Below are 57,671 nucleotides of genomic sequence, written 5' to 3' on the forward strand. Positions count from 1 at the left end.
TTGTCGCCTGCTTTGAGCGGCCAAAAAGAAGCCGGATCGTTAAACAGTCCGGCAGCGATGGTGATGGGGTAACTGCGATCCCCGAGTGAGACAGTGATCTTCTCCATGATGACCGATACCTATTGCTGAGCCCTCAGGGTGCTGGATTAGTTCTTTTCCAGCATGTTGATGATCTGATTGGCCACCACTTTTGCACTTTGATCATCAGTGCGAATAGTGACGTCAGCGATCTCTTCATAAAGCGGATTACGTTCACCGGCGAGCGCTTCCAGAACTTCGCGCGGCGGTGATTCAACCTGCAACAGCGGACGCTTTTTATCGCGCTGGGTACGAGCAAGTTGCTTTTCGATGGTGGTTTCAAGGTATACGACCACACCGCGGGCGGAGAGACGATTACGGGTCTCGCGGGATTTGACGGAGCCGCCACCGGTCGCCAGGACGATGCCCTGCTTCTCGGTCAGCTCATTAATGATCTTTTCTTCACGATCGCGGAAGCCTTCTTCGCCTTCCACATCAAATACCCAGCCTACATCCGCTCCGGTGCGTCGCTCAATTTCCTGATCGGAATCGAAAAATTCCATATTGAGTTGCTGAGCCAACTGACGACCAATAGTGCTTTTGCCGGCACCCATCGGCCCAACCAGAAAGATATTGCGTTTCTCTGCCATTTTATCGGTATTACTAAGAATTCGTTGATGATACCCCGCGTTCAGCATAGCTGGCGGGACAGGAACTGAGACCTCATGAGCGTTAACAAGAGTCAGACGGAAAATTATCTCAACACTCATGGCCGTTTGGCAACCGAATAAATTGCCCCCGGCGACCTCTTAACAGGACCGGTCTATGGTTCGCGAGACGGTAACGCACCTCCGCTGATCCACTATATTTCGTGCTACAGGCAGGTTGGCCGGGCTCGTTCACGCTAAATGCTTACTAAAATAAGCACAGTGAATTCACTCATTTGACACTTTTCTGCAACTCGAATTATTTTGGAGATAGTTCATTTGACGTCAGTATCGCTTGTGACCGACGTCATTCGGAAGGTTATTCTGCCGCGTTCCGTTACACCGTTTTGAAAATCGCTAAACCTTGTAAGCTAATTCCAGCCCTGCGTCAACGCAGTTGGCTCTACAGGATGAATTTTCCGCTTTATCCGGCAGTAAGCGCTGCTTCCCTGACCAGTCTCGGGGTAATAAAGATTACCAGTTCCTTTTTCTTCTGCTCATCGGTTTGCTGACGGAATAAATTCCCCAGCAGTGGGATGTCACCCAACCACGGCACACGCTGTTCACTCTGGGTGCGCTGCTGCTGGAAAATGCCGCCGAGTGCCAGGGTTTCGCCATCACGCAAGGTCACCTGGGTTTCAATCTCCTGCTTATCGATGCTTAGCACCTGATTGTCGCCGATGCTGAGACTTCTGCCGGGCAGATTCTGGCTCAGCTTGAGTTTGAGCTGGATGCGCCCATTGCCCAGCACCACCGGCGTTACTTCCATCCCCAGCACCGCTTCTTTAAATTCAATCGCCGTGGCTCCGCTATTGCCGGATTTCACCTCGTAAGGAATTTCGGTGCCTTGTTTGATGGTGGCGGTTTGCTGATGCGAGGTGAACAAACGTGGACTGGCGATGATTTCGATCTGGTTTTCCTGCTCCAGTGCACTGAGTTCGAGATTCAGCAACTCACCGCTCACCTGCCCCAATGTTATACCCGCACGCAAAGCGGGATTGCCCACCGCCAGAGGAATCTCCAGCAGCGGATTACGCAGCGCCTGCGTCACCACCTCGGCGGGCGATGTCCCCCAATTCACGCCCAACTCACGCAAATGCTCTTCATTGATGGTAACGATGTGCGCCGCCAGCTCCACTTGCTCCAGCGGTAAATCCAGCGCTTTAATCCAGCGCTCGGTGTCGCGCAGCGCCTTTGCCGTATCACGCAACAACAAACTGTTGGTACGATTGTCTACCGTGACGCTTCCGCGCGGCGTCATCAGTGAACGTTCCGCTTGCAGGCTACGATGAATATCGCTGGCATTGGCGTAATGCAGCGTTACCGTTTGCTGCTCCAGCGGCGTCTGTTGCTGCTGTTCTTCACGCTCGGCCTGCGCCTGCTGTATTTGCAGCTGTTGCCAGCTTTCCGGATAGACCAGCAACACGCCCTCTTCTTGTACCACGGTGAGCTTGGCCAGTTGCGTCACCAAGGTCAGCGCGCGCTCCCAACCGACATCCTCTAAACGGATAGAAAGCCGACCTTCGACACCCGGCGCAATCAGCAAGTTGGTCTGCTGATAATCAGCTAACGCCTGCAAAATGCGCTCAACGGGCGCATCGTCAAATACCAAACTTAGGCGATCGTCATTGGCGTGCAGCGGCGCGCTCAGGCACAGCAACATCAGTAGCGTCATCCATTTCATAAAAACCTCCTTTTATTACCCATGTGATGTGCTGAGGCTGACAACTTTGTGTCGCGCTCAGCACTACCGTGTGCGCCGTGAGCTGTACCACCTGCCATGGCGGCAACGGGAAAGGTGCCTGATCGATTAGTCGATGGTTTTTACCCTGCGGCGAAACCAACCAGGCAACGTAATGCGGTGCCGCACCGATAATCCCTTGCAGCCGCCAACCTGTCGGCGCAGCAACTTGGATCTGGCATTGCGTCTCGGCTAACGGCTCGAACGGATTGCGAGCCAGCGCCAGTGAACTGCACAGCAGCAAAAGCAGCGCGCTACTCCGCATCGTCATTCTCCAGCCAAAGCTGCGTGTTCAATACGCCTTGCTCAGCTTGCAGTTGAAAGCGCTGCGGCACGGGCAATGTGGTGCTGGCTAACTCGCTAAACAGCGGGATAAATTGCGGCCACGCTAGTCGCAGCTGTAATTGCTGCGGTTGGCTGTCCGGATGCCAAGCCTCTAGTTGAGCGCCGCGAGCCGCCACAATGCTCTCCAGCGTTTGTCGTGCCTCGACACCACTTGCGGGTTGCTGTAATAAAGCAATCTCAGTGTGTAAGGCATCTAGCGCAGGCAAAGCCGCCAGCTTTTGTTGACGTTGCTGCTGCTGTTGCCGCATCTGCTCCAACTGTCGTTGTTGGCTGGCATGCACCTGCTGCTGCGGGCGAATCATTACCAGCCATACCAGCATCAATATCACCAATGACAACAGAGCTAACCACCCGATGCGCAGCGGCAGCGTTAGCATCAACCAGCGTTGTAGCAGATCATTCATGGGCTTCCTCCTGCACGCGTGCATGCAGTGCAAATCGGTAATCACCCGCAGACTGACGCAGCACACCGCCCTGTTTCACGCTGCTGAATAGCTGTTGAGCGAGAAGCTGATGACGAAACGCACTGACGGCCGCCATGCTTTGCGCCTGGCCTTCGAGCATCAGCAAGCCTTGTTTTCGTTCCACGCGGTTCAGCCACAAGGTATCCGGCAGCAACATCGGCAATTGCTGCCAGAAATGTTGCCAGCGCTGGTGCTGCTCTTGCCGAAGTTGCCCGGCGCGCTGCACCTGAAGCAAAGATTCGCGCAATTGCAGCAGGGATTGCTGCTGTTCTAGCTGTTGCTGCAATACATTGAGGGTAAAGGTGGCATCCATCATCGCCTCAGATTGCTGTTGGTGAATCAGCACACCGCGCCACCACCACCACAGTAGGATGCTCAGCGTGATAACCATGGTCGCCGCCAGCAAAGAGAAGCTTTGTCGCCGCCGTCTTTGCCATTGCTGAGCACGCCACGGCAGTAAGTTAACCGCTAGCATCAAATGTCCTCCGGGCGCAATGCCAATCCAAGCGCGATGGCGAATTCGCCTTCCTGCACGGGTAAAGGCGGTTGCAGATAATGCAGCAAGGAAAATGGCCGACAGCATTGCACCCTCTCTCCCGTTAATGCCGTGGCTGAGGTACAAAACACCGATTCCATCTGGGGAAAAGTGTCGCGCAGTTGCGTGAGATTCAGCGGTTCGCTACCGGCACCAGAGGTGGTGGTTTCGCCCGCTAACGTCCACAGCCAATGATCGCTGAGTGGATGGATCAACAATTGGTTATGGCGTAAAGGGATGCGCATGGCGATCTGCGTCAGCGCCAGGCTGCTTAGTTCAAACACATCTGGCCGCAGCCCCGCTTGCTTGAGTGGCGCCAACCATTGCGCGATCACCTCGCGCCGCGCCGCAGTCACCTGCAGTTGTGAGGAGTTATCCGCAGCGCGGAAATCTATCGATAAGGATGCGGGTTCGACGGGAAACAACCGCTGCGCTGAAGCCGCCACATAACGACTTAGCGCTGGCTCGCGCAGCGTAATGTCGGGCAGCGGCAAGCTGCGCTGTAAAACCAACTGTGGCGGCAGGCCAACGCGCAGTGAATACCGCTTAGGCAACTGACGCTGCCAGCGCGTTAACAGCGTGTGTAATGCAGGCGTGGTTTGCAACACGCCGTTGCGTAACGTATCGTGCGGCAGCGTTTGCTGCCACCAATGGCGCAACTGCCAACCGTGACGGCGGCGTTCGATGCCAAGGGCACAAATTTGCCCGTTTTGGATGTCCAGTCCAATTTGCCAGCGCTGAAAAGCCATGCGCGCGATCTCCTTATCATTGAAGGGAAGATGTATGCATACCCTTGATAAATGACGTTGCAAAAAGCCTGCAACTTCAAGAATGACGGGTATATCAAAGCGTCAGGGTTGCCTTTATACTACCGCGCGGTTGTTTATAAACTGCTCAAACGACAACAGATGGGAATTCTCAGGTGAAGTTCGTAAAGTATTTATTGATCCTTGCAGTGTGTTGCATTTTGCTGGGAGCTGGCACGGTTTATGGTTTGTACAAATACATAGAGCCGCAGCTGCCTGATGTGAACACATTGAAAGATGTACGCCTGCAAACGCCAATGCAGGTTTACAGCGCGGATGGCGACTTGATCGCCCAATACGGTGAGAAGCGCCGTGTCCCGCTGACTCTGCAGCAAATGCCGCCTGAGTTAATCAAAGCGTTTATTGCCACGGAAGATAGCCGTTTCTACGAGCACCACGGCGTCGATCCGGTGGGCATCTTCCGTGCGGCGAGTATTGCGTTGATGTCTGGTCACGCCTCACAGGGTGCCAGTACCATCACACAGCAGCTGGCGCGCAACTTCTTCCTGAGTCCTGAACGCACCTTGATGCGTAAGGTTAAAGAAGCGTTCCTGGCAATTCGTATCGAACAATTGCTAAGCAAAGACGAGATTCTTGAGCTGTATCTCAACAAGATTTATCTCGGCTACCGTGCTTACGGCGTTGGCGCAGCGGCACAGGTTTACTTCGGTAAATCCGTTGATCAGCTTTCGCTGAGCGAAATGGCGGTGATTGCGGGTCTGCCAAAAGCCCCTTCGACCTTCAACCCGCTCTATTCGCATGCGCGCGCATTATCGCGTCGTAATGTGGTGCTGGCGCGTATGTTGGATCAAAACTACATCACCCAGCAGCAATACAACGACGCGCGCAATACGCCGCTGACCGCCAGCTATCACGGCCCGGAAATTGCCTTCTCTGCACCTTATTTGAGTGAAATGGTGCGCCAGGAGATGGTGAAACGTTACGGTGATAGTGCTTATGAAGATGGCTACAAGGTGTACACCACCGTGACTCGCCACCTGCAAGAAGCAGCACAGCAAGCGGTACGCAACAATGTGATGGCGTATGACATGCGCCACGGTTATCGCGGCCCAACCAACGTGTTGTGGAAAGCGGGTGAAGCCAGTTGGGATAAAACCCGTATCCAGAACGCCTTGAAAGATCTGCCAGCATACGGCCCACTGAATGCGGCGGTGATCACCAACGCCAGTGCAGACGAAGCCACTGCGATGCTGAAAGATGGCAGCAGCGTTTCGCTTAACATGGCGGGCGTTCGCTGGGCGCGTGCTTACAAATCTGACACCTTACAAGGCCCAACGCCGCGCAGCGTGACGCAGGTGCTGCAAGCCGGCCAGCAGATTTGGGTGCGCAAAGTGAACAACGATTGGTGGCTTGGCCAGGTTCCATTGGTGAACTCTGCGCTGGTGTCACTGAATCCTGAAGACGGTGCGGTGCGCGCGCTGGTTGGTGGTTTCGACTTCAACCAGAGCATGTTTAACCGCGCCACTCAGGCGCTGCGTCAAGTCGGTTCTAACATCAAACCGTTCCTGTATACCGCAGCGATGGATCGTGGCTTAACGCTGGCTTCCATTCTTAATGACGTGCCGATTTCGCGTTGGGACGCCGGTGCTGGTGCAGATTGGCGTCCGAAGAACTCACCGCCAACTTATGCCGGTCCAATCCGTTTGCGTCAGGGCTTGGGTGAATCGAAAAACGTAGTGATGGTCCGTGCGATGCGTGCGATGGGCGTGGATTACGCGGCGGAATATCTGCAACGTTTTGGCTTCCCAGCGCAAAACATCATCCATACCGAATCGCTAGCGTTAGGTGCAGCCTCCTTTACGCCTATGCAGGTAGTGCGTGGCTATGCGGTGATGGCAAACGGCGGCTTCCTGGTCGATCCGTACTTCATTACCAAAATTGAGAATGAGCAAGGCGGCGTAATCTTCGAAGAGAAACCGAAAATTGCCTGTCCGCAGTGCAACTTGCCGGTGATCTATGGCGACACCAAAAAGTCGCTGGCGTTGAACGAAGAGAGTGTTGAGAACGTCGCGACCTCCGATCAATCGCAAAACCAGGCAGTGCCGCAGCCAGAGCTGGAGCAGGTTCCTGCACAACCGCAACCGGCTGGCGATCAGCAATATGCGCCGCATGTGATTAACACGCCGTTGTCATTCCTGATCAAAAGCGCGCTGAACACCAACATCTTCGGCGAGCCTGGTTGGATGGGAACGGGCTGGCGCGCAGGCCGCGATTTGAAACGTAACGATATCGGCGGCAAAACGGGTACCACTAACAGCTCGAAAGATGCGTGGTTCTCTGGTTACGGTCCGGGTGTGGTGACGTCCGTGTGGATCGGTTTTGATGATTCGCGCGCACTGGGTCGTTCAACCATGTCGGGTGCGATTCCGGATCAGATTTCCGGCTACGAAGGTGGCGCGAAAAGTGCGCAGCCTGCGTGGGATGAGTACATGAAATCTGCGCTGGATGGCGTGCCGGTACAACCGTTAACACCGCCGGATGGCGTGGTAACGGTGAATATCGATCGCGGCACCGGTAAGCTGGCGAATGGCGGTAACTCGCGTCAGGAATACTTCATCAATGGCACGCAGCCGACGGAGTATTCGGTGCATGATGTGGGAACTACGCTGATGGACAACGGCCAAAGCCACGAACTGTTCTGATTAAAAAAGCCGGCAAATTTGCCGGCTTTCTTTTTTAAAGCATGACAAAAAATCAGTAGCTCAAACGCCCCTGCTTCACCAGCCATTCGCGCACCATAAACAAGGCGCTAACGTTACGCGCTTCGCGGAAGTCTGGTTCTTCCAACAGTGCCAGCAGATTATTCAACGGCCAGCGGTGGACGATCAGCGGTTCTGGCTCATCGCCTTCCAGCTTCTCTTCATACAATCCTTCCGCCACCACAATGTTCATTTTGCTGGAGAAATAGGACGGCGCCATAGTCAGCTTGCCGAGTGCTTCCAGCTTGGTAGCACCAAAACCGGCCTCTTCTTTCAGTTCACGATCGGCGGCTTCAAAAGCGCTTTCGCCGGGATCGATCAGACCTTTTGGGAAACCGAGTTCATAACTTTCCAGGCCAACCGCGTACTCCTGAATCAGGATTACGTCATCGCCAATGATCGGCACAATCATCACCGCTTCACGATCGGAAGGCTTCATACGCTCGTAAACCCGGCGCGCGCCATTGCTGAAAGCGAGATCGACCGCTTCAATAGTGAACAAGCGGGAACGGGCAACCGCTTCCACATTGAGGATGTCAGGTTTTTTCATTGGGTTTTTCATATCAGCCTCAAACTTAGCACTACCCTGTGAAACGTGATGACGCCAGCATACCGAAGCCCGAACTATTGTGCGACACACAACGAAGGGAAACTATGGTGTCACATATTCACTTACTGCTGCTAACAACTTATTGTTATCTATGCAGTTAAAAACTCACAATATGTCAACGGTATTTTGTTAAATTCAGAAAATACCGATATTTAATTGAGTCATGTCTGGTTAACATCCCGTTGAGGAATAATCTAACAAACTATAATTAAATGATTTTGCGCGTTATTTTATCTGACTTTTCCCTTGTCAGAATGACATCTGCTCGCCAAAATTGACTTGTATTGATGGATTCACCGGGAGTACATCGTAAACGTGAAGGCAGTTTTTTGGCTGGATTGAGCAAAGCATGAGCACTTACATTGTCATTCTGGCTGTCATGCTCGCCTGCTCGTTACTTGCAGGTATTGGCTACTGGTACGCTATGCGGCATCGTCCGCCGTTGGCGAAACCACTGCCGTTTATCAGTCCGCCCCATCGCAAACTCACCGATGAAGAACGCGGTGCCGTTGAGAAGTACCTCGCATTACTGGCGAAACAACTGCAACACAGCACCGTACGCGCCAGCAAAAAATCCCGCGAACCCGAAACGCTAACGCTGACTGCGCAAAGCAACAATGTCTATCCCGTTACCCGCGCGATTACCCGCTACGGCCTTTCTACCGACGATCCGCACAAGTGGCGCTACTATCTCGATGAAGTGGAAGTGCACCTGCCCCCGCTGTGGGAACAGTACATCGCCGAAGAAAACTACGTTGAGCTGATTCGTACGCAAACGCTGCCGCTGGTGATCTCTCTCAACGGGCATTCGCTGGTGAATTACGCAGTAGAACAACCGGTGTTGCCGCCGCTGGTGCGCCCAATGTCGACCAACGCCTCGATTCGCAAAGAAGAGAGCGAGAACGTCGAGCTGTTGCAGGTCCGTAAAGAGACCGCCGAAGAGTATCAACTGTCGCGCGCGGAAGGCACGCGCGAAGCGGTGGCGATTTGTTTTGCTTTCCTGCTGTTCTTCCTCAGTTTGGTGCTGCCCGGCAGCATGATGGTGTGGATTGCCCTGCTCGGCTGCTTGATGATCGCCGTTAGTCTGTGGTTCCTCTATCGTTTCCCGGGTGCCAAAGGATTGCGCGATGTGCACTGTTTGCGCGGCGCACCGAAGCGTTGGGGATTGTTTGGCGAATCGAATCAAGAACAAAGCAACATCTCGCTTGGCATTATCGATCTGATTTATCCCGCGCATTGGCAGCCGTACGTGGCGCACGATCTCGGCCAGGTCACGGATGTGGAGATGTACCTCAATCGTCAGGTGGTGCGTCAAGGTCGCTTCCTGTCATTACAGGATGAAGTGCGCAATTTCCCGGTGCAGCGCTGGCGTAAAAATCTGGTGCTGGCGTGCGGTTCACTGCTGGTGCTGGTGATGTTGTTCACCTGGATTCCGCTCAGCATGCCGCTCAAACTCAGCCTTGCGTGGGTGAAAGGCACTGAAAGCATTGAAGTAAACAGTGTTGATAAGCTTAACGCGCTGCCGCTGCACATCGGTGATAGTTTGAAAGTCGCCGGTACCGGCATGTGTTCGGTGCCGGGCAATTATCAAAGTAATCGCAGCTACGCTTACATGCCGTTCGATTGCTCAGCGATTTACTGGAATAACGCGGTGCCGCTGCCGCAGCCACAATCCGACATCATTGATAAAGCCTCCGCGCTGCTGGATACCACCACGCGCCAGCTTCATCCTGAAACCAATACCGATCCCAAACTCAACCCGCAGTTAGCGTCGGCGATTCAGAAATCCGGCATGATCCTGCTGGACGATTTCTCCGATCTGGTGCTGAAAACCCAGGAGCTGTGCAGCCAGCAACAGGATTGCGTACGATTGAAAAATGCGTTGGTTAATCTGGGCAACGCCAAGGATTGGGATTCGCTGATCCATCGCGCCGATTCCGGCAAGCTGAACGGCATGAACGTGCTGCTGCGCCCAGTGAGCGCTGAAGCGCTGGAAAATCTGGTCACTACCGCTACCTCGACTTTCTTCTCACGTGAGACACGTCGCGCGGCGGAAAACCTCAATAGTCCCCCGCCCGGTGGCTTCCTGATTATTAGCGATGAAGGTCGTCAGATGGTGACGCAGCCAACACCTTCTGTGCCGCTGTTTGATCTTGATGCGCCTGCGCAATGGCGCGAACTGCAACGCATGTCAGAAATGCTGCTGCACACGCCGTTCGCCGCTAACGGCATCATTACCAGCATTACCACCGATGCCAACGGCACGCGCCACATCGCGCTGCACAATGAGCCGGATGCGATGGCGCAATGGCGCTATTTAGGTACCGCGCTGTTAATGTTGGTGCTGTTTGCCTGCGCGGTCATCAACGGCTTGCTGGCGCTGCGTCGCATTCATCGTAATCGCCTGCGCATGGCGGAGATTCAGCAGTATTACGACAAGTGCTTCAACCACAACCTCAACACTATGCAGAGCGTGCGCTCGCTGTTCTGAGCCCTCCCCTTCTGTGCTACCCTGTCGCCCACTTTTTTGCGGCGAGAACCAAAAATGCAGGCAACGCTTAACTGGTCCGAGATTGATACCGTGCTGTTGGATATGGACGGCACGCTGCTCGATCTCGCCTTTGATCGCCATTTCTGGCTCGAACATGTGCCGGAAACGTTAAGCCGCGAACGCGCGATCACCTTGAGCGAAGCACATCAGCTGATCCAGCAGAAGTATCAAGCCGTGGTGCATACGCTAAACTGGTATTGTCTCGATTATTGGTCGCAGGAACTGGCGCTGGATATCCGCGCCATGACGTGGGAAAAGCGCCATCGCGCAGCAATGCGTGAAGACACGCTGCCGCTGTTGCAGGCGTTACGTGCGGCAGGCAAGCGCACCATTCTGCTGACCAATGCGCATCCTTATAACCTTGAAGTCAAACTGGAGCAGACTGGATTAGCTGCCCACCTTGATTTATTGCTTTCAACCCATACCTTTGGGTATCCGAAAGAGGATCCGCGTCTCTGGCAGGCCGTCCAGCAGCACACCGCATTTGACCGTGCTCGCGCGCTATTCATTGATGACAGCGAAGCGATTCTGGATGCCGCCACGCTCTGGGGCATTCGCTGGTGTTTAGGCGTCAGCAATCCGGATTCTGGTCGGCCCGATCAATCTTTCCAGCGTCATCCGGCGGTACGCGATTATCGCCAATTGTGTGAAACGCTGCGTTAAAGCAGGAGCCGCAATGAAAGAAAAAGTAGCTGAAGGCGTTCGCCTCGATAAATGGCTGTGGGCTGCGCGCTTTTACAAAACGCGCGCCATCGCCCGTGAAATGATCGAAGGCGGCAAAGTGCATTACAACGGCCAACGCAGCAAGCCAAGTAAGTTAGTTGAGCTAAACGCTGAACTCACACTGCGTCAGGGCAACGATGAACGCACGGTGGTGATTGCCGCAGTGACCGATCAACGTCGTCCTGCCAGTGAAGCGCAAGCGCTGTATACGGAAACCGACGCCAGCATCGAAAAGCGTGAGAAAACCGCGTTGGCACGCAAGATGAATTCCCTGACTATGCCGCACCCCGATCGCCGCCCGGATAAGAAAGAGCGCCGCGATCTGATGAAATTTAAATTGTCGGGCGACGAATAACCCGCCCCCAACGAGAGAAACACTATGTCTGCACACGATCAACTGCATCGTTATCTGTTTGAAAATGTCGCCGTGCGCGGCGAATTGGTTAACGTGACGGAAACCTGGCGTGAAATCGTCAAAAATCATGATTATGCTGAACCGGTAAAAATCTTGCTGGGCGAACTGCTGGCGGCCACCAGCTTGCTAACGGCCACGCTGAAGTTTGATGGCGATATCACGGTGCAGTTGCAGGGCGACGGTCCTCTGACGCTGGCGGTGATCAATGGCAATAACCGCCAGGAATTGCGCGGCGTGGCGCGCGTCAATGAAGACGCGGAAATCGCACCGGGCAGCAGCCTGAAAGAGATGGTGGGCAACGGTTATCTGGTGATCACTATTTCACCGGAGAAAGGCGAGCGCTATCAAGGCGTGGTCGGTCTGGAAGCCGATACGCTGGCGGGTTGCCTGGAAGATTACTTTATGCGTTCTGAGCAGTTACCAACGCGCCTGTTCATCCGCACCAGCGAAAAAGGTGCAGCCGGTATTCTGCTGCAAGTGTTGCCTGCACAAGAGTCGAACCTCGATGATTTCAATCACCTCGCCACGCTGACCGAAACCGTGAAGAGCGAAGAGCTGATCGAATTGCCAGCGACCGACGTGTTGTGGCGTCTGTACCATCAGGAAGAAGCCACGGTATTTGATCCTACGCCAGTGAGCTTTAAGTGCACCTGTTCACGCGAGCGCTGCGGTGAAGTGCTGAGCACGCTGCCAGTGGCAGAAGTGGACGAAATCCTCGAAGAAGATGGCAAAATCGACATGAATTGCGACTATTGCGGTTCGAATTACGTTTTCGATGCGGTAGATATTGCTGCCATTCGTAGCGCATCGACCAACAACAGCGATCAAGTGCATTAATTTTTCGAACGGGCGGTTATGCCGCCCGTTTTTCTGCTGAACGTATCCCTATCATTTTCCTCGGTTATTAGCTTAATAACGCTGACTTTAGTTTCATAAGTGGCAGATTTATCTACTTGTCACGTTCCAGCTCGCATTTCTGACTATCTTCTCTTTTCCGCTGTGCTCATAAGAGTACACTGCGCGCGATCTGCCCTGCGTGGCTATGCGTGAAGGGCAACAGGATCACCCCATAAAAATATGCAGTAACAGATACCGATTTAAGGAGCAGTCACATGCGCGTTAACGGCCTGACATCGCAAGACCTCGCCTCTATGGGCATCAGCGGCACCACCGAAGTGGTGTACAACCCTGACTTCGACACGTTATTTCAGGAAGAAACCCGCCCAGAACTGGAAGGTTATGCGCGAGGCACCCTGACGCAGAGCGGCGCGATTGCCGTGGATACCGGCATTTTCACCGGTCGCTCGCCTAAAGATAAATACATTGTGCGTGACGACACTACGCGCGACACCCTGTGGTGGAACGATGTTGGCAACGGCAAAAATGACAATCAGCCGCTGTCGCAGGAAACCTGGCAAGCACTGAAAGATCGCTGTACCCAGCAGCTTTCCGGCAAACGTCTGTTCGTAATTGATGCGTTCTGCGGTGCCAATCCAGACACGCGTCTGAGCGTGCGTTTCGTGATGGAAGTGGCCTGGCAGGCGCATTTCGTCAAAAACATGTTTATCCGTCCGAGCGATGCCGAGTTGGCTGACTTCAAACCGGATTTCGTGGTGATGAACGCCGCGCAGTGCACCAATCCAGATTGGCAGGCACAAGGTCTGCACTCGGAGAACTTCGTCGCCTTCAACCTGACTGAGCGCATGCAGTTGATTGGCGGCACCTGGTACGGCGGCGAGATGAAGAAAGGCTTGTTCGCCATCATGAACTACCTGTTGCCACTGAAAGGCATCGCCTCAATGCACTGCTCGGCCAACGTCGGTAAAACGGGTGATGTCGCGGTGTTCTTCGGTCTTTCGGGTACCGGTAAAACCACCTTGTCCACCGATCCGGATCGCCAATTGATTGGCGATGATGAACACGGCTGGGACGACGATGGTGTGTTCAACTTTGAAGGTGGCTGCTACGCCAAAACCATCAATCTGTCTGAACAGGCTGAACCGGAAATCTACCGCGCGATTCGTCGCGATGCGCTGCTGGAAAACGTGGTGGTGCGTGCCGATGGCAGCGTGGATTACGCGGACGGCAGCAAAACCGAAAACACCCGCGTTTCGTACCCGATTGAGCACATCGAAAACATCGTGCAGCCGGTTTCCAAAGCGGGCCATGCTAAGAGGGTGATTTTCCTCACCGCCGATGCGTTTGGCGTGTTGCCGCCGGTTTCGCGCTTAACACCAGAGCAGACGCAATATCACTTCCTGTCGGGCTTTACCGCCAAGCTGGCTGGCACTGAGCGCGGCGTAACGCAGCCGACGCCAACCTTCTCCGCCTGCTTTGGTGCGGCGTTCCTGACGCTGCATCCAACGCAGTATTCCGATGTGCTGGTGAAGCGCATGGAAGCGGCAGGTGCGCAGGCGTATCTGGTAAATACCGGTTGGAACGGCAGCGGTAAACGTATCTCGCTGAAAGACACGCGCGCGATTATCAATGCGATTCTGGCGGGTGAGTTGGATGGGGTTGAGACGGAAACCTTGCCGGTGTTCAACTTGCAGATGCCAAAGCAGTTGCCGCAGGTAGAGAGTGCGATTCTCGATCCGCGTCGCAGCTGGCCGACTGAAGCCGCCTGGCAGCAAGCCGCGCAGGATCTGGCACAGCGCTTTATCACTAACTTTGAGAAGTATACGGACAACGACGCCGGTAAAGCGTTGGTGCAGGCGGGTCCGCAGTTGCAGAAACATTGCAGATAACTGCACAATCCGTAGCGGCGCGATTCATCGCGTTCAGTTGATCTTAAAAGGTCAAAAGAACGCAATAAATTGCGCCGCTACGGTTCCGCTAATGCCTTAAGGTACGTGATTAATACTCGCCACCGCCGTACTGCTGCCACCTTCGGGGATCGGCAGCCACGCACGAATACGTAAACCACCGCGATCGCTATCACCAATCTCCAGCGAACCGTCATGCGCATCAATAATACGTTGCACAATCGCCAGGCCTAAGCCGGTGCCGCTGGTGCTGCGCGCGCTGTCGCCACGCACAAACGGTTGGAACAGATGCTGCAACTGATCCGGCTTAATGCCCGGACCATCATCTTCCACCTGGAACCACGCGCGATTCAGCTCTTTACCGCTGCTGACTTTAATCCAACCGTTACCGTAACGCGCTGCATTCACCACCAGATTCGCCAGCGCACGCTTAATCGACAGCGGGTTGATATCCAGCATCAAATCCTCGGTCATCACCGCATTTTCGATTTCACGCTCGTAGCCGCTTTCCGCCGCCACCACTTCGCCCAGCACGCTGTTCAAATCGGCGCGCTCGGTCTGCATCTCTTGCCCGGTACGCAGATAATCGATGAACTGCTCGATGATGGCGTTGCACTCTTCGATATCTTTGTTAATCGACTCAGCCAGATAACCGTCTTGCTCACTCATCATTTCCGTGGCCAGACGAATACGCGTCAGCGGCGTACGCAAATCATGGCTAACGCCGGCCATCAACAAGGTACGATCGTCGGCCAACTGCTTCACGCCAGCCGCCATCTGGTTAAAGGCCCGGGTTACCGAACGCACCTCAGACGCGCCGTATTCACGCAACGGCGGCGGAATAATGCCTTTACCCACCTGCAACGCCGCATGCTCCAAATCCACCAAGGGTCGGTTTTGGATGCGGATAAACAGCCAGGCACCGCCAATCGCCAGCAACATGATCGCCAACGTGTAGCGGAACAGCGGCGAGAAATCGCCTTGATGGATTTCAGTGAGCGGCACGCGCACCCAAATATCCGGCGACAGCCAGGTTTTCAGCCACACCACCGGCGAGTTTTTATTCACCTCGACGCGGACATCGGTTGGGCCGCCAAGCTGCTGCCCCATCTGCTCGCTGAGAAATTCGTAATGCTGCGCCCAGCGCAAACCGCTCTCTTCCGCCGCCGCGTTGGTATACAACGAGATGCCCAATTCGCGATAAATTTCGCGTCGGAAGGCCGGAGGCACTTCCAACTGCGTTCCATCTTCCAGCTGCAGCCGGTCGGTCATCAACATACGCACTTCATACGCGAGGACTTTATTGAACTGCTGCAAGCTGGGAAGAATGGCGAAATTCAGCACCACTAAGTAGGTCGTTACCAGGCTGACGAACAGCAAGGTAACGATCAATAGCAAAGTGCGGGCAAACGAACTGCGGGGTGAGAAGCGCAATCGCCTCATGCTTTGCTGCCGTCCGGAACGAATACGTAGCCAAGACCCCAAACGGTCTGGATATAGCGCGGATGCGCCGGATCTTCTTCCACCATGCGGCGCAGACGGGAAATCTGCACGTCGATAGAACGTTCCATCGCACTGTATTCACGACCACGCGCCAGATTCATCAGCTTATCGCGGGATAACGGCTCACGCGGGTGGCTCACCAGCGCTTTTAGCACCGCAAACTCACCGCTGGTTAATGGCATTGGTTCATCTTCACGGAACATCTCACGCGTACCGAGGTTCAGCTTGAACTTACCGAAGGCGATAACCGCTTCTTCCTGCGAAGGTGCGCCTGGCAATTCATTGGCCTGACGACGCAACACGGCACGAATACGCGCCAGCAGTTCACGCGGGTTGAACGGTTTTGGAATGTAGTCATCCGCGCCGATTTCCAGACCCACGATGCGATCGACTTCTTCACCTTTCGCGGTGACCATAATGATCGGCATCGGATTGCTTTGGCTGCGCAGACGGCGGCAGATTGACAGGCCATCTTCGCCCGGCAACATCAAATCAAGCACCATCAAGTGGAAGGATTCGCGGGTTAACAGACGATCCATCTGCTCGGCGTTGGCAACGCTACGCACCTGAAAGCCCTGTTCGGTGAGATAGCGTTCGAGCAACGCGCGCAGACGCATATCGTCATCGACGACCAGAATTTTGTAGTTCTCTTGCATGTTCAACTCCCAAAGGCGCCATTGCCTGAGACAATATTGTTAAAAAAAGAGGCCTCAGTGTGACAGTTATTAATGGTTTATATTCTAGCCGAAATTGTTACAAAGCATATTAAACAGCAGCTTATATTTATTTTTGGTCGGGAAATGCGCTTCGCTTCCGGTTTTTTATCTGTGCTTTCAAGCCGCTTAGCGCTTATCTGAAAAATTGACCTCTTTTCTTTCTGTTACTGGTTCATGACACAAAATTGCGCCGTCCGAGCGGCTCTCCACGCCATCACGCCTAAATAGAGGATAGGGAAGCGCGCCACATTGCCATTAAGTCAGCATAAAATCTGGCGTTTTATCGCTGTACCGCGCATCTGTTTTCGGAAATTTTCCTGATTAGGAAGAAACAGGACCAGCAGTAATTTTATTCCTACAAATCAATCAGTAATCTCCCCTTTCTTCCCACGACGCAATCTCCGACACTGCATTCGTACCTGCTTTAATTGAGTTCATGTGGAGAAAGAAAGATGAAAAAAACCGTAATTCTGCTGAGCGCACTGGTACTGGCCAGCATCACTCAGGTTCAGGCGGCCACCAGCGCGGGCGAAGCGGCCGGTGCGCAAGCATCGACCACCGCGAAAGGTAACTCCGACGCCATCGGCGTAGGTGCTGTTGGCGCACTGCTCGGCGTGGCTTTAGCGACGATGGGCGGCGGCGACAAAGGCAACGGCACCTCAACCACTACGGCGACGACACCGGGCAAATAATTGATTCGTTGATGCGCGGCAAGGCTGCGGCGCTTCTCCCCTCTTTACTGCCAGCCCTTTTCGCCACCGGAGAATAAGTAGCGCCCCGGCTTGCTTACCCAGGCCATTATTCTCCGCCTCTTTTTACTCTGATTCAGATGCTTTCACGTACTCAATGCTGTTCACGAACCACAGCTTTTGCCCTTCTGGCGTGTTCACCAGCACTTCGTCATCCACTTCTTTCTTAATCAGCGCGCGCGCCATCGGCGAATCGATCGAGATGTACTCTTTCATCGTCTCACCATAAATTTCATCCGGACCCACGATACGAAAGCGCTTCACTTCGCCTTGCTCATTTTCCACCTGCACCCACGCGCCGAAAAACACTTTGCCTTCTTGCTGCGGCGCGTAATCAACAATTTTTAGATCGGCGAGGCATTTGCGCAGATAGCGCACGCGGCGATCAATCTGCCGCAGCAGACGTTTGTTGTAGGTGTAATCGGCGTTTTCGGAACGGTCGCCGAGGCTGGCGGCCCAGGAGACAATCTTGGTGATTTCCGGACGCTTTTCGTTCCACAAATGGTCGTGTTCAGCGCGCAGCTTGTTGTAGCCTTCGCGGGTAATCAGTTGGGTTTTCATGGCGTCACTAGCAATTGTTCAAGGTCAAAGAGGCTAACAATAAGCGACGCTTCCGCCATCAGCAAGAAGCAGCCAACGATGTGCGCGCTGCATTCAGAAAAAGACGGATTCACTGGCCTGCGGCTGGCAATTTTCGCCCTCAGCCCGTATAACTGTCCCCTATTTCTAACCCTGATTAAGCATTTTTACTGATGATGAAAGATTCACTGAGCCAGATTATCGCAAGTGAGCTGAAGGCACGCGCCGACCAGGTTGATGCCGCCGTTCGCCTACTTGATGAAGGGAACACCGTGCCGTTCATCGCACGTTATCGTAAGGAAGTCACCGGCGGACTTGACGACACCCAATTGCGTCAGCTGGAGAGCCGCCTGGGCTACCTGCGCGAGTTGGACGATCGCCGCCAGTCGATTCTGAAATCCATCGACGAACAGGGCAAACTGACGCCAGAACTCGCCGATGCCATTAATAGCACGCTGAACAAAACCGAGCTGGAAGACCTGTATCTGCCGTATAAGCAGAAGCGCCGCACACGCGGACAGATCGCCATTGAAGCCGGTCTTGAGCCGCTGGCGGAGACGCTGTGGGAGGACGCTTCACAAGATCCTGAGCAGTTGGCCGCAGGCTACGTCGATGCCGACAAAGGTGTCGCCGACGCCCGCGCCGCACTGGATGGCGCGCGCTATATCCTGATGGAACGTTTTGCCGAAGATGCCACGCTGCTGGCAAAAGTCCGCGAATACCTGTGGAAGAATGCGCACGTAGTGGCGCGCGTGGTGGAAGGTAAAGAGGAAGAAGGCGCGAAATTCCGTGACTACTTCGATCACCACGAAGCGCTGAGCGGCGTGCCTTCGCACCGTGCGTTGGCGATGTTCCGTGGCCGCAACGAAGGCGTGCTGCAACTGTCGCTGAATGCCGATCCGCAGTTCGACGAAGCGCCGCGTGAAAGCTACGGCGAAACGCTGATTGCCGAGCACCTCAATCTGCGTCTGAACAACGCGCCGGCCGATAGCTGGCGTAAAGCGGTGGTGAGCTGGACATGGCGCATCAAAGTGCTGCTGCACCTCGAAACCGAATTGATGGGCACCATTCGTGAACGTGCCGAAGATGAAGCCATCAATGTATTTGCACGTAACCTGCACGATCTGCTGATGGCCGCGCCAGCCGGCATGCGCGCCACCATGGGTCTTGATCCGGGCTTGCGTACCGGCGTTAAAGTCGCGGTAGTTGATTCCACCGGCAAGTTGGTCGCCTTCGACACCATTTATCCGCACACCGGTCAGGCGGCGAAAGCTGCCACCGCGGTTGCTGCGCTGTGCGCTAAACATCAGGTTGAACTGGTGGCGATTGGTAACGGCACCGCATCGCGCGAAACCGAGCGTTTCTTCCTCGACGTGCAGAAGCAGTTCCCGCAGATCCAGGCGCAGAAAGTGATTGTTAGCGAAGCCGGTGCATCGGTTTACTCGGCGTCTGAGCTGGCGGCGCTGGAATTCCCGGACCTCGACGTATCCATTCGTGGTGCAGTTTCCATTGCACGTCGCCTGCAAGATCCACTAGCCGAACTGGTGAAGATCGATCCGAAATCCATCGGCGTCGGCCAATATCAGCACGATGTCAGTCAAAGCCAATTGGCGAAGAAACTCGACGCGGTAGTTGAAGACTGCGTAAACGCCGTTGGTGTCGATCTCAATACCGCTTCCGTCGCGCTGTTGACGCGTGTTGCCGGCTTGACCCGCATGATGGCGCAAAACATTGTTAGCTGGCGCGATGAAAACGGCCGTTTCCAGAATCGCCAACAGCTGCTGAAAGTGAGCCGTCTGGGGCCGAAAGCCTTTGAACAGTGCGCAGGTTTCTTGCGCATCAATCAGGGCGATAACCCGTTGGATGCCTCTACCGTGCACCCGGAAGCGTATCCGCTGGTCGAGCGTATTTTGGCCGCAACCGAGCAGGCGCTGAATGAGTTGATGGGCAATCCGGGCAGCTTGCGCGATCTCAACGCGCGCGAATTTACCGACGAGCGTTTTGGCCTGCCAACCGTCACCGACATCATCAAAGAGCTGGAAAAACCGGGCCGCGATCCGCGTCCTGAGTTTAAAACAGCGCAATTTGCCGAAGGCGTAGAAACCCTCAACGATTTGCTGCCGGGCATGGTGCTGGAAGGTGCGGTGACCAACGTCACCAACTTCGGTGCTTTCGTCGATATCGGCGTGCATCAGGATGGTTTAGTGCACATTTCTTCACTTTCAGACAAATTCGTCGAAGATCCTCATCAAGTGGTGAAAGCCGGCGATATCGTCAAAGTGAAAGTGATGGAAGTGGATTTGCAGCGTAAACGCATCGCACTCACCATGCGTCTGGATGAGCAGCCAGGTGAAAGCAATGCGCGCGGCAATCGCAGCGCCAGCAAAGAAACCGCGCGCCCAGCAGCCAATAACAAGGCGCGCGGCAAACCAGCTAGCACAGCAGCAGGCAACAGCGCGATGGGCGATGCGCTCGCTGCAGCATTCGGTAAAAAACGCTAAGTTCTTGCCGTCATCACGCGCGGAGATGCAATGGTCTCCGCGCGTATCAAGTTGATAAATCGCTTCATGCGTCTACGCTAAAAAAATCTGTTTGAAAATTAGCCTTCCGCGTGGCCCAGCGATCTGATGGACATTATCACCGCCTTACTTGATGAGATTTACGCCGACAGCTTTCCTGTTCCGGCGCGTGAGCGTTTGCTTTCACACATTCGTGCCGCGCGCGATACGGTGAAGCTGCCGCGCAAAGCACATTGGGATGAGAAAGATGTGGTGCTGATAACCTACGCCGATCAGTTCCGTGAACCCGATCAACCAACGCTCGCCAGCTTTTCTCGCTTTTATCAGCAGCATCTGCAATCCACTTTCAGTTTGGTGCATTTGCTCCCATTCTTTCCCTACTCATCCGACGATGGTTTCTCGGTTATCGACTATCACCAGGTCAATCCAATCTGCGGCGACTGGCAGCACATCAGCGCGCTGCACAGCGAAACGCGCTTGATGTTCGATTTCGTCTGCAACCATATGTCGGCGCACAGCCAATGGTTTCGCCACTTTCTGGCGCAAGATCCCGGCTGGGATGATTTCTTTATCAGCATGCCGCCCGCCACCGATCTCAGCGCGGTAACCCGACCACGCACTTCGCCGCTGCTGACGCCGTTCGAGATGGCCGACGGCGAAACGCGCTATATCTGGACCACCTTCAGCGCTGACCAAATTGACCTCAATTTTGCTAACCCCGAAGTGCTGATCCGCATGGTCGATGTGCTGCTCGATTATCTGGTTAAAGGCGCGGATTACGTGCGGTTAGATGCGGTCGGCTACATGTGGAAAACGCCGGGCACTAACTGCATTCATCTGCCGAAAACCCATCTGTTGGTGAAGCTGTTCCGCGCTATCGCCAATGAAGTGGCGCCCGGCACGGTGATCGTCACCGAAACCAACGTGCCACATAAAGACAACATCAGCTATTTCGGTAATGGCAAAGATGAAGCGCAAATGGTGTATCAATTCTCGCTGCCGCCGCTGGTACTGCACGCCATCCATTCGGGATCGGCACGCGCGCTGCGCCAATGGGCCAGCACGCTGGATTTGGGCGGTGGCACCACCACGTTTTTCAACTTTCTGGCGTCGCACGACGGCATTGGACTGAATCCAGCGCGCGGCATTTTATCGGAAGTGGAAATTGTCGCATTGGTGCGCGATTTGGCTCTGGAAGGCGCGCTGGTTTCTTACAAGAACAATGCGGATGGCACCACCAGCCCGTATGAAATCAACGTTACCTATTTTGATGCGCTGAATAATCAGAGCGACGACGATGACACACGCCTGCGCCGTTTTCTGCTGGCGCACGCGATTCTGCTCTCCTTCCCCGGCGTACCGGCGATTTATATCCAAAGCATTCTCGGTTCACGTAACGATAACGAAGGCGTGCGCGCCGCCGGGCATAACCGCGCCATCAACCGCGAGAAGTATGATCTGCATGAAATGGAGCAATGGATCAGCGGCGACAATCCGCTGCGCCAGCAAGTTTTTGAACGCCTTAGCGCGTTGATTCAACTGCGCACGCGGCAAAGCGCATTCCATCCCGATAATCTGATGACCTTGCTGGAGAGCGAAAACACCTTGCTGGTGTTGCGCCGTCATCAGCCGAATAGCGAAGAGGGATTGCTGTGCGTGTTTAATCTCAGCAGCCACGATGTGACGACTCAACTGCCGCTGGCGCGACATGTTCAGGATGTGATTAGCGGGGAGAAGTTGGATGGCAGCCAGCCAATTACGCTGGCTGCGTGGCAGTTTATGTGGTTGCGCGGCTGATTATTTGTAAACATCCGCGGTGGCGCTGAACTTGCCATGCTCGCGACCGGCAATCACCAGGAAGTACTTACCACCTTTTTCATCTGCGGCTTTAGAAAGCTCGCGTTTGGCGTCCATTGGGGCCGTTGCTTCACCAGTGGTGGTCACAGTCCCAATTTTCTCCAGATTCATCTTCTGCACTTCTTCTTTAGTGACTTCTTTCGCCGCAAATGCCGAGAAAGACACCGCGCTCATCACCATTGAAGCCACAATCCATTTCATCGCCTTCATACCATACCCCTCATGACATTATCCATTGTTGAGATGTCAGCGGCGCACAACACATTGAACGAGAGAAAAACAATTCACCTCGCAAGCGGCGCAGCTCACGAGAAAAGTATTGCGGGTTGTGACAGATTTTCCAGCCAGACGACATTTTTAGTGCATTTTTGCCGTACAGAAATCAATGACGTGCTGACAAAATGCCTCGGGATGAGAGATAAACGGCGCGTGTGCCGCTTTCGGCATTACGATCGACGGTGAATCTGGCAAGACCTCATCCAACTGTGCGGCAATGCGGCGGGGCACTAAGCCATCCAGCGCGCCATACAAACGTAAAAACGGCGGCGTCAGCTGTGATAATTGCGGGCGCAGATCCACTTCACGCAGGATTTCCAGTCCACCTTGCAACACCGCAACCGACGGCATCGGCTGAGATAACACCACGTCTTTTAATTGGCGCGCATCCTGGCGGGCGTTTTCCGTGCCCATGGTTTGCAGCGCCAGGAATCGCTCCACGGTGCGCTGGAAATCGTTGCTCAGCTGCTGCTGGAAATTATGTAGCGTATCCGGCTTGATGCCCGGCCACGCATCGCGTTCGGTAAAGCACGGCGACGACGCCACGCTGATCAACGCCGCAACGCGATCGGGATGGGACAATGCCAGTTGGCTGGCGACCAATCCGCCCAACGACCAGCCAAGCAGCGCTGCACGCTCAGGGAGTTGCGCTAATAGCTGTTGCGCCATCTCCGCTAACGTTAGCGGCCCAAAATCCTGGCTGCGGCCAAAGCCGGGTAGATCCACCAGGTGCAGACGAAAATGCGAGCTCAGTCGCGGAACAATGTTTTGCCACACTTCGGCGTTCAAACCCCAGCCGTGCAGCAGCACAAGATCGCGATCGCCTTCACCCACGCTGTGCCAGTAAAGCGAACTCATCGGTTAAACTCCGGAAAAGTGATTAGGAGGTCGCTATGCTACCAATCCCGGCACTGTGTTGGCTATGTCGCTTGCCACTGAAGATTGCCAGCCACGGCTTATGCAGCCGTTGTGTACAACAGATTCCGCGTTTGCCAGAACTGTGCCCAATCTGTGGTTTGCCCGCCAGCCGCTTACAAGCATGCGGACGTTGCCTGCGCCAGCCGCCGCCATGGCACGGTTTGTCGTGCGTTAGCGATTATCTGCCGCCGCTGAGTGATTGGGTACATCAGCTGAAGTTTTCCCGCGTAACCGCACTTAGAGTGATGCTGGCACGGCTACTTTTGTTAAAGTTGTTAACAAATCGTCGTGATTACCGGCTGCCACGTGTAGATTTGGTGCTGAGCGTACCGCTTCATCGTCGGCGCGCATGGCAACGCGGCTATAACCAGGCGACGTTGTTGGCAAAGCCATTGGCGCGCTGGCTGGGCTGTGAATATCGCGAAGGGATAAAGCGGGTAAGACATGGCGCGGTACAGCATTCATTGAGTGCCAGCGCGCGCAAAAAGAACCTGCGCGGGGCGTTCCGCCTTGAAATACCGGTACGCGGACGCCACATCCTGCTTATCGACGATGTTGTGACCACCGGAAGTACCGTGGCTGAAATTAGCCGCATCTTGCTGGCGCACGGCGCGGCCAGCGTACACATTGGTTGCCTGTGCCGTACCTTGTAGAGCGTCGGCGTTGGGCGTATTATAACCAAGTAATTTAGTCAACTATTGAGCAATCGCCATGATCGTTATTACTGATGCTGCGCAAGAGCACTTCTCAAAATTGCTGTCCAAACAAGAAGATGGCACACAGATTCGCGTATTCGTCATTAATCCGGGTACGCCAACCGCAGAATGCGGTGTTTCATACTGCCCACCTGATGCAGTAGAAGCCTCCGATACCGAATTTAAGTTCGAAAAACTGTCGGCTTATGTTGATGAGCTGAGCGCGCCATACCTTGATGACGCGGAAATCGACTTTGTCACTGACAACCTAGGTTCACAGCTGACGCTGAAAGCGCCAAACGCCAAAATGCGTAAAGTCTCTGACGATGCGCCGATGGTGGAACGTGTGGAATATCTGCTGCAAGCGCAGATCAACCCACAGCTGGCGGGCCACGGCGGTCGCGTATCGCTGATGGAAATCACCGATGACGGCATCGCCATTCTGCAATTTGGTGGCGGCTGCAACGGTTGTTCGATGATCGACGTAACCTTGAAAGATGGTATCGAGAAAGAGCTGCTGGCAGCCTTCCCGGAACTGAAAGGCGTGCGCGATTTGACCGAGCACCAGCGCGGCGAGCACTCCTACTACTGATTCAGCCCGCGGCAGCGACCCGACGCTGCCGCGCGTTCATTATTTCCTGCGCCACAAATCCACCGCTCTTAACAGTGGCGGCACATCCCGATAAAACATCTCTTCCAGCGTAACGCTTAACTTGCGCCGCCAATTTGGATATTCATTTACCGTGCCCGGCACATTTACCGGCGATGTCATGCCGAGCCAATCTTCCGGCTGCAACCCCACCAACGCGCTGTTGGTTTGTGCCAGATAGCGGTGAAAGCCGCGATTCAACACGAATGAAAAGGACAACCGGTTGGCAACCGTGCTTTGGCGCGCAGGCAGTGTTTGCATCTGATGCAGCGCATCTAATAGCGCTTGCTTCTGATCGTAGCGCTGATCCATTAATGGCCGCCAAACGCTCTCTGGATACAACGCCAATTCTTTACCCAGCCACAGATCTGCTGAGTCCCAGAATCCCGCCAACGTCGGCAAGTCATGCGTGCTGGCGCTGGCAATCGACTGACGCGGATACTCCTGCGGCTGACGATAGCTGCCATCTTTATGCTGCTCGAAGAACAACACCTTCCAGGAAAAAATGCCGCTTTTACGCAGCAAACTGACAATCTCAACCGGCACGGTACCCAGATCTTCGCCGATCACCATGCAGCGATGGCGCTGGCTCTCCAGCGCGAGGATCGCCAGCAGATCGTTGACTGGATAAGCCACGTACGCGCCTTTATCCGCACTTTCGCCATACGGAATCCACCATAAACGCAGCAGCGCCATCACGTGATCGATGCGCAGTGCGCCGCAGTCGCGCATGTTGGCGCGCAGCAGATCGATAAACGGCTGATAACCGCGCGCGCGCATCACATGCGGATCAAGCGGCGGTAATCCCCAATTTTGCCCTTGTGGACCGAGGCGATCCGGCGGCGCGCCAACCGAGGCGCCCAGCTTGTACAACGTGGGATCTTGCCAGGTTTCCGCACTGCCCTGCGCCACGCCGACCGCCAAATCGCGGTACAAACCCACCGTCATGCCGAGGTGCTGGCTGATCTGCCAGCAGACGGCAAACTGCTCCTGCGCCACCCATTGCAACCAGCTCCAGAACTGAATCTCGTCTTCGTGTTCTGAGCACCATTGCTGCACATCAGGTAACGCAGCATTGCGCCAACCTTCCGGCCACGCTGGCCAGCCCCACTCCTCAGGATTATTCTGGCTGCGCTCAGCCAGAATGCCGTCGAAGGCCGCCTGATAACGCAGGTGATCGCCGCCTTCCGCAAGAAATTGCTGGAAGCCAGCCTCTTGATCTGCACGGGATTGAAAGCGTTGCCAGGCAAAACGCAGCCCGGTTATTTTCAACTCCGCCACCGCGCGGTAATCAACAAATTCAGCGGCGCGCGCTTGATCCAGTGCCTTGCGCGTTTTGCTGCTATCCCACCAGCGTTGAGCGGCGTGACTTTGCTGAAAATCCGCCAGCCGATTGACGTCGATATACAGCACGTTAAGCCAGCGGCGCGAGGTTGGGCTGTAGGGGCTGGCATTTTCCGGTTGCGCGGGATACAGCGCATGCAGAGGATTGAGGCCGACAAAATCGCCACCGTAATCGGCAATCTTCTCCAGCAACTGCGCCAAATCGCCGAAGTCGCCGATGCCCCAATTATCCTCCGATCGCAGCGTGTAGAGTTGCACCAGCGCGCCCCACAACTTTTTCCCCTGCTCGATGGATTCAGGGATATAGCAGCGACGCGGCGCGATGATGATGCGCGTTTGCCACTGCTGGCGACCTTTGCGCAGCGTAAGTTGGTGATAACCTTGCGCCAGCCGCGGCGGCAGCGTCAGCGTTTCGCCGCCTGCGACTTCGCCGCTGTGCTGTTTGCCTTGTTCGGTTTCAAGTTGCCAGGAAAAAGTGCCGCTGCCTTGCGGCGTGAGCTGGCGTTTACTGCGCAGCGTGAACACCTGCACCGGCGGCAGCGGCGGCGCTTTGCCGGTTGGCGTTTCCATCACCGCCAACAGTGCGCGTTTGGTGTCATCGCTGAGTGTTTCCGGCTCGCCTTTGGCATTGATAAAGTGCAGCGCGATGCCGGCATCTTGCGCCGCCTGATCCAGCTTGTTGAGCGTCATGGTGTCTCCTTGAAACCAAACCCGTTAGCGCGCCGCCTGCCAAATGCGCTGCTGATAATCACGGATTGAGCGGTCGGAACTAAAACGTCCGGTGTGCGCGGTATTCAAAATCGCGGCACGCGTCCAGGCTTCCGGATTTTTCCACAGTGCTTCCACCTGCTGCTGCGCGGCGATATAGGCATCGAAATCGGCCAGCACCAACCACGGATCGCCATTTTTCGTCAGGCTTTCTAGCATCAGATCAAACGCCTGTTTGTCGCCAGCGCTGAACTTGCCCTTCTCTAAATCCTTAAGCAAACCGTCCAGATATTTATTCTGTTTGCGCAGTTTCTTCGGGCTGTAGCCGTCGGCTTTTAACGCCTTAACCTGATCAACGCTGTTGCCGAAGATAAAGATATTTTTGGTGCCAACCGCTTCGGCAATCTCCACATTAGCGCCATCCAGCGTGCCGATGGTCAACGCGCCGTTCAGCGCCAGCTTCATATTGCCGGTGCCGGAGGCTTCATAACCCGCGGTGGAAATCTGCTCGGAGAGATCCGCAGCGGGAATCATCAACTCCGCCGCCGTAATGCGGTAATCGGGGATAAACACCACTTTGAGGCGATCGCCGACTTTGGGATCGTTGTTAATCACCTCCGCCACTTTGTTGATGGCGTAGATAATGTTTTTCGCGAGGTAATAACCGGGCGCAGCTTTGGCACCAAAGATAAACACGCGCGGCACAAAATCGGGGTTGTCTGGGTTATCGCGCAATTGGCGATAGCAGTGCAGCATATGCAACAAACTGAGGTGCTGACGTTTGTATTCGTGCAGGCGCTTGATCTGCACGTCGAACAACGCATCCGGATTGATATCGATGCCGGTCACGCGTTTGATATATACCGTCAGCCGCAGCTTGTTCTGCTGTTTGATGGTGCGGAACTGCTGGCGAAACGCTTTCTTTTTGGCGAACGGTGCCAGCCACGCCAGCGCGTCGAGATCGTTGGCCCATTCCACTTGCAAACTGTCATCAATCAAAGTGGAGAGCAGCGGATTGCACTGCTTCAGCCAGCGGCGCGGCGTAATGCCGTTGGTGACATTATGGAATTTGTTCGGCCACAGTTGGTGATATTCCGGGAAAAGATCTTTCACCACCAACTCAGAGTGCAGCGCTGCCACGCCGTTAACCGCAAAGCAGCTCACCACGCACAGATTCGCCATGCGCACCTGGCCGTCGGCCACCACCGCCAGTTTTTGCCACAGCGCTTTGTCATCCGGCCATTGCTTCTTCACCATCTTTTTCAAGCGACGATTAATCTCGCGGATGATCAACATGTGGCGCGGCAGCAAATCGCGCACCAGCTTCTCATCCCAGCGCTCCAGCGCTTCCGGCATCAAAGTGTGATTGGTGTAAGCAAAGGTGCGGCTGGTAATGTGCCACGCTTCATCCCAATTTAGCTGATGATCATCCAGTAACAGCCGCAGCATTTCCGGAATGGCGATGGTGGGATGCGTGTCGTTGAGCTGAATCACTTCGAAATCGGGCAAGCTGTGAATATTGCGCCCGGCTAAATGGTGGCGACGCAGAATGTCGCCGACCGCGCAAGCGCACTGAAAATATTGCTGCATCAGGCGCAGGCGTTTTCCTTCCGCATGATTATCATTGGGATACAGCACTTTAGTCAGCTTGTCGGCATCAATTCCCGGCTGCTCGGCTTGCAGGAATTTGCCGTCGTTAAACAGGGTGAGATCGAACGGCTGCACGCTGCTGGCTTTCCACAAACGCAGCGGCAAAGTGATGCCATTGCGATAGCCGACCACCGGCAGATCCCAGGCTTCACCTTGCAACAGGAATTTCGGTCGCCACAACAGGCTGCCATCATGATTCTCTTTCACTTTGCCGCCGATGCCGACCTGCACATCTTGCGCCGCGTTATGCCGGAACCACGGATAACGATCGCGCTGCCAGTCGTCTGGCGCTTCATGTTGATGACCGTCGTCAAACGTCTGACGGAACAAGCCATATTGATAGTTGAGGCCGTGGCCCATCGCGGCCTGGCCGACGGTTGCCATCGAATCCATGTAGCAAGCGGCTAAACGCCCTAATCCACCATTGCCCAGCGCTGGATCAATTTCCTCTTCCAGCAGCTCACTTAATTCAACCTGATGCTCAGCCAGTGCGGCCTGCACCTCGTTGTACCAGCCCAGATTGAGCAGATTATTGCCGGTCAGACGGCCAATCAAAAACTCCATTGAGAGATAATTGACGTGGCGCTGGCCTAGCTTTGCTGGCACCGGAGGCTGGGTGGCCAGCATTTCGGCCAGCACGCTGCTCAACGCTTGCCACCATTGGTGCGGCGTCATTTGCTGCGCGGAGCTGAGTCCAAGGTGCTGCCATTGTCGGGTTAGTGCGGCGTCGAAACGTGTTTTATTGAATTTTTGCTGCGACATATCAATCCCTTCGTGTCCGTTAACGGTAAAGCCGGGGCAAGCGCAAGATGTGAATGCTAAGTAAAGCTGGGGGCGAAGAAAAAAGCGACAGAGAAATGAAGGTGGAATGAAAAAAATCGGTGCTGATTTTTGTAGCGGCGCGATTTATCGCGCAATAAATTGCGCCGCTACGGCATCAGCAGAGTTCGAGGTGAACTTCGTGCTGTTCAATCACTTTCAGCACGCTGGCGGGCGGATTTTGATCGGTATACATGTAGTCAATCAGGCTCATATTGCCGAGATTGACCATCGCATTGCGGCCAAATTTGGAGTGATCGACTACCAGCATCACACAGCGCGAGTTCTCAATTATCGCGCGCTTGGTACGCACTTCGTGATAATCGAACTCCAGCAACGAACCGTCCATATCAATGCCGCTGATACCGAGAATGCCGTAATCGAGGCGGAACTGTGAGATGAAATCCAGCGTCGCTTCGCCCATGATGCCGCCATCGCGCGTGCGTACTTCGCCGCCGGCGATAATCACGCGGAAATCCGGCTTGGCCATCAACAGAATCGCCACGTTGAGGTTGTTGGTCACCACGCGCAGATTGTTGTGATTGAGCAGCGCATGCGCCACCGCTTCCGGCGTGGTGCCGATATCAATAAACAGCGTCGCGCCATCCGGAATCTGGCTGGCAACACGTTCCGCGATGCGCGCTTTCTCCGCCGACCACATCATTTTGCGATCCTGCCACGCGGTGTTCTCAGAACTGGACGGCAGCGCCGCACCGCCGTGATGACGCATAATTTTGTTTTGATCGGCCAGATCGTTCAGGTCGCGCCGAATGGTTTGCGGGCTGACTTCAAAGTGATCCACCAGCTCTTCCGTGCTGACATATCCCTGACGCCGGACCAGATCGATAATGGCGTCATGACGTTGCGTCTGCTTCACATCTCTCTCCTCGGCTCGAAGCCGCTCTTTTATATTTTTTCTGCTAACGCCGCGCGACGTGGCGCGTATCAACAAATGCCATGGCTAAGCCCACCAGCAAACCAGTGACGTGCGCTGCATTGGCAATCGACAAACCAAACGCACCGTACCAGCCAATCACCAGCCACACCACCGCAAAGCCGATCAGTCCACGTTCCAGATACACGCCGCTTTCGGGATCGCGCTCGCCACGCAGCCAGCAATAACCCATCAATGCATACACCACACCGGACAAACCGCCAAACAGCACGCCGCTAAATTTGGCCTGCATCCAGCCGGTCAACAACGCGGAAATGAGCATAATCACAAACAGCTTGCCGCTGCCGAGACGCTTTTCCACCGCACCGCCGAGATACCACCACCACATCAAATTGAACAGAATATGCAGCAGCGAGAAGTGCAGTAACGCATGGCTAAACCAGCGCCACACCTGGAAATATTGCGAAGAATCGGCTGGCCACGCCATCCAATCCAGCGCCACGTCATCGCCCACAATTTGCATCATGATAAACACTGCAATGCAGGCGATCATGATCGTCATGGTGAGCGGACCTGCGCGTTCACGAATGTTAGCCCAGATGTTGGTGCGCTCGTAACGCAAGCCACTTTCGGTACTGCCGCTATGCCAGCTGGCGGCTTGATAACGCGAATGGTTAGGATCACGCACGAACTGCGCGAGTTCGTTTTCGACCATCTCCAGCTTACTTTCATCATCCAGCATAATGACGAAATGGCTTTCGCGCTCTATGCGTAGCGTCACACCGCGCGTTGCCATGTAATCGACAAACGCCTGCGCCATGCGGGGATTATTGAACTGAGTAATGCGCATCATGCGGTTTCTCCTTCCTTATGCGGGCTTAGGCTTCGCCCGTTGCTACCTGCGCCGGAAAGGCTGCGCGCCAGGCGTCGAAACCGCCGTCAATGCTGTACGCAGCGTTGAATCCCTGTCCCAGCAGGAACTGCGCAGCGCCTTTGCTGCTGTTACCGTGGTAGCACATCACCAACACCGGTAATGCCGGATCGGCGCTGGCGATGAAGTCAGCCAGATTGTCATTAGTCAGATGCTGCGCGCCCGCCGCGTGGCCCATCATAAAGCTCTGCGGATCGCGAATATCCACCAGATGCGCACCTTGTGCCAGATGCTCTTGCGCCTGCAGGACGTTAATACACTCAAAGTTTTCCATGGTGTCTCTCATTACTTCGTCACAATTAGCGCCTAGTTTAACCTGATAAGCCGCCGCGATAACCTGACAGATTTTGAGGTTATGTGTTTTTTTTCCTGTCGGAATGTTAGCTATATCACGCAAAAATGTTTTTATTCAGTTAACCGCTGGCATCGATGTTGGTTTCCGATTATTATTACGCTCGAAAACGAACATTTTAGAACTATTCCGAACATCGGAGGAGATGACGTGGAAACCAAAGACCTGATCGTGATCGGCGGCGGCATTAACGGAGCCGGCATTGCAGTGGACGCTGCAGGACGCGGACTGTCGGTGCTGATGCTGGAGGCGCGGGACTTGGCCTGTGCAACCTCCTCGAATAGCTCGAAGCTGATCCACGGTGGCCTGCGCTACCTTGAACACTACGAATTCCGCCTTGTCGGCGAAGCCCTGGCAGAACGTGAAGTGCTGCTGAAAATGGCGCCGCACATCGCGTTCCCGATGCGCTTCCGTTTGCCGCACCGCCCGCATCTGCGTCCGGCGTGGATGATCCGCATGGGCCTGTTTATGTACGATCGCCTCGGCAAACGCACCACTTTGCCGGGCAGTAAAAGCCTGCGTTTTGGCGCGGAATCGGCCCTCAAACCTGAAATCACGCGCGGTTTCGAATATTCCGACTGCTGGGTCGATGATGCGCGCATGGTGGTGCTGAACGCGCAGGAAGTGGAGAAGCAAGGCGGCGAAGTTCGCACCCGCACTCGCGTTACCCGCGCCTGGCGTGAAGCCGGTTTGTGGATGGTTGAAGCCGAAGATATCGATACCGGCAAAACCTTCACCTGGCGCGCCAAAGGTCTGGTCAATGCCGCCGGTCCGTGGGTAAAAGAGTTCTTTGACGATGGCCTGAAGCTGAAATCGCCGTACGGCATTCGTCTGATCAAAGGCAGCCACATTGTGGTGCCGCGCGTTCACCGCGAAAAGCAGGCGTACATCCTGCAAAACGAAGATAACCGTATCGTGTTTGTGATTCCGTGGATGGATGAGTTCTCTATCATCGGCACCACCGACGTGGAATACAAAGGCGATCCGAAAGATGTGAAGATCGATGATAATGAAATCAGCTACTTGCTGAAAGTGTTCAACGGACACTTCAAACAGCAACTGAGCAAAGAGGACATTGTCTGGACGTATTCTGGCGTGCGTCCGCTGTGCGATGACGAATCCGATTCGCCGCAGGCGATCACCCGCGATTACACCCTGGATGTGCATGATGAAAATGGTCAGGCACCGCTGCTGTCAGTGTTCGGCGGCAAGCTGACCACTTATCGTAAGCTGGCGGAGCATGCGCTGGAAAAACTGGCGAAGTACTATCCGAACGCCGGCCCAGCCTGGACCAAAAGTGCAGTGCTGCCGGGCGGTGATTTCTCTGGTTCGCGTGACGACTACGCGGCAGGTTTGCGTCGTCGCTATCCGTTCATCAGCGAAGGCATGGCGCGTCATTATGCGCGTACCTACGGCAGCCGCACTGAAGTGCTGCTGGAAGGCGCGAAAAGCATTGATGATCTGGGTGAGAACTTCGGTCATGAATTCTATGAAGCCGAGCTGCGTTACCTGGTGAAAAACGAATGGGTGCGCGAGTTGGATGATGCAATTTGGCGTCGTACCAAACAAGGTATGTGGCTGAGCGAAGCCGAGCAGGCACGCATTCGCGAATGGCTGGCGGTTAACGCACAGAAACCAGCGTTGTCGTTAGCGTCGTAATTCGAACAAAATAAAAGCCGTTATCCTGCATGGGATAACGGCTTTTTTATTTAAGGCGCGCGATAAATCGCGCCGCTACCAATGCGTGCACATATCGTAGCGGCGCAATCTATTGCGCGAATTGGTCCTCATAACCCAGCGTTCTCGCGGATGTACTTACGCGCTTTCACCGCATACTCAAACGGATTCGCCAGCGCCGGATCCTGTTCCGCTTCCACCACCATCCAGCCTTTATAGCCGTAGTCGTCGAGGATTTTGAACACCGGTTTGAAATCGATCACGCCGTCGCCCGGCACGGTGAAGGTACCTTTCTTCACGCCATCAAGGAACGAAAGGGATTTCCCGCGTACTTCAGCCACCACGCTGTCGCGCACATCTTTCAGATGCACGTGGAAAATGCGCGGCAGATATTTGGTCAGCACATCCAACATCGCCTGCTGCGAACCTTCGGAGTAGTAAATGTGGCCGGTATCGTACAGCAGGCCGACATTCTCATTGGTCGATTCCATAAAGCGTTCGATCTCGGCTGGCGTCTGAATACCGGTCCCCATGTGATGATGCAAGGTCAAACGCATGCCTTTCTTCGCCGCGATTTCTGCCAACTCGTTGTAGCCTTCCGCGGTTAAACGCCACTCTTCATCGCTGAAAATCGGCTTCTGCTCGAAGACCGCCAAGGTGGTGCCTTGAATGCTTTTGCTCTGCTCGGAACAACCGATCACGCGCGCGCCCATGGCGTGCAGGAAGTTCATATGATTGGTAAATTCGTCGATGGTCTTTGCTTTGTCGCCATTAGCGAAGAAGGTGCTGAACCATGCGTTGCAAATCTCGATGCCGCGAATATCCAGCATCGGTTTCAAAATCGCCGGATCGCGCGGATATTTGCCACCGACTTCACTACCGGTAAAACCGGCCAGCGCCATTTCGCTCACCGTTTGCTGGAAGGTGTTTTCGCTGCCCAGCTCTGGCAGGTCATCGTTGGTCCAGCCGATTGGCGCAATCGCCAGTTTTACATTGTCTTTGTTCATCTTGTTGTCCCTGATTCACAGAGGCGGCGCGAATGCCGCCAGAGAGTTTGTGTACGGCATCAGTTATTTGGCGTAGAAATCCGGACGCGGCGGCATGGTCACCGGCTCAATCGCCCCACTTTCCTGCGCTTTGTGACAAGCATCCGCCGCCACCGAAGCAGCAAAACCATCCCAGGCAGAAGGACCGGTCAGCTGGCCGCGTGTCGCATCGTTAATAAAGGCTTGCAGCTCAACGTCGTAAGCATCAATGAAACGATCTTTCCAGTCGGTCAGCAGCGGCACGCCCAGACGCGCGTTTTTGCGCGTTTGAATCGCCGAAGGCTCAGGCAATTTCGCAATGCCCTCTTCGCCAACCACTTCACATTGGATGTCGTAGCCGTAGGCGCAGTTAACGAAGATCTCGACGTCAATACGAATGCCTTTCTGCGTTTCGAACAGCACGATTTGCGGATCTTTCAGCTTGGCGTGGGTCTTGGAGGTAGAACGTGGGAACACCACCTGCACCGATTTGTAATCGTCTTCGGTGAGCCAGCGCAGTACATCCAGTTCGTGAATCAGGGTGTTGGTGATCGCCATGTCAGTGGTGTAATTTTCGCCGACGCTCTGGTTGCGGTGCGCGCAGTGCAACATCAGCGGCGCGCCGATTTCCCCGTCAGTAATCACTTTTTTTAGCGCGCGATAACCGGAATCGTAAGGGCGCATAAAGCCAACCTGCACCAAACGCTTACCGTGTTTAATTTCCGCATCGACAATACGGCGGCAGCCATCGGCGCTCATCGCCAGCGGCTTTTCACAAAACACCGGTTTGCCGGCCGCGATCGCCGCCAGCGTGAACTCTTCGTGGGTCGGATCCCAGGAGGTCACCAGCACGGCATCGACTTCTGGCGAGTTGATTACCTGATGACCATCCTGATAAACCTCGGCAGTGATATTTAAGCGTTGCAGCGCCGCACGTGCGCCTTCGACGTTGATATCAGAAACCGCCACCACTTTCGCGCCCTGCAAAACATTGTTGCAGCGACGAATGTGTTCCTGACCAATTGCACCGGTACCAATTACACCGAGTTTGAGCGTCATAGTTACACCTGTAGATGTAGAGTCGGAGAGTAAGGGTTAAGCAAGGCCGACGAACGCCGGCCTAAAAAAGGTTTTAGTACTTACGTGCTTGTTCGATATGCACGTTAAGGTTGTCGGCCACTTCTTGGGTGCGTTCAGACGTCGAGGTTTGCGCCACGCCGACATGCCACCAACTGAAGTATTTGTGCACCATGGTTTTTGGCAGCACTTTGATGTCGAATAGCACCGAAACCGTCTGCTTCTGCGCATCAATCAACGCCGCTTCTAACTGCTCCAGCGTAGTAATGCGATAGGTTTTGCAGCCGTAGCCACCGGCAATCGCCGCGAAATCGACCGGCACAAAGCCACCATCCAACTTGCCGCCTTCCGGATTACGGAAGCGGAACTCGGTGGTGAAGCTGTCCATGCCGTGTTCCATTTGCAGGTTGTTGATGCAACCGTTGGTCATGTTGTCCAACAGCACCACATTGATTTTGGCGCCTTCCTGAATCGAAGTGACCAGCTCGGAGTGCAGCATCATGAACGAACCGTCGCCGACCATGACGTAGACTTCACGCTGTGGCTGCGCCAGTTTCACACCCAACGCGGCATTCACTTCGTAGCCCATGCAGGAGTAGCCGTACTCAACGTGGTACGAGTTGTAATCTTTGGTACGCCACACGCGTTGCAGATCGCCCGGCAGACTGCCCGCGGCCGCCACAATCACCGCATCCTTTGGGAGTTGCTCATTTAAGGTGCCCAGCACGCTGCTTTGCGTCAGCACCGATTTTGTCAGGCGCTCGAATTCGGCAAACAGCGCTTCACGATCGGCGTGGTCGGCGATTTCTGGAATGAAATCGTCAGTGTTATAGGTCGCGGCATACACACGCTGCGTCTCTTTCAACAGCTTGCTTTGTGACAGCTCAATCTGGCCGCCCCAATGGTTTTCGAAACCTTTCAGACCGCTTTCCAACGCGGTTAAGCCTTCACGCGCATCGGCTAGCAGTTGCACCGCATCCAGCTTGTAGCTGTCGAAGTTACTGACGTTGAGATTGAGATAGCTCACCTCTGGATTCTGGAAAATCCATTTCGACGCGGTGGTGAAGTCGGTGTAACGCGTGCCGATACCCATCACCAGATCGGCCTCTTTCGCCAGCAGGTTCGCCGCCAGACAGCCGGTTTCACCCACGCCGCCGACATTCAGCGGATGGTCAGAAACGATGGTGCCTTTGCCGGCCTGCGTTTCAGCAAACGGAATGTTGAAGCGCTCGGCAAATTTCAGCAGCGCAGCGCCAGCATCCGAATATTTCAGCCCGCCACCGACGATGATCAATGGCTTGTGCTTACGCGTAATCAGCGCCAGCGCATCTTCGAGCTGGGCGGCGGTTGGCAGGCGGCGATCCAGACGATGCACACGTTTCTGGAAGAAATATTCCGGGAAATCCCACGCTTCGCCCTGCACATCCTGCGGCAGCGCGATGGTCACCGCGCCGGTTTCTGCCGGATCGGTCAATACGCGCAACGCATTAATGCAAGCGGTCATCAGCTGTTCTGGGCGGCTAACGCGATCCCAATATTTGCTGACGGCGCGGAAAGCATCGTTGGTGCTGATGCTGAGATCGTGGCTCTGCTCGATCTGCTGCAATACCGGATCGGGTTGGCGCGTGGCAAACACATCGCCGGGCAGCAGCAGCAAAGGAATACGGTTGGCGGTGGCCGTCGCCGCAGCGGTGATCATATTGGCCGCGCCCGGTCCAACAGAAGAAGTACAAGCAATAATCTGACGGCGCAGCGACTGCTTAGCAAAACCAATCGCCGCATGCGCCATACCTTGTTCATTACGGCCCTGATGCACCACCAGATCGCCGCTGTCTTGCTCCAGCGCCTGCCCCAATCCCAGCACGTTACCGTGGCCGAAAATGGCAAAAATGCCTTTCACAAATTTGGTTTCAACGCCGTCAACGTTCAGATACTGGTTATCAAGAAATTTCACCAGCGCCTGCGCCGTGGTAAGTCTGATTGTGCCCATATGCTTCTTCCTTTACATGCTGGTACCTGTGGTGAGGTACAACGCGGTTCGGGTAAAAACTGCCGCTCACGGCGCCCGCGGATTAAGTGAAACGTGAGGCGATTATAAACAAATATTTTTTTCATTAAATACGATTACAGAAGAAACATTTCATTTTGCGATGGAGATCAAATTCGGCGCTGAAACAAGGGCTGGCAGAGCGGCAAGTCGGGGAAAAGTGGAACATTGAAATGTCATTCAGCCACTATAACGAAATTTCATTTCACTTCAGTAGCTTCCTTTATTTATCACGGCTTTCCTGAGAGCTGGCTCACAAGCCTGAATCTCACTGGAACAACCGCCGGTCAGATGCAGTTTGTTGCACGCTTGCCAGAGTTTTACCTGGCTCACAAAATCGTGATGGATGTTTCATTTCATATTGAATTTGGAATTTTTATTCCTCATACTGCGACCAAAGCCAATCAGGCACCTTGAGAACCCGGAAGCATAGCGCTCGATGTTGGGCGGCAGCGCCCGCAGTGTCTGCTTATCACAGAAGGAAACAATAGGTATGAGTACACAACAGAAGCGGCTTGATGTGATTTGTATCGGACGCATCGCCGTCGACCTCTACGGTCAGCAAATTGGATCACGTCTGGAAGATATGACCAGCTTCAACAAATATCTGGGCGGATCGAGCGGCAACGTGGCCTATGGCACGGCTATTCAGGGTTTGAAATCGGCGATGCTGGCGCGCGTAGGCGACGAACATAATGGCCGCTTCTTGCGTGAAGAGTTGCAACGCGCGGGATGCAACACCGACGGATTGATTACCGATAAACATCGTCTGACCGGTTTGGTGATTCTCGGCATTAAAGATGAAGAGACCTTCCCGCTGATCTTCTACCGCGACAACTGCGCCGATATGGGCCTGGTGCCGGAAGATATCAAAGAAGAGTTCATCACTTCATCGCGCGCCGTCGCGGTAACCGGCACGCACCTGTCGCATCCGCAAACCCGCGCAGCGGTTCTGAAAGCGCTGGATATTGCGAAGCGCAACGGCCTGCGCACCGCGCTGGATATTGATTATCGTCCGGTATTGTGGGGATTGACCTCACTCGGCGACGGTGAAACGCGTTTCATTGAGTCCGGCGAAGTGACGCAACAATTGCAGGAAGTGCTGCACTATTTCGATTTGGTGGTGGGAACGGAAGAAGAGTTCCATATCGCCGGCGGCAGCACCGATACGCTGACTGCACTGAAAAATGTGCGCAAGTCGAGCCAGGCCACGCTGGTATGCAAACGCGGTCCGCTGGGTTGCGTGGTGTTTGAGGGCGAGATCCCAGATAGCTGGGAGCAAACCAAATTACAGAGCGGCGTGCGCGTTGAAGTGCTGAACGTGCTGGGCGCGGGCGATGCCTTTATGTCTGGCTTGCTGCGCGGCTGGCTCAACGATGAGAGCTGGGAACAAGCTTGTCGTTACGCCAATGCCTGTGGCGCGTTGGTGGTTTCCCGCCACGGCTGCGCACCCGCAATGCCAACTAAAGAAGAGTTAGATGATTTCCTCAGTCGCGACAAACAGGTGAAACGCCCGGATCTCGATGATCGCCTCAACCATCTGCATCGCGTGACCACACGCAAGCAACAGTGGCCGGAACTCAACGTGTTCGCTTTCGACCATCGCAAACAGTTAGCCGACATGGCGCGTGAAGCCGGTGTGAGCGAAGAACGTATTCCACAGTTGAAACTGCTGTTGCTGCGCGCTGCGGAAGAAGCCGCCAATGAAGCCGGACTGAATGAGAAAAGCGGCATCCTCGCGGATACCACTTATGGCCAGAAAGCGCTGAACGCGATCACCGGCAAAAACTGGTGGATTGGCCGCCCGATTGAGCTGCCAAGTTCGCGTCCGCTGCGCCTTGAGCATGGCAACATCGGCTCACAGCTGGTCGATTGGCCTGCCGAGCATGTGGTGAAGTGTCTGGTGTTCTACCATCCGCATGACAGCGCTGAACTGCGCAAAGAGCAAGATGAGTTGGTGCTGGATGTGTGGAACGGCTGTAACAAAAGCGGGCATGAGTTGCTGCTGGAACTGATTTTGCCGGAGAGCAATCCGGATCGTAATGAATCCTACTATTACGACATGCTGAGCCACTTCTACAGTTTGGGCATCCAGCCAGACTGGTGGAAACTGCCGCCGCTGTCGGCTGAGAGCTGGCAGAAGATTAGCGGGTTGATCGAGCAGAACGATCCGCACTGCCGCGGTATTTTGTTGCTGGGACTCGATGCGCCAGAAGAGACGCTGAAAGCCGGTTTCGCGGCGGCAGCACAAGCGCCGTGGGTGAAAGGTTTTGCCGTTGGACGCACCATCTTCGGTCAGCCTTCACGCCAGTGGCTGCAAGGTGAACTGGATGACAATGCGCTGATTGAAACGGTGAAAGGCAATTACCTGCGATTGATCGGTTACTGGCGCGCTGTGCGCGGTTAAGTGCTGAGATCGTTGGGAAAAAGCGGCTGAGAGGCCGCTTTTTTGATCGTGCTCGCTGGCCCTCATCATAGCCTTCTCCCACAAGTGGGAGAAGGGACCGAACTCTGCGGTTTGGCAGAACCAACTCGTTATTTAACAATCGCTGGATCGGTTCCCTCGCCCGCTTGCGGGAAAGGGCTAGAGTGAGGGGAAAACCTGCATATTATGTGAGGCAATTCATAAACCGATGAAATAAGCGTCACGATGATGTCAAACAAATGAAATTTTCCATCCATCTGGTACTATAGCGCTCATTATCCAGCCATATTTTCTTTTTTAGCGGGCCGAAGTAATGACCAATAATCCAACACAATTAACCTTGTTACAGGACGATATCCGTCGTCGCTATGAGACGCTGAGTAAACGCCTGAAGCAGGTGGCTCGTTATATCCTTGATAACAGTAACAGCATCGCCTTTGATACCGTGGCGTCCATTGCGCAACATGCCGATGTGCCGCCCTCCACGCTGATCCGTTTTGCTAACGCATTTGGCTTTAGCGGTTTCAACGAAATGAAACAGGTTTTCCGTCAGCATCTGATGGAAGAAACGGTTAACTACACCGAGCGTGCACGTCTGTTTCGCCAAACTGCCACCGACGACAGCACTTCATCACCGGAAAGCCCAGCCGAGATCCTCAACGTCTTCACTATGGTGAACAGCCAGGCGTTGCAACAGTTGGCGATGCAGGTGAATCCGGACCAGCTTAACCGCGCGGTTAAAATGCTCGATGAAGCCGAGAATATCTACATTATCGGCCTGCGTCGTTCATTCAGCGTGGCGTCGTATCTGGTGTATGCACTGCGCCATTTAGAGCGTCGTGCGTTCCTGATCGATGGTCTTGGCGGCATGTTCACCGAACAGCTGAGCATGGTGAACCCGAAAGACGTGGTGATCGCCATTAGCTATTCGCCGTACGCGCGTGAAGCGGTGGAGTTGGTGGAGTTGGGTGCCAAACGTGGCGCGCATCTGATCGCCATTACCGACAGCCAGGTGAGTCCGTTGGCCGCCTTCAGCGATGTGTGTTTCGTGGTACGAGAAGCACAGGTCGATGGCTTCCGTTCACAGGTGGCTTCGCTGTGTCTGGCACAGACATTGGCGGTGTCATTGGCGCTGAATAACAACGCGATCAACGAATAAACGTTGGGTGCGATTTCGTAGGGTCGCCATTTATGGTGACCAGCAAAAAGGGCAGCTAATTAGCTGCCCTTTTTACATTGATGAGCATGAATGCCCACCCTACAAAACACTTTAACTGCGCGGATATTGGTCGCTGTTCACCCAGGCATGATCCTTCTCCCAGGTAAATTTCCACAGACGCTTTGGCCCCGCCATCACGTTCAGATAATAGTTATCGTAACCGGCAATGGTTGCCACCGGATGATAACCGCGCGGCACCGTCACCACATCGCGGTTATACGGCGCCATGCACTCATCCAGTGAACGGTCGTCGGTATAGACGCGCTGCATGGCGAAACCCGGTTCCGGATCGAAACGGTGATAATAGGTTTCTTCCAGATAGGTTTCGTCCGGACTGTCTTTCTGATCGTGCTTATGGCTGGGATACGAGCTGGTCGCGCCTTCGTCGGTATACACTTCCACCACCAGCAGGCTGTCGGCTTCTTTGTTATCCGGCAAGATGTTGTGCACCAAGCGCTTATTGCGCCCTTTGCCACGCTGCTCAACGCCTACATCCGCCGGTGCAATCAAACGCGCCGGTAAATGCCCGTTGCTCGGCGCATTACACACCGCCAGTTCCAGATCGCTATCCGCATACACTTCCACTTCATCGTTATGCGGCACATACACCGAGTAAGGTGGCGTGCGTTCAAATGGCGAGAGACGCTTACCCAGATTCGGGAAATCCGCGTGGCGGGTTTTCACCGAGGCAAAACCTGCAACCAGCACCAGGCACAACTCTTTGTCACCGCTGCTCAGCTTCAGGCTCTGCCCTTTTTTCAGCAAATAGGCATCAAAACCGACATATTCCCAACCGGCACTTTCCGGCGTGACATGCTGAATCCGCCCGTTGCTGTCTGGCTTTTGCGCTTTCGAAATCAGAGACATTCTCTCTTCCTCCTTGTTGAGCGATGTTAGCCCAGCGTTGGCATGCTGAACTCAGAAACAGTTTGCTGACCGCTCGGCCAGCGCACGGTGGCGGTTTTCATGCGGGTGTAGAAGCGCACGCCGTCTGGACCATGCACGTTGAGCGCGCCAAACACCGAACGTTTCCAGCCGCCGAAGCTGTGGAACGCCATTGGCACTGGCACTGGAACGTTGACGCCGACCATGCCCGCTTCCACGTTCTGCACGAATTCGCGCGCGGTGTGGCCGTTGCTGGTGAAAATGGCGCTGCCGTTGCCAAATTCGTGGCTGTTCACCAGTTGCAAGGCGCTGTCGAAATCGGTGGAGCGCATGATGCTGAGCACCGGTCCGAAGATCTCTTCGCGCCAAATGGTCATATCAGAAGTCACGTTGTCGAACAGCGTGCCACCGACATAGTAACCTTCGGCATGGCCCGGCACCTGAATGCCGCGTCCATCCACCACCAGTTTCGCGCCTTCCTGCTCACCTTTATCGATGTAGCCGAGCACTTTCTTCTGGTGCGCCGCTGAAACCACCGGCCCCATTTCATTCTCTTCCGCACCTTGCTGGATGCCAGGACCGACGCGCAGCGCTTTGATCAGCGGCGTCAAACGGGCAATCAGTTTGTCAGCAGTGTCATTGCCCACCGCCACCACCACCGGCAACGCCATGCAGCGTTCGCCCGCTGAACCAAACGCGCCGCCCATAATGGCGTTCACGGTGGCATCGAGATCGGCATCTGGCATCACGATGGCGTGGTTTTTCGCCGCACCAAACGCCTGAACACGTTTGCCGTGCGCGCTGGCGGTTTTGTAGATGTGTTCTGCGACGCCAGAAGAACCGACGAAGCTCACCGCGGCAACGCGCGGATCTTTATACAGTTGCTCAGCGTCTTCGTTTGAAGAGTGCACCACGTTGAACACGCCATCTGGCAGGCCAGCTTCTTTCAGCAGTTCAGCCATGCGCACTGACGCAGACGGATCCAGCGCCGGTGGCTTCAGAATGAAGGTGTTGCCGCAGGCCAGCGCGATCGGGAACATCCACAAAGGCACCATCGCCGGGAAGTTGAATGGCGTAATCCCCGCCACCACGCCAACTGGCTGCATCAGTGAGTAACTATCCACGCCAGTCCCAACGCTCGGTGAGTTTTCACCTTTAATCAGATGTGGAATACCGCAGGCATACTCGATCACTTCGATACCGCGCGTCAGTTCACCCAGCGCATCTGACCACACTTTACCGTGCTCAGACACGATCAAGGCAGCCAGCTCATCGCGGTGTTTTTCCATCAACGCTTTGAAGTTGAACATCACACGGGCACGACGCAGCGGCGCAGTTTTCGACCATTCAGGGAAGGCGGCATGAGCGACTTCAATCGCTTTTTCAACTTCCGCCGCGGTGCTTTGCGTCAGTTCGCGCACCACTTTGCCGGTTGCCGGGTCGTAAACGGGAATGGTTTCATTGCTGGCGCTGTGGGTAATTTTGCCGCCGATAAAGTTTCCTACGATAGTCATGTCGTTGCCTCTTTGATGTGGAGTTCCCTGCAGGCAGCCAATACAAAACAGCGACGCTACCCGATCAGGCAATACTTAAAGCGTGCTATGAAGCTATAGCAATGAAATAAATTTTTCAAATACTTCTTTTTGGAAAATTTCCTTTTAGCGGCATGGATCGCATTTTTTCTGCACAGGATGATGAGTCATGACAAACCTGCCTGTAACGGTTGTATGCGGGCGATGAAAGACCCGCAAACCCTGCTAACGCTTAACGTCTGCAAGCACAAAATTTGTGTCATCTTTCCAGCCAACTAATGCAACGCGAAACGAAATATGAAATTTTTGCGAGGCAGATCCAATATCTGATATTTCATAATTCAATAATAATGAAATAAATGTTCTCTTTGCTGCACCTTATCCGTATCCACTTACAGGAGCCGTAAATGGCCATCGATCCAACCCGTTTCTGTATTAACCGCAAAATCGCACCTGCGCTGTCGTTGGAAGCGTTCTTTCAACTGGTGCAGCGCCTCGGCTTGAGTAAAGTTGAGCTGCGCAATGACATGTTCAGCGGCAAGGTGACCGATGATTTGAGCGTGACGGAACTGCGGGCGCTGACGGATAAATACCATATTGAGATCGTCACGATTAATGCGTTGTATCCCTTTAACCGTGCCGACGACGCGCTGCTGGCAAAGGCGGATGCGATGTTAAAAGAAGCCAAGGCGATTGGCGCGCAGGCGCTGGTGATGTGTCCGTTGAATGAAGGGATTGAACGAACACCGCAACAGACGCTGGAAGCGTTGCAACTGCTGGCGCCGCGCTTTACCGAGTATGGCATTCAGGGATTGGTTGAGCCGCTGGGCTTCCCGGTGAGTTCACTGCGTTCGGCGGTACAAACGCAGAAGCTGATTAAACAGGCGGGCGTGCCGTTTAAGCTGCTGCTGGATACCTTTCATCATCATCTGTATGAAAACGCTGAAAATGAGTTCCCGCAGGAAATTGAGGTTAATCAGATTGGCCTGGTGCATCTTTCCGGCGTGGAAGATACCCGCCCAACGGCGCAGTTGACCGATGAAGAACGCATTATGCTCAGCGATCGCGACGTACTGAACAGCGTGGCGCAAGTGAAGCGTTTGGAGATGCTGGGCTATAAAGGCGTTTATGCCTTTGAACCGTTCTCAACAGAACTGGAGAAATGGGGCGCGAAGGAAATCGAGCGCGAAGTCCGTCAAAGCATTGAGTTGCTGCAAGCCTAAAAGAACCCTTATCTGTGTCTAAAGACACAATTTGCTAGGTTTGGCCTCGGTCGGAGGCCTTTTTTTATACTCACATCTCATCTTCGAATTGGTGCGCATAAATGCGCACCCTACGGGGTTTTGTAGGGTCGCCATTTATGGTGACCTGGTGTTCATCCACATCACCTAGGCATTCTCTTTAATCTCGACCGTGGGCGTTTCCGGCAGGCGTTTCATCATGCGCAGCGTGCAGAACAACGCTAAACACACCAGCAGCGCGGTAAGGAAATAGACCAGCGACACACCAGCGTAACTCATGATAAAACCGGCAATCGGGCCGGTAATCCCCAACGACAAATCCATAAACGCGGTATAGGTGGCTAACGCGCTGCCTTGATTTTGCTGCGGCACCACTTTCACCGCCACCACGCCAATTGCCGGGAACACCAGCGAGAAACCAGCACCGGTGAGAAATGCGCCCATCTTCGCCATCCACGGTTCAAAGGAACCGGCCACCAGAAACAGGCCGATGGCTTCCACCGCAAAACAGATGCTCGCAACGCGCAAGCCGCCCAATTTGTTGATCGCATTGGGAAACAGCAAACGTGTACCGACAAACGCCGCGCTAAACATCGTCAGAGCGAAGGCCGCGCCGTCCCAACCTTTGTCCTGATAAAACAGCGTGATAAAGGTGGCGATCACGCCAAATCCGGCGGAGCCCATCGCCAGAATCAAACCAAAGCCGTAGACCTTGCTCAGCACATCACGAAACGGCAACGGCTTGGCTTTGCTGCCTTTGACCGGCGCACGCGGCAGCGCCAGCGCAATCGCCAGTACGCAAATGCCGATGATGATGCAAGAGAGCAGCAGCAAGCCGCCGCTGCGGAAAATCACCACGCCGAGCGGCGCGCCAATCGCCATCGCGCCGTACGTCACGATGCCGTTCCACGAAATCACCCGACCAATGTGCAGCGATCCAACGCGCGCCACGCCCCACAGCGAAGTGCCGGTGCCGGAGAAGCTTTGTCCGATTCCCAGAATCACGCGGCCCAAGCACAACAACACCAGACTCAGCACGCCCTGCCCTTCGCTCAGCGCCGACAACAGAATGCAGATGCCGCTGATCAAACAACCTACCAGCCCGAGCACCACCACTTTTTTCGGCCCCCACATGTCAGCATAACGTCCGGCGTGCGGTCGGCTCAACAGCGTGGCGATGTATTGCAGGCTGATCACCAATCCAGCCCAAAAGGCGTTGTAACCCAGCCCGTCATGGACAAAACCGGGCAGCACCGCCAGCGGCAAGCCGATGGTGAGATAGCTGGCAAAGTTGAACTTTACGATGGAAAGGATCAGCAGATTGAGACGAAAACGCCCGTGTTCAGGTGCGGCGGCAGGCAGGTCAGGCATGAGTGATTGCGCTCGTGGGTGACGGAATTTTTATACAAGAGCGTTAACTATACGCTTTTTCCCACCGCGTGCATCCGCAGATCGCCTGAATTTATGGTCATCAATTCGTCATATCGCCCACGTAGACTCGCCGCCATCAAATCCCAAAGAGGATAAACAATTTGATGACGCTCCTGATTTCTGCTCAGGCGCGCGTGCACCACACCAACTCTCTCACGGGAGGTGGAAGATGACGCATGCCGCGCTGCCAATCGAACTGAAAAATCTCAGATGGTCGGTGGGTAACCTGACTATTCTGCACGATCTCTCCCTGACCATTCCCGCAGGCGAAATCCTTGCGCTGCTCGGCCCCAGCGGTTGTGGCAAAAGCACACTGCTGAAGATTTTGGCGGGTTTGCTGCAACCCAGTGAAGGCGAATTGTGGATCGGCGACCGCTGCGTGGCGTCGGCCAACCATTGCGATGCGCCGGAAAAACGCAACCTCGGCATGGTGTTCCAGGATTATGCGCTGTGGCCGCACATGTCAGTGGCGCAAAACGTCGCCTTCCCGCTGCGCATGCGCGGCATGAAAAAAGCCGCCGCGCGTCAACAAGCCGACGCCGCATTAGCGCAGGTGGGTTTGGCTGACTTTGGCGATCGCAAACCGGCGCTGCTTTCCGGCGGCCAGCAACAGCGTGTGGCTTTAGCGCGCGCGCTGGTAGCGAAACCGGCGATCCTGCTGTTCGACGAACCGCTCTCCAATCTTGACCGCGACCTGCGTGAAACCCTGGTGCATACCATGGCGGATTTGCTGCGCGCCGCGGGCATTACCGCTGTTTACGTTACGCACGATCGCGAAGAAGCCAACACCTTGGCCGATCGCATCATTCACCTGGCGCAGGGCCAGATTGTTTCCGTTACTCACCTCTCAGGGGACCGCAATGCCATCTCTCAAGTTATCTAGAACAGGAGCCATCAGCGCGATGATTTTGACTTCCGCCATGATGATCAACGATGCCCAGGCGTTAACGGTGTACACCGCCGGTCCAGGATCGTTATCGAAAAGCCTTGCTACCGGATTTGAAAAACAAACCGGTATCAAAGTGAATATTTTCCAGGCCACCACCGGCAAAGTGATGGCGCGCCTCGAAGCAGAACAAGCCAATCCGCAAGCCGATGTGTTGATTTCGGCTTCATGGGATACCGCTGAAGATCTGCAACAGCGCGGCTGGTTGCTGCCGTTCCAGAGCGCCAACGCGGCGCATGTGCCGGATCAATTCAAAACCGCCAGCTATGTGGCGCAAGGCATTTCCGCGCTCGGCATCGTGTGGAATACCCAAAGCAACACGCCAGAGCCGAAAACCTGGCAGGATCTCACTGCACCAGCGTTTAAAGATAAAGTCACCACGCCCGATCCGGCACTTTCCGGTGCTTCGCTTGATCTGCTGATTGGCCTGCAAAACAGCGAAGGTGAAAAAGCCTGGCAGCTGTTTGACCAGCTTAAAGCCAACGGCATGGTGATGAGCGGCCCGAACGCGCAGGCGGTAACGCCGGTGCTGCAAGGCGCGAAAGCCGCGGTGTTTGGCGCGGTCGATTACGTCACCTATAACAACATCGCTCAAGGCGAAAGCGTGAAAGTGATCTTCCCGGAAAACGGTACGGTGGTCGCGCCGCGTCCGATGATGATCCTCAAAAGTAGCCAGCACGCCGATGATGCGAAGAAATTCGTGGATTATGTGCTGTCGGATGAAGGTCAGGAACAAGTGGCCAAAGCCTGGTTGATGCCAGCGCGTACCGACATCAAAGCGCAACGTCCGCTGATCACCGAGATCAAATTGCTGCCGACTAAAAGCGATGGCAGTAGCGAACGTTCGGTGGTGTTGAAGCGCTTTGGCGCACTGTACGGGCAGTAAATGATGTCGCGTGCCCTGAATGGATTGATTCTGCTGGCGCTGATGCTGCTGGTCGCGCTGCCGCTGTTATTTATTTTGCTGCAAGCGGTGTTTCCACACTTTGGCGAAGGGAGCTGGTGCGACGCATTCAGCACCTTACCGGCGCTGCTTGACGATCCGCAACTGGCCTCAATGTGGCTGGGCACGCTGAAAATCGGTGGCGGCGTGGCGCTGTGCAGTTTGCTGCTGGGCTTACCGCTCGGCGCACTGCGCGGCCTGTTCCGCCTGCCGGGCGCGGCGCTGTGGGATCTGCTGTTTCTGATCCCCTTCCTGACGCCGCCATATATTGTCGCGCTGTCATGGACGCTGGCGCTGCAACGCAACGGTTATCTGCAACAACTTACCGGCATCAATTTCGACAGCCTGCTGTTCAGCAGTAGCGGCATGATTCTGGTGATGACGCTGAATATCTTCCCGGTGGTGTATTTTGCGGTGTCGCGTTCGCTGCTGGCGAGCGGGCAGCGTCTGGCGTGGGTAGCGCGCGTGCATGGCGCATCGGCGTGGCGCGGCTTCTGGCATGTCACCTTGCCGCTGACGCTACCGGCGCTGGCGGGCGGCGTGCTGCTGGCATTCACGCTGGCGATTGAAGAGTACGGCGTACCTGCGGCGCTCGGCACGCAAGCCAATCTGACGCTGATGACCGTCGGCATCGAAACCAAACTCGCCGACTGGCCCATCGATCTGCCCGGTGCAGCCTCGCTTTCATTAATGTTGAGTTTGATAGCGCTGGCGGCGTGGTTCTTACAACGCAAACTCACTGGCAGCAGCGATGTCACCGCCGTTAGCGGCAAACCGGTGATGCAGGAACTGGCGCAGGCTGGTCGCTGGCAAAGTGTGATGCTGCTACCGTTTGTGCTCACCGTGCTGCTGGCGGTGGTGTTGCCGCTGGGTGCCATGACCTTGAGCGGCTTGCTGAATACGCTGTCCGGCGGATTGCATCTTAATAATCTGACGTTGCGCCATTTCGGCGCGCTGTTCAGCCAGCAAGGCGATGCACTGGCCGCCTTCTCCACCAGCATCGGCTTAGCATTAGGCGCGGCGCTACTGACCGGCGCGCTGGGTTTCCTGATCGCCTGGCGCGTTTCGGAAGGCAAAACTCGCTTACTGGCAATGATGGATGGTTTGGCGCTGCTACCCGCGGCGATGCCGGGCGTGGTGGTCGGCGTGGGTTTGATCCTGCTGTGGAATCGCGGCTTCTGGCCGGCTTCACCGTATAACACCCTATTTATCCTACTGTTATCCTACAGCTGCTTGTTGCTGCCGTGGCCGGTGCGCTATGTCAGCAGCGCGTTGCGCCAACTGGCACCCACGCTGGAACCGGCGGCGCGTGTGCACGGCGCATCGCGCTTACAGGCGCTGCGCTTGATCGTGCTGCCGTTGGTCTCTCCTGCCTTACTGGCCGCGATGATGATGGTGTTCGCGGTGGCGTCGCGCGAGTTAGTGACATCGCTGCTGCTGGCCCCCGCCGGTACGCAAACCGTGGCAATCTTTATCTGGCGGCAGTTCGAGCAAGGTTCGGTAGGACAAGGCATGGCAATGGCGACGCTAACGTTGCTGGCGAGTTTGAGTTTGATGCTGGCGGCGACAGCGCTGATGCGGCGTCAGAGCCGATAATGATGCGGAATTTCTGTTTATCTTAAAAAACAGACGCTTAATTTCCATCAACTACACTCTCCTGTGAAATGATGTCTCAGGAGAGTGAATGAACAACCTGCCACAGGAAAAAATTGGCCAGAACATTCTGGTGAAGTTGGCGATGCTGGTGATTATCCTGGCGGGCATTCGCGCCGCGTCAGAAATTCTGGTGCCCTTCTTGCTTGCCAGCTTTTTGGCGATAGTACTCAACCCGCTGGTGACTCTGTTGATGCGGCGCGGCATGCGGCGCACGTTCGCCATCACGCTGGTGATTACGGTGATTTTTATCGTGGTGCTGTTACTGATTGCCGTGCTTGCCAGTTCTGCCAGCGACTTCAGCGAAACCTATCCGCAAATCCGCACCATGCTGGAACAGAAGCTAGCAGTGGTTCAACATTTTGCCGCCCGTTTTCATATCAATATCTCCACCGACGCGCTGGCCGCCCGGCTCGATCCCAATGTGGTGATGGATATGGCCACTTCGCTGTTGAAGCAGCTTTCCGGTGCGATGACTAACGTGCTGCTGCTGATTCTCACCGTGGTGTTTATGCTGTTTGAAGTGCGCCACCTGCCATACAAAATGCGTAATGCGATGGTGAATCCACAAATCCGTATTGCCGGTTTGCACAAGGCGTTGAAGGGCGTAACGCACTACCTGGCGCTGAAAACCTTGGTGAGTTTGCTTACTGGCGTCGCGGTATGGCTGTCGCTGTTGATGCTGGGTGTGAAGTTCGCGCTGTTCTGGGGCGTGGTGGCGTTCATCCTCAATTTCATCCCCAATATCGGGCCGATTATCGCAGGCATTCCGCCGTTTATTCAGGCGCTGGTGCTGAATAACATTTATGACGCGATGCTGGTGGCAGCGCTGTTCAGCGCAATCCATATGCTGATCGGCAATATGCTGGAACCAAAAATGATGGGGCGCGGGCTGGGATTATCGACGTTAGTGGTGTTTCTATCGTTGATCTTCTGGGGCTGGCTACTGGGGCCCATCGGCATGTTGTTGTCGGTACCGCTCACCAGCGTGACCAAAATATTGATGGAAACCACGCCGGGCGGCAGCCGATTGGCAATTATGCTGGGCAACGGGCGGCCAGGTTCGCGGGCGCGTTAAAAGTTGCGCAGTAAATTGCGCCGCTACGGAGTGTGCACATATTTGTAGCGGCGCGATTCATCGCGCGTTTTGAGATTATTGTGTCTGGAACACACTGTTATCCGTGATCGCCTTCACGTTCACCTTGTTCGGCAGGATATTCAGCTCGCTGAACAAGTCCGACACCTTCTGCACTTTCGCCACATCCTCTTCCGTCACACCACGAATGCCGTGCGAAATACGCGCGGTAATCTGCTGCGCGTCTGCCGGTTGCAGGCGTGTGAGCTGTGCGTACACCTCGTTATATTGCTGCGGATGTTGCAACGCCCACTCACGTGCCTTGGCTAAACGATGGGTGAAATCAGCAATCGCCGCGCGTTTGGCGGGATCGTCGAGCGAGCTTTGTGTGGCGGTGACAAACGACAGCGCGGTAGTTAAGCCTTTACCGTCACGCAGCAAACGCGCGCCATGCTTTTCGGCGATGCCGAGATAGGGATCGAAGGTCGCCCACGCGGCAATTTGCCCGGAGTTAAACGCCGCGCTGGCATCGGTGGGCAATACAAAGCGCACCGGCACCGCATCACGTTTAACCTGCGCCTCTTCCAGCGCTTCATACAGCAAATGCTGCGAGATGCTGCCGCGTGCTGAGGAGATCACCACTTGCTGACCCACCAAATCTTTCACGCTATGAATTGGCGAGTCGGCGGGCACGATCACGCCGTTAGAACCGGCATCACCCACATTGGTGGCGATGATCTTCAGCGGCACGCCGCCCGATGCCGCCATCAGCACCGGCAAATCACCGGCGTAGGAGGTATCCACCGCACCGGCACGCTGCGCTTCAAACAGCGGTGCCGCGCCCTGGAAATTGGCCCAGCGATATTGGTAAGGCGCATCCTTCATCACATCCGCCGCTTCGATCAGCGAGCGCAAATTACGTGCCTGATCGCCTAACACTAACGTCACCTTGCTTAAATCAGGCGCCGCCTGACTGCCAAACGCCGCGCACAGCAGCAGCGCAGAAACTACCGGTTTCAGCCATTTCATCGGTTGGGTTCTCAGAGTGCGTTGCGATTGAGCTGGCGGATGTAAGCATCCCAATGCAGCTGATATTTGTGGTTACGAATGCTGTTATCGAAGGCTTGCGCAGCTTTTTCAGCGACGTCATCCGGCAGGATGATCAGTTCCGCGCCACCGGATTGCGCCGCCAGTTGCGCCTGACACGCGCGCTCAAGGTAATACAGGTTGTAGAAGGCTTCTTCGATGCTGCCGCCGCTGGTCAGCAAACCATGATTACGCAGGATCAACGCGTTGAGATCGCCAAGATCGGCGACGATGCGTTGCTGTTCGTCGAGATCCAGCGCGATGCCTTCGTAATCATGATAAGCAAGGCGATTATGAAAACGCGTGCTGTGCTGCGAGATCATCAGCAAGCCGTTGCGCTGCGCCGAGACGCCAATGCCCGCCGCGGTATGCGTGTGCAGCACCGCGTGTGCATCGGGTCGCGCCCGGTGAATCGCGCTGTGAATCACAAATCCCGCCTGGTTAATTCCCAGACCGGTTGGGTCGTCAATAATATTGCCGTCGATATCGATTTTGACCAGCGTTTCGGCCTGGATCTCATCGAAGGTTTGCCCGAAGGCGTTGATCAGGAAATGAGGCTGATCGCCCGGCACGCGCAGGGAAAAATGGGTGTAGATATGGTCGGTCCAGCGCAGTTTCGCCGCCAGGTGATAGGCTTGGGCCAGCTTGGTGCGCGCCTGCCATTCCCCTTCGCTGATGCGCTGCCGCAATGACACGACATCCAATGTTTCAGTGCTCATTTAGGTTCCTCATTTCAGGTCAATATGCTTGCCTAACATCGTGGCATAGCGAATTTCCCGCTGGGAAATGCCAATAACGGCAAAACATTGTCAATAAACGCAAAGCGAGGTCGATAATTGACCTGTATCACACCGGTTTAATCTGAAATCGCTACCCTACACAGCCCCATGAAAATGGTATGCTGCTGACGCCGTAACCCGCTGTTTCTCTGCGGCTCTAACCGACCGAGGATTGTCTGGTGCCACTAAAAAAACGTAATCATGATTTTGGCTGGCTCTTAATTGTCTGTGCTGGCTTATTGCCGCTGGTACTCGGCATCCTTTGTACGGCTATTGAGGCGCGCCACACGGTGAGCCAACAGCAGATTTCCACCGCCAATACCTTGCTGACGCAAGCGGAAAAGATGAGTGATAACGCCTGGGATATGATCACCCAGCTGCGCCAATATCATTATCAGCCGTGCGCGCAGATTGAGGACCAGCTACAACGCGCCGGTACGCTTAATCCCTATTTCCGCTCGATTGGCCTGCTGAAAGGCGAAGACATTAACTGCTCTTCGGCATTTGGCCTGACGCACGGCACCTTAAGCCAAATGATGATGCAGCCACCACCCATCACCGGCAAAGCCTGGTGGAGCATTTCGGTGCGCGGCACCTACGGCGTACCGAACCGTCCGGCGGTGGTTTTTGTGCGCCAATTGCCAGATACCAGCGGTTTTTGGGCGGTGATTGATGGCCAATATTTGATGGACTTCATGAACGCGATTGGCGGATCGCGCGGTTATCGCATGAGCCTGCAATTCAGCGGCGGCGCGGTGATCGCCAGCGGCCCGGACGATATGCGCCCCAAGCTGTATATGAAAAGTGAATCTTATAAAGCGCAATCCAGCCGCTATCCGATTAGCGTTGACGTCACTGTTCCCTCTTCTGAGTTGCTCAAAGCGTGGCGTCAGGCGCTGTTTATCTTCCTGCCGATGGCGGCGATTTTCTCGATTCTGTTGATGGTGCTCACGGCGAATTGGTTGCGTCGCCGCATTTCCTGGCACGATGAAATTGCGCGCGCCATTCGTAATCGTCAGTTCTCGGTGCATTATCAGCCGGTTTACAGTACCGAATTGCAAGCTTGTGCCGGCGCCGAAGCCTTGCTGCGCTGGACACGACCGAATGGTGAAATGATCCGCCCGGATATCTTTATCAGCGCGGCCGAAGCCGAAGGCATGATCGTGCCGTTAACTCAGCATTTGCTGGAGCTGATGGCTGAAGATATTCAAAGCTGGCAAGTGCAGCCGGGCTTCCATATCGGCTTGAATCTGGCGGCGGAACATCTGCAACATGCCGACTTTGTGCCGGATATTGAGCAGTTCGCGGCACGCATTAAAGGCAAGCAAATGAGCATCACGCTGGAGCTGACCGAGCGCAGCCTGATTGATGATGGCGAAATGGTAGCCAGCAAGCTGCGTCATTTGCAGGCGCAAGGCATGAAAGTGGCGATTGATGATTTCGGCACCGGCCACTGTTCGCTCACCTATCTGCTGACCTTCCCGCTGGATTACCTGAAAATCGACCGTGGCTTTATCAACGCGATTGAAGGGTTAGAGATTGAAACGCCAGTGCTGGATGCGATCATCAACCTTAGCCACAAGCTGAAGCTGGATGTATTGGGCGAAGGCGTGGAAACCGCGCTGCAATTTGAATATCTGCGCCAGCGTGGCGTGATCTTCATTCAGGGCTATTATTATGCCCGTCCGATGGATAATGACCAGTTGCAGACCTGGCTTAGCGAGCAGGGGCAGCAACCGCTTCTCGTTGAGGAACCTCATGAGCCTGAATTGCATCATTCTTGATGATTATCAGAACGTCGCCCTGTCGCTTGCCGATTGGGCGTCGCTCGAACCGCTGGTCCACACCACTTCCCTCACTGAACATTTCGCCGATCAGGATCAACTGGTCAAACACATCGCCCATGCCGACATTCTGGTGGTGATGCGCGAACGCACGCCGCTCAGCGCCGAACTGATTGGCCGCCTGCCGAATCTAAAAATGGTGGTGACCTCCGGCATGCGCAATGCCTCAATTGATTTGCATGCCTGCGCCGAGCGCTACATTGCGGTATGCGGCACCGCCAGCGGCAGCGCGGCACCGATGGAACTGAGCTGGGGATTATTGCTGGGTTTAGCGCGCCATATCGTGCCGGAGAATCAGGCACTGCGCAGCAACGGACCGTGGCAGCACAGTTTGGGCATGAGTTTGCAGGGCAAAACGTTGGGATTGCTGGGATTGGGTAAAATTGGCGGTGAAATGGCCAAAGTGGCACAGGCGTTTGGCATGCGTGTTTGCGCGTGGAGCCAGAATCTCAGCGTTGAACGTGCGGTGGCCTGCGGCGTTGAACATATGCCGACGCTCAACGCATTGCTGAACATCAGCGATGTGTTGTCGATTCATTTGGTACTGAGCGAGCGTACGCGCCATTTGATTGATACCACCGCGCTGACGCAGATGAAACCCGGCGCACTGCTGATTAACACTTCTCGCGCGGGGATTGTCGACCAATCGGCGATGATTGCCGCCTTGCAATCAGGACAATTAGCCGGAGCCGGTTTAGACGTGTTTGAACAGGAGCCGCTGCCCGCCGATCATCCACTGCGTCAGTTACCTAACGTGCTGGCGACGCCGCATCTTGGCTATGTGGCAGATACCAATTACCGCACCTACTTCACGCAGGCGGTGGAAGATATTCAGGGATGGTTGACGGGTGCGCCGCTGCGCTCACTGCTCTGATCGTTCGGCACGGCGCTTTTCAGCGATGCGCAGCGCCACTTCGACGCTGTCTTCCGCTACGCCGCTGGCAGGCTGATCGCGCTGGGCATTCATCCGCTGGGTGATGCGTTCCAGCGTTGGCGTTAATTGCCCCATTAATCGCTGATATTCATCAAGTTGGGTGATGGGTTGATTGCGCGCGATGCTGGTTTCCGCTAAACGTTGCAACTGACGAAAACTGTCTAACGCCTGGCTGGTGAGCAATCCGGCCTGGCGCCAACTTTTCAGGCGCTGCATGAGTTCATCGGGTTGTTGTGCTAGCAGCGCCAGTTGCGCATCCGCGCGTTCACCGCAGTTAATCCAGGCAACGGACTCGACCGCAACGGCAGCAGCACGCCGAGCATCAGGCACAAGATTGATAAGATTCCTTTCTACACTGTCAATCATCGACAGCCACGGATTCTCAAAAAACGGCGCGTTTTTCCTCGACATGCATACTCCACCTCAGCAAGGCGGCAGAGTATTACTGAATGTCATACAGCTGGCAAGCGCAGCTTACCGCCTCGTTTAATGGTAAGTTTTTCTTATTTATTTGCGCAACAATCATTGATGGCAATAAAGTCGCGGCATGCCAGAATAATTGATTATTTGATCACCATTCGACAGTCGATACATCTGATAATAATCATTTTTTTCTTCACGTGATGAAGTGAAAAGAATTTGCTGCGCCAGCTTCGCAGGCAAGGTGTCATTGGGCATGATTTCCACTTTATGGGTATTTATCAGCATGAAATCACCTTGACGATACCAAGTCATATCAGAAACCCGGTGTACCTGGTAATGCGCATTATTAAAGGTCACGGTGCCCATCAATATTGAACTGCCAACGCCACCATTTTTAAAATGATTGCGCACCGTGGCATCAATGATGCCTGCGGGTTGGCTCTCATTCTCAATTTGGTAGGGAACGAAGCACCATTCCGGTACCGGCTCGGCAGGTCGCACCAGCAGCACCCATGCCCAAGGCGTCATAAACGCAATCATGAACGCCAATGCCCACCACAACTTATTCATTAGGTGATTCCTGCTGAGATACCATCCACGCCATGCAATCATTTTGCCGTTGCAGGAATGGCTGAGCGCAAAGGAACGTACTGGTAAATACGCGGGTGCGGGTTCGATTGATATACATTAACGGCGGTATTGAGCCATCTTTCATATGCGGTTTCAATGTACGGAAACGTCGCAATGCGTCTAATACAACGAACGAATTAGCTGATAAACCCTCAGCCATGAAAACCTGGGTCTGCCCTTCCTGACGTAGAAAGCTGTAATGGGTACCTTGATGTTTAACCGGCGTAAATTCACTGCTTACTAACCATGCCGCGCCAATATTCAGCAATAGAACCGCCGCAAGCACGCCACGTAACCACCAGGATCTCTTTTTCACCACCGTAGCCTTCGTTTCGGCAGAAGAGGCGTGCGAGAAGGTTGAAGCACTGACTTCGGGTTCCACATTCGTAGCCACCGTTGGCTCAACATCGTTGCAGGTTTCAACATCCACTTGCTCAGCCAGTACACAACCAATCAGTGGAACCTGATGAATCAACACGCTTAACGCACCTGCGGAGAGTGCTAAACGATTAATGTCGGAAATAGTGCTGGTTAAGCGATCGGCAAACGGAATCTCAGAAATTTCACGTTGAAACAGCAGGTGTAATGCCTGATTGCGCACCAACTTTCCCTGAGCAGTGAGCACTCGGCGCAGCACAGCACTCTGTAGTGCATTGAGCGCTACAAATTGTGCAGGGTAATTTACCGGATAAAACTTCTGCTGGTCGGCATCAAAACAGAGGCTTTTGGCAAATAAAACGAATCGCGCCATGCGAATCCTAATTAACAAATATTTAACTGGCGCAAGTATATGGAGTTTCGCCCTACAGCGCACTGTTACTGATAAATGTTATGAGAATCGGCTGTTTTTATTGATGCGTTTTGAGTCGCTTGCAGCCACAGCTTTAGCTAAAAAATAGACAGTTAATGGCGGAAACATGACAAATATCACACAAAATCGGTATACTCTGTCGCGGGATGCAATCATTACCTCCCTAATAATTGCTGTGGCGGGCCGGGGGGAATTGCTTTTTAACGCTATGCTTTAATTTTCTCAACGCCGCGGACTGTTCGCGTTATCGAGTCCGCAGCGTTGAGGATTTTTCGAAATTCCAATACAGGGTAACTTCATGAAACTACGTAGGAAGCGTGTAAAACCTATCGGGCTGGATGACGTCACAATTATCGACGATGCCCGTTTACGTAAAGCCATCACCGCAGCTTCACTGGGCAATGCGATGGAATGGTTTGATTTTGGTG

General features: G+C 54.7%; 50 protein-coding genes (1 of these 50 running past the window's edge). 22 read left to right on the forward strand and 28 right to left on the reverse strand.

Annotation, left to right across the window (positions count from 1 at the left end):
- Nucleotides 1-146: 146 nt before the first annotated feature.
- The 6 genes from aroK to pilM form a co-directional block, all read right to left on the reverse strand.
- The gene (gene aroK / locus ABDW13_RS06130; protein ID WP_008107887.1) at nucleotides 147-668 is read right to left on the reverse strand and encodes a shikimate kinase AroK; all 522 of its coding nucleotides are present in this window, start codon (nucleotides 666-668) and stop codon (nucleotides 147-149) included.
- 481 nt (nucleotides 669-1,149) lie between these two features.
- Nucleotides 1,150-2,409 carry a DNA uptake porin HofQ gene (gene hofQ / locus ABDW13_RS06135; protein WP_343551578.1) on the reverse strand — a complete coding sequence of 420 codons (1,260 nt, stop codon included), beginning with the start codon at nucleotides 2,407-2,409 and terminating at the stop codon, nucleotides 1,150-1,152.
- Nucleotides 2,351-2,731, reverse strand: coding sequence for a HofP DNA utilization family protein (locus tag ABDW13_RS06140; RefSeq protein WP_343551579.1), 381 nt, complete (start codon nucleotides 2,729-2,731; stop codon nucleotides 2,351-2,353). The genes hofQ and ABDW13_RS06140 overlap by 59 nt, the downstream gene beginning before the upstream one ends.
- Nucleotides 2,721-3,215 carry a hypothetical protein gene (locus ABDW13_RS06145; RefSeq protein WP_343551581.1) on the reverse strand — a complete coding sequence of 165 codons (495 nt, stop codon included), beginning with the start codon at nucleotides 3,213-3,215 and terminating at the stop codon, nucleotides 2,721-2,723. The genes ABDW13_RS06140 and ABDW13_RS06145 overlap by 11 nt, the downstream gene beginning before the upstream one ends.
- Nucleotides 3,208-3,750, reverse strand: a complete 543-nt coding sequence (locus ABDW13_RS06150) for a PilN domain-containing protein (protein ID WP_343551582.1) — start codon at nucleotides 3,748-3,750, stop codon at nucleotides 3,208-3,210. The genes ABDW13_RS06145 and ABDW13_RS06150 overlap by 8 nt, the downstream gene beginning before the upstream one ends.
- Complete coding sequence (gene pilM, locus ABDW13_RS06155) at nucleotides 3,750-4,559, reverse strand: pilus assembly protein PilM (RefSeq protein WP_343551583.1); 810 nt, start codon at nucleotides 4,557-4,559, stop codon at nucleotides 3,750-3,752. The genes ABDW13_RS06150 and pilM overlap by 1 nt, the downstream gene beginning before the upstream one ends.
- Before the next feature lie 173 nt (nucleotides 4,560-4,732).
- Here pilM and mrcA point away from each other — a divergent pair, with 173 nt between their 5' ends.
- Nucleotides 4,733-7,279: a peptidoglycan glycosyltransferase/peptidoglycan DD-transpeptidase MrcA gene (gene mrcA / locus ABDW13_RS06160; protein ID WP_343551584.1), complete on the forward strand. Its 2,547-nt coding sequence runs from the start codon at nucleotides 4,733-4,735 to the stop codon at nucleotides 7,277-7,279.
- Between the two features lie 52 nt (nucleotides 7,280-7,331).
- Here the strand turns inward: mrcA and nudE are convergent, their stop codons facing one another.
- Complete coding sequence (gene nudE / locus ABDW13_RS06165) at nucleotides 7,332-7,898, reverse strand: ADP compounds hydrolase NudE (protein WP_343551585.1); 567 nt, start codon at nucleotides 7,896-7,898, stop codon at nucleotides 7,332-7,334.
- A 397-nt stretch (nucleotides 7,899-8,295) separates the two neighbouring features.
- Between nudE and ABDW13_RS06170 the strand changes: the two genes are divergently transcribed.
- From ABDW13_RS06170 to pckA, 5 genes are all read left to right on the forward strand, one after another.
- Nucleotides 8,296-10,437 (forward strand): intracellular growth attenuator family protein, encoded by a 2,142-nt coding sequence (locus tag ABDW13_RS06170; protein WP_343551586.1) that lies wholly within the window; start codon nucleotides 8,296-8,298, stop codon nucleotides 10,435-10,437.
- A 54-nt stretch (nucleotides 10,438-10,491) separates the two neighbouring features.
- Entirely contained in the window at nucleotides 10,492-11,160 is a 669-nt protein-coding gene (gene yrfG, locus ABDW13_RS06175) for a GMP/IMP nucleotidase (protein WP_343551587.1), read from the forward strand.
- A gap of 13 nt (nucleotides 11,161-11,173) precedes the next feature.
- Entirely contained in the window at nucleotides 11,174-11,575 is a 402-nt protein-coding gene (gene hslR, locus ABDW13_RS06180; RefSeq protein ID WP_343551588.1) for a ribosome-associated heat shock protein Hsp15, read from the forward strand.
- A 24-nt stretch (nucleotides 11,576-11,599) separates the two neighbouring features.
- Nucleotides 11,600-12,472 (forward strand): Hsp33 family molecular chaperone HslO, encoded by an 873-nt coding sequence (hslO, locus tag ABDW13_RS06185; protein WP_343551589.1) that lies wholly within the window; start codon nucleotides 11,600-11,602, stop codon nucleotides 12,470-12,472.
- Nucleotides 12,473-12,747: 275 nt separating this feature from the next.
- The gene (gene pckA, locus ABDW13_RS06190) at nucleotides 12,748-14,382 is read left to right on the forward strand and encodes a phosphoenolpyruvate carboxykinase (ATP) (protein WP_343551590.1); all 1,635 of its coding nucleotides are present in this window, start codon (nucleotides 12,748-12,750) and stop codon (nucleotides 14,380-14,382) included.
- Between the two features lie 96 nt (nucleotides 14,383-14,478).
- Here pckA and envZ read toward each other — a convergent pair whose 3' ends face one another.
- Both envZ and ompR read right to left on the reverse strand, forming a co-directional pair.
- A complete protein-coding gene (gene envZ, locus ABDW13_RS06195; RefSeq protein ID WP_343551591.1) occupies nucleotides 14,479-15,843 on the reverse strand; it encodes a two-component system sensor histidine kinase EnvZ in 1,365 nt (454 codons plus the stop codon).
- Nucleotides 15,840-16,559 (reverse strand): two-component system response regulator OmpR, encoded by a 720-nt coding sequence (ompR, locus tag ABDW13_RS06200; protein WP_001157751.1) that lies wholly within the window; start codon nucleotides 16,557-16,559, stop codon nucleotides 15,840-15,842. The genes envZ and ompR overlap by 4 nt, the downstream gene beginning before the upstream one ends.
- A 512-nt stretch (nucleotides 16,560-17,071) precedes the next feature.
- Between ompR and yjbE the strand changes: the two genes are divergently transcribed.
- Nucleotides 17,072-17,311: an exopolysaccharide production protein YjbE gene (yjbE, locus tag ABDW13_RS06205; RefSeq protein WP_343551599.1), complete on the forward strand. Its 240-nt coding sequence runs from the start codon at nucleotides 17,072-17,074 to the stop codon at nucleotides 17,309-17,311.
- A gap of 123 nt (nucleotides 17,312-17,434) precedes the next feature.
- Here the strand turns inward: yjbE and greB are convergent, their stop codons facing one another.
- Nucleotides 17,435-17,929, reverse strand: coding sequence for a transcription elongation factor GreB (gene greB / locus ABDW13_RS06210; RefSeq protein ID WP_343551600.1), 495 nt, complete (start codon nucleotides 17,927-17,929; stop codon nucleotides 17,435-17,437).
- A 191-nt stretch (nucleotides 17,930-18,120) separates the two neighbouring features.
- Here greB and ABDW13_RS06215 point away from each other — a divergent pair, with 191 nt between their 5' ends.
- Nucleotides 18,121-20,448, forward strand: coding sequence for a Tex family protein (locus ABDW13_RS06215; protein ID WP_343551601.1), 2,328 nt, complete (start codon nucleotides 18,121-18,123; stop codon nucleotides 20,446-20,448).
- 126 nt (nucleotides 20,449-20,574) lie between these two features.
- Nucleotides 20,575-22,263 (forward strand): alpha-amylase family glycosyl hydrolase, encoded by a 1,689-nt coding sequence (locus tag ABDW13_RS06220; protein WP_343551602.1) that lies wholly within the window; start codon nucleotides 20,575-20,577, stop codon nucleotides 22,261-22,263.
- Here ABDW13_RS06220 and ABDW13_RS06225 read toward each other — a convergent pair whose 3' ends face one another.
- Nucleotides 22,264-22,533: a DUF1471 domain-containing protein gene (locus tag ABDW13_RS06225; RefSeq protein WP_343551603.1), complete on the reverse strand. Its 270-nt coding sequence runs from the start codon at nucleotides 22,531-22,533 to the stop codon at nucleotides 22,264-22,266. It lies immediately after the preceding gene.
- 147 nt (nucleotides 22,534-22,680) lie between these two features.
- The gene (gene bioH, locus ABDW13_RS06230) at nucleotides 22,681-23,457 is read right to left on the reverse strand and encodes a pimeloyl-ACP methyl ester esterase BioH (protein ID WP_343551604.1); all 777 of its coding nucleotides are present in this window, start codon (nucleotides 23,455-23,457) and stop codon (nucleotides 22,681-22,683) included.
- 35 nt (nucleotides 23,458-23,492) lie between these two features.
- On the opposite strand from bioH, the gene gntX reads away from it, so the two are divergent.
- Nucleotides 23,493-24,170, forward strand: a complete 678-nt coding sequence (gene gntX, locus ABDW13_RS06235; protein ID WP_343551605.1) for a DNA utilization protein GntX — start codon at nucleotides 23,493-23,495, stop codon at nucleotides 24,168-24,170.
- A gap of 58 nt (nucleotides 24,171-24,228) precedes the next feature.
- Nucleotides 24,229-24,804: a Fe-S biogenesis protein NfuA gene (gene nfuA / locus ABDW13_RS06240; RefSeq protein ID WP_343551606.1), complete on the forward strand. Its 576-nt coding sequence runs from the start codon at nucleotides 24,229-24,231 to the stop codon at nucleotides 24,802-24,804.
- A 39-nt stretch (nucleotides 24,805-24,843) separates the two neighbouring features.
- Here nfuA and malQ read toward each other — a convergent pair whose 3' ends face one another.
- The 5 genes from malQ to glpE form a co-directional block, all read right to left on the reverse strand.
- Nucleotides 24,844-26,895, reverse strand: a complete 2,052-nt coding sequence (gene malQ, locus ABDW13_RS06245; protein ID WP_343551607.1) for a 4-alpha-glucanotransferase — start codon at nucleotides 26,893-26,895, stop codon at nucleotides 24,844-24,846.
- A 24-nt stretch (nucleotides 26,896-26,919) separates the two neighbouring features.
- Nucleotides 26,920-29,325 carry a maltodextrin phosphorylase gene (gene malP, locus ABDW13_RS06250; protein WP_343551608.1) on the reverse strand — a complete coding sequence of 802 codons (2,406 nt, stop codon included), beginning with the start codon at nucleotides 29,323-29,325 and terminating at the stop codon, nucleotides 26,920-26,922.
- A 175-nt stretch (nucleotides 29,326-29,500) separates the two neighbouring features.
- Nucleotides 29,501-30,259 (reverse strand): DeoR/GlpR family transcriptional regulator, encoded by a 759-nt coding sequence (locus ABDW13_RS06255; RefSeq protein WP_343551609.1) that lies wholly within the window; start codon nucleotides 30,257-30,259, stop codon nucleotides 29,501-29,503.
- Nucleotides 30,260-30,302: 43 nt separating this feature from the next.
- The gene (glpG, locus tag ABDW13_RS06260; protein WP_343551741.1) at nucleotides 30,303-31,127 is read right to left on the reverse strand and encodes a rhomboid family intramembrane serine protease GlpG; all 825 of its coding nucleotides are present in this window, start codon (nucleotides 31,125-31,127) and stop codon (nucleotides 30,303-30,305) included.
- Nucleotides 31,128-31,155: 28 nt separating this feature from the next.
- Nucleotides 31,156-31,482: a thiosulfate sulfurtransferase GlpE gene (gene glpE / locus ABDW13_RS06265; protein ID WP_343551611.1), complete on the reverse strand. Its 327-nt coding sequence runs from the start codon at nucleotides 31,480-31,482 to the stop codon at nucleotides 31,156-31,158.
- A 228-nt stretch (nucleotides 31,483-31,710) separates the two neighbouring features.
- On the opposite strand from glpE, the gene glpD reads away from it, so the two are divergent.
- A complete protein-coding gene (glpD, locus tag ABDW13_RS06270; protein ID WP_343551612.1) occupies nucleotides 31,711-33,219 on the forward strand; it encodes a glycerol-3-phosphate dehydrogenase in 1,509 nt (502 codons plus the stop codon).
- Between the two features lie 128 nt (nucleotides 33,220-33,347).
- Here the strand turns inward: glpD and iolE are convergent, their stop codons facing one another.
- The 3 genes from iolE to iolD form a co-directional block, all read right to left on the reverse strand.
- Entirely contained in the window at nucleotides 33,348-34,244 is an 897-nt protein-coding gene (gene iolE, locus ABDW13_RS06275; protein ID WP_343551613.1) for a myo-inosose-2 dehydratase, read from the reverse strand.
- Nucleotides 34,245-34,307: 63 nt separating this feature from the next.
- Entirely contained in the window at nucleotides 34,308-35,321 is a 1,014-nt protein-coding gene (locus ABDW13_RS06280; protein WP_343551614.1) for a Gfo/Idh/MocA family oxidoreductase, read from the reverse strand.
- Nucleotides 35,322-35,394: 73 nt separating this feature from the next.
- The gene (gene iolD / locus ABDW13_RS06285; protein ID WP_343551615.1) at nucleotides 35,395-37,329 is read right to left on the reverse strand and encodes a 3D-(3,5/4)-trihydroxycyclohexane-1,2-dione acylhydrolase (decyclizing); all 1,935 of its coding nucleotides are present in this window, start codon (nucleotides 37,327-37,329) and stop codon (nucleotides 35,395-35,397) included.
- A 550-nt stretch (nucleotides 37,330-37,879) separates the two neighbouring features.
- Between iolD and iolC the strand changes: the two genes are divergently transcribed.
- Together iolC and ABDW13_RS06295 are read left to right on the forward strand one after the other, a co-directional pair.
- Entirely contained in the window at nucleotides 37,880-39,793 is a 1,914-nt protein-coding gene (iolC, locus tag ABDW13_RS06290) for a 5-dehydro-2-deoxygluconokinase (protein WP_343551616.1), read from the forward strand.
- A 331-nt stretch (nucleotides 39,794-40,124) separates the two neighbouring features.
- Nucleotides 40,125-40,970 (forward strand): MurR/RpiR family transcriptional regulator, encoded by an 846-nt coding sequence (locus ABDW13_RS06295; protein WP_343551617.1) that lies wholly within the window; start codon nucleotides 40,125-40,127, stop codon nucleotides 40,968-40,970.
- A gap of 111 nt (nucleotides 40,971-41,081) precedes the next feature.
- On the opposite strand, the gene iolB is transcribed toward ABDW13_RS06295, so the two are convergent.
- On the reverse strand, nucleotides 41,082-41,897 hold the full coding sequence (gene iolB / locus ABDW13_RS06300) for a 5-deoxy-glucuronate isomerase (RefSeq protein WP_343551618.1): 816 nt from the start codon (nucleotides 41,895-41,897) through the stop codon (nucleotides 41,082-41,084).
- Nucleotides 41,898-41,923: 26 nt separating this feature from the next.
- Entirely contained in the window at nucleotides 41,924-43,429 is a 1,506-nt protein-coding gene (locus tag ABDW13_RS06305) for a CoA-acylating methylmalonate-semialdehyde dehydrogenase (protein ID WP_343551619.1), read from the reverse strand.
- Between the two features lie 425 nt (nucleotides 43,430-43,854).
- Here ABDW13_RS06305 and ABDW13_RS06310 point away from each other — a divergent pair, with 425 nt between their 5' ends.
- On the forward strand, nucleotides 43,855-44,670 hold the full coding sequence (locus ABDW13_RS06310; protein ID WP_343551620.1) for a TIM barrel protein: 816 nt from the start codon (nucleotides 43,855-43,857) through the stop codon (nucleotides 44,668-44,670).
- 165 nt (nucleotides 44,671-44,835) lie between these two features.
- Here the strand turns inward: ABDW13_RS06310 and ABDW13_RS06315 are convergent, their stop codons facing one another.
- Nucleotides 44,836-46,059 carry an MFS transporter gene (locus ABDW13_RS06315; protein ID WP_343551621.1) on the reverse strand — a complete coding sequence of 408 codons (1,224 nt, stop codon included), beginning with the start codon at nucleotides 46,057-46,059 and terminating at the stop codon, nucleotides 44,836-44,838.
- 229 nt (nucleotides 46,060-46,288) lie between these two features.
- On the opposite strand from ABDW13_RS06315, the gene ABDW13_RS06320 reads away from it, so the two are divergent.
- The 4 genes from ABDW13_RS06320 to ABDW13_RS06335 all read left to right on the forward strand — a co-directional run bounded on the left by ABDW13_RS06320 (nucleotide 46,289) and on the right by ABDW13_RS06335 (nucleotide 50,739).
- Nucleotides 46,289-47,002, forward strand: coding sequence for an ABC transporter ATP-binding protein (locus tag ABDW13_RS06320; protein ID WP_343551622.1), 714 nt, complete (start codon nucleotides 46,289-46,291; stop codon nucleotides 47,000-47,002).
- A complete protein-coding gene (locus ABDW13_RS06325; RefSeq protein WP_343551623.1) occupies nucleotides 46,980-47,951 on the forward strand; it encodes an ABC transporter substrate-binding protein in 972 nt (323 codons plus the stop codon). The genes ABDW13_RS06320 and ABDW13_RS06325 overlap by 23 nt, the downstream gene beginning before the upstream one ends.
- A gap of 3 nt (nucleotides 47,952-47,954) precedes the next feature.
- Nucleotides 47,955-49,604 (forward strand): ABC transporter permease subunit, encoded by a 1,650-nt coding sequence (locus ABDW13_RS06330; protein ID WP_343551742.1) that lies wholly within the window; start codon nucleotides 47,955-47,957, stop codon nucleotides 49,602-49,604.
- An 88-nt stretch (nucleotides 49,605-49,692) separates the two neighbouring features.
- A complete protein-coding gene (locus tag ABDW13_RS06335) occupies nucleotides 49,693-50,739 on the forward strand; it encodes an AI-2E family transporter (RefSeq protein WP_343551624.1) in 1,047 nt (348 codons plus the stop codon).
- Between the two features lie 75 nt (nucleotides 50,740-50,814).
- On the opposite strand, the gene ABDW13_RS06340 is transcribed toward ABDW13_RS06335, so the two are convergent.
- On the reverse strand, nucleotides 50,815-51,765 hold the full coding sequence (locus ABDW13_RS06340) for an ABC transporter substrate-binding protein (RefSeq protein WP_343551626.1): 951 nt from the start codon (nucleotides 51,763-51,765) through the stop codon (nucleotides 50,815-50,817).
- A gap of 11 nt (nucleotides 51,766-51,776) precedes the next feature.
- Complete coding sequence (locus ABDW13_RS06345) at nucleotides 51,777-52,541, reverse strand: class II aldolase/adducin family protein (RefSeq protein WP_343551627.1); 765 nt, start codon at nucleotides 52,539-52,541, stop codon at nucleotides 51,777-51,779.
- A 239-nt stretch (nucleotides 52,542-52,780) separates the two neighbouring features.
- On the opposite strand from ABDW13_RS06345, the gene ABDW13_RS06350 reads away from it, so the two are divergent.
- Entirely contained in the window at nucleotides 52,781-54,385 is a 1,605-nt protein-coding gene (locus ABDW13_RS06350; RefSeq protein WP_343551628.1) for an EAL domain-containing protein, read from the forward strand.
- Complete coding sequence (locus ABDW13_RS06355; protein WP_343551629.1) at nucleotides 54,360-55,319, forward strand: D-2-hydroxyacid dehydrogenase family protein; 960 nt, start codon at nucleotides 54,360-54,362, stop codon at nucleotides 55,317-55,319. Before ABDW13_RS06350 ends, ABDW13_RS06355 begins: the two co-directional genes overlap by 26 nt.
- Here the strand turns inward: ABDW13_RS06355 and ABDW13_RS06360 are convergent.
- The 3 genes from ABDW13_RS06360 to ABDW13_RS06370 form a co-directional block, all read right to left on the reverse strand.
- A complete protein-coding gene (locus ABDW13_RS06360; RefSeq protein WP_343551630.1) occupies nucleotides 55,308-55,790 on the reverse strand; it encodes a hypothetical protein in 483 nt (160 codons plus the stop codon). The two genes, ABDW13_RS06355 and ABDW13_RS06360, sit on opposite strands and share 12 nt — an antisense overlap.
- Nucleotides 55,791-55,901: 111 nt before the next feature.
- Nucleotides 55,902-56,372, reverse strand: coding sequence for a hypothetical protein (locus ABDW13_RS06365; protein WP_343551631.1), 471 nt, complete (start codon nucleotides 56,370-56,372; stop codon nucleotides 55,902-55,904).
- Complete coding sequence (locus ABDW13_RS06370; RefSeq protein ID WP_343551632.1) at nucleotides 56,365-57,183, reverse strand: hypothetical protein; 819 nt, start codon at nucleotides 57,181-57,183, stop codon at nucleotides 56,365-56,367. The genes ABDW13_RS06365 and ABDW13_RS06370 overlap by 8 nt, the downstream gene beginning before the upstream one ends.
- 358 nt (nucleotides 57,184-57,541) lie before the next feature.
- Between ABDW13_RS06370 and proP the strand changes: the two genes are divergently transcribed.
- Nucleotides 57,542-57,671 carry the 5' end (the start) of a glycine betaine/L-proline transporter ProP gene (gene proP / locus ABDW13_RS06375; RefSeq protein WP_343551633.1) on the forward strand. The gene runs 1,376 nt beyond the window's last position, so 130 of the gene's 1,506 nt are visible here — the first part of the coding sequence; the start codon lies at nucleotides 57,542-57,544; its stop codon lies beyond the right edge, outside the window.

The organism is Pantoea sp. (assembly GCF_039594315.1).
Taxonomy (GTDB): Bacteria; Pseudomonadota; Gammaproteobacteria; order Enterobacterales; family Enterobacteriaceae; genus Pantoea.

Excerpts from the sequence above, each read along its gene's own strand:
- aroK (WP_008107887.1), bottom strand. The coding sequence starts at position 668 with ATGGCAGAGAAACGCAATATCTTTCTGGTTGGGCCGATGGGTGCCGGC.
- hofQ (WP_343551578.1), bottom strand. The coding sequence starts at position 2,409 with ATGAAATGGATGACGCTACTGATGTTGCTGTGCCTGAGCGCGCCGCTG.
- ABDW13_RS06140 (WP_343551579.1), bottom strand. The coding sequence starts at position 2,731 with ATGCGGAGTAGCGCGCTGCTTTTGCTGCTGTGCAGTTCACTGGCGCTG.
- ABDW13_RS06145 (WP_343551581.1), bottom strand. The coding sequence starts at position 3,215 with ATGAATGATCTGCTACAACGCTGGTTGATGCTAACGCTGCCGCTGCGC.
- ABDW13_RS06150 (WP_343551582.1), bottom strand. The coding sequence starts at position 3,750 with ATGCTAGCGGTTAACTTACTGCCGTGGCGTGCTCAGCAATGGCAAAGA.
- pilM (WP_343551583.1), bottom strand. The coding sequence starts at position 4,559 with ATGGCTTTTCAGCGCTGGCAAATTGGACTGGACATCCAAAACGGGCAA.
- nudE (WP_343551585.1), bottom strand. The coding sequence starts at position 7,898 with ATGAAAAACCCAATGAAAAAACCTGACATCCTCAATGTGGAAGCGGTT.
- ABDW13_RS06170 (WP_343551586.1), top strand. The coding sequence starts at position 8,296 with ATGAGCACTTACATTGTCATTCTGGCTGTCATGCTCGCCTGCTCGTTA.
- yrfG (WP_343551587.1), top strand. The coding sequence starts at position 10,492 with ATGCAGGCAACGCTTAACTGGTCCGAGATTGATACCGTGCTGTTGGAT.
- hslR (WP_343551588.1), top strand. The coding sequence starts at position 11,174 with ATGAAAGAAAAAGTAGCTGAAGGCGTTCGCCTCGATAAATGGCTGTGG.
- hslO (WP_343551589.1), top strand. The coding sequence starts at position 11,600 with ATGTCTGCACACGATCAACTGCATCGTTATCTGTTTGAAAATGTCGCC.
- pckA (WP_343551590.1), top strand. The coding sequence starts at position 12,748 with ATGCGCGTTAACGGCCTGACATCGCAAGACCTCGCCTCTATGGGCATC.
- envZ (WP_343551591.1), bottom strand. The coding sequence starts at position 15,843 with ATGAGGCGATTGCGCTTCTCACCCCGCAGTTCGTTTGCCCGCACTTTG.
- ompR (WP_001157751.1), bottom strand. The coding sequence starts at position 16,559 with ATGCAAGAGAACTACAAAATTCTGGTCGTCGATGACGATATGCGTCTG.
- yjbE (WP_343551599.1), top strand. The coding sequence starts at position 17,072 with ATGAAAAAAACCGTAATTCTGCTGAGCGCACTGGTACTGGCCAGCATC.
- greB (WP_343551600.1), bottom strand. The coding sequence starts at position 17,929 with ATGAAAACCCAACTGATTACCCGCGAAGGCTACAACAAGCTGCGCGCT.
- ABDW13_RS06215 (WP_343551601.1), top strand. The coding sequence starts at position 18,121 with ATGATGAAAGATTCACTGAGCCAGATTATCGCAAGTGAGCTGAAGGCA.
- ABDW13_RS06220 (WP_343551602.1), top strand. The coding sequence starts at position 20,575 with ATGGACATTATCACCGCCTTACTTGATGAGATTTACGCCGACAGCTTT.
- ABDW13_RS06225 (WP_343551603.1), bottom strand. The coding sequence starts at position 22,533 with ATGAAGGCGATGAAATGGATTGTGGCTTCAATGGTGATGAGCGCGGTG.
- bioH (WP_343551604.1), bottom strand. The coding sequence starts at position 23,457 with ATGAGTTCGCTTTACTGGCACAGCGTGGGTGAAGGCGATCGCGATCTT.
- gntX (WP_343551605.1), top strand. The coding sequence starts at position 23,493 with ATGCTACCAATCCCGGCACTGTGTTGGCTATGTCGCTTGCCACTGAAG.
- nfuA (WP_343551606.1), top strand. The coding sequence starts at position 24,229 with ATGATCGTTATTACTGATGCTGCGCAAGAGCACTTCTCAAAATTGCTG.
- malQ (WP_343551607.1), bottom strand. The coding sequence starts at position 26,895 with ATGACGCTCAACAAGCTGGATCAGGCGGCGCAAGATGCCGGCATCGCG.
- malP (WP_343551608.1), bottom strand. The coding sequence starts at position 29,325 with ATGTCGCAGCAAAAATTCAATAAAACACGTTTCGACGCCGCACTAACC.
- glpG (WP_343551741.1), bottom strand. The coding sequence starts at position 31,127 with ATGCGCATTACTCAGTTCAATAATCCCCGCATGGCGCAGGCGTTTGTC.
- glpE (WP_343551611.1), bottom strand. The coding sequence starts at position 31,482 with ATGGAAAACTTTGAGTGTATTAACGTCCTGCAGGCGCAAGAGCATCTG.
- iolE (WP_343551613.1), bottom strand. The coding sequence starts at position 34,244 with ATGAACAAAGACAATGTAAAACTGGCGATTGCGCCAATCGGCTGGACC.
- ABDW13_RS06280 (WP_343551614.1), bottom strand. The coding sequence starts at position 35,321 with ATGACGCTCAAACTCGGTGTAATTGGTACCGGTGCAATTGGTCAGGAA.
- iolD (WP_343551615.1), bottom strand. The coding sequence starts at position 37,329 with ATGGGCACAATCAGACTTACCACGGCGCAGGCGCTGGTGAAATTTCTT.
- iolC (WP_343551616.1), top strand. The coding sequence starts at position 37,880 with ATGAGTACACAACAGAAGCGGCTTGATGTGATTTGTATCGGACGCATC.
- ABDW13_RS06295 (WP_343551617.1), top strand. The coding sequence starts at position 40,125 with ATGACCAATAATCCAACACAATTAACCTTGTTACAGGACGATATCCGT.
- iolB (WP_343551618.1), bottom strand. The coding sequence starts at position 41,897 with ATGTCTCTGATTTCGAAAGCGCAAAAGCCAGACAGCAACGGGCGGATT.
- ABDW13_RS06305 (WP_343551619.1), bottom strand. The coding sequence starts at position 43,429 with ATGACTATCGTAGGAAACTTTATCGGCGGCAAAATTACCCACAGCGCC.
- ABDW13_RS06310 (WP_343551620.1), top strand. The coding sequence starts at position 43,855 with ATGGCCATCGATCCAACCCGTTTCTGTATTAACCGCAAAATCGCACCT.
- ABDW13_RS06315 (WP_343551621.1), bottom strand. The coding sequence starts at position 46,059 with ATGCCTGACCTGCCTGCCGCCGCACCTGAACACGGGCGTTTTCGTCTC.
- ABDW13_RS06320 (WP_343551622.1), top strand. The coding sequence starts at position 46,289 with ATGACGCATGCCGCGCTGCCAATCGAACTGAAAAATCTCAGATGGTCG.
- ABDW13_RS06325 (WP_343551623.1), top strand. The coding sequence starts at position 46,980 with ATGCCATCTCTCAAGTTATCTAGAACAGGAGCCATCAGCGCGATGATT.
- ABDW13_RS06330 (WP_343551742.1), top strand. The coding sequence starts at position 47,955 with ATGTCGCGTGCCCTGAATGGATTGATTCTGCTGGCGCTGATGCTGCTG.
- ABDW13_RS06335 (WP_343551624.1), top strand. The coding sequence starts at position 49,693 with ATGAACAACCTGCCACAGGAAAAAATTGGCCAGAACATTCTGGTGAAG.
- ABDW13_RS06340 (WP_343551626.1), bottom strand. The coding sequence starts at position 51,765 with ATGAAATGGCTGAAACCGGTAGTTTCTGCGCTGCTGCTGTGCGCGGCG.
- ABDW13_RS06345 (WP_343551627.1), bottom strand. The coding sequence starts at position 52,541 with ATGAGCACTGAAACATTGGATGTCGTGTCATTGCGGCAGCGCATCAGC.
- ABDW13_RS06355 (WP_343551629.1), top strand. The coding sequence starts at position 54,360 with ATGAGCCTGAATTGCATCATTCTTGATGATTATCAGAACGTCGCCCTG.
- ABDW13_RS06360 (WP_343551630.1), bottom strand. The coding sequence starts at position 55,790 with ATGTCGAGGAAAAACGCGCCGTTTTTTGAGAATCCGTGGCTGTCGATG.
- ABDW13_RS06365 (WP_343551631.1), bottom strand. The coding sequence starts at position 56,372 with ATGAATAAGTTGTGGTGGGCATTGGCGTTCATGATTGCGTTTATGACG.
- ABDW13_RS06370 (WP_343551632.1), bottom strand. The coding sequence starts at position 57,183 with ATGGCGCGATTCGTTTTATTTGCCAAAAGCCTCTGTTTTGATGCCGAC.